The following is a 57,671-nucleotide window of genomic DNA, read 5'->3' as shown; positions in this document are numbered from 1 at the left end:
CTGTAGGCAGTACGTTTTTGGTGTTATCAAAAGTGAGGGAAACTTCGGCAAGGTTGGCTGCTTTGCGGGTTTTGGTGCCGTTAAATATTACGTTGTCCATCTTCTCCGATCGGAGCATCTTAGTGCTTTGTTCGCCCAATACCCAGCGGATGGAGTCGACAACGTTTGATTTACCGCAGCCGTTGGGCCCTACAATAGCAGTTACACCCTCATTAAAATTAATGGTGATCTTATCTCCAAAACTCTTAAAGCCCTTGATTTCTAAGCGGGTAAGCTGCATTTAATTTGTTGTATCCCTTGCAAAAATTTAACCTTCAAAGTAATCATAAAAAATTGAGTTTATTAAACTTTTTTTGGGAAAGGGGGAGGAGGTTAAAGGCGAAAGGTAAAGGGTGAAAGGTTAACGCGTTTTGTTTTGTTATTTCAGTTTTGGGTAATGGTGAAATTTGGCGAAACGCGGAAGGAGGAATTACGTTTATCGCATTGCGGCGATTCGACTCACCCCGACGACCCCGATAAATATCGGGGCGTCACCCCTCTCTCCGACTGCGTCGCATAGAGGGGCAAAAAAATAAGCTTCACCCTCTTTGCGGCTTCTGCCGGAGAGAGGGTCGGCCAGCGCAGCGTAGCCGGGGTGAGTAGTAGCCAGCGTTCAAAGCCGATGTTTATTTGAACCGAAACACGTCTGAGTAGTAAGAACCGAAGTTATAGGTCCTTGTTCGATTTTGTATTTTCCGCCCCAGAGCTTGAATAAAGCTTAACCTAAACTTAAAACAAATAATGCTGTGTTTTTTATATTACTGAGTAACTTTATGCAACAATAACCAATAAAACCAATTGAGATGAATACACAGGAAGTAGCCGAAAAATTAGTTGAGCTTTGCCGCGAAGGCAAAAATTTAGACGCGATAAGCGAGCTGTATGCTGATGATGTAGTAAGCCATGAACCAAAAGGCTCGCACATGGAACTTTCGGAGGGGAAGGAGGCTGCGATAGCCAAAAACCAGCAATGGTATGATATGGTTGAAGAGGTTCACAGCGGCCAGGTATCTGACCCAATTGTAAGTGGTAACTTTTTTTCGGTTACCATGGATATGGATGTAACCTATAAAGGGCAGGGCCGCAGTACGATGAACGAAGTTTGTGTGTATGAAGTAAAAGACGGCAAAATTGTAACCGAATCGTTTTTTTATAGCCTGCCCCAATAAACCTGAATATAAAAGCCCTCCGGACGTACTGTCGGGAGGGCTTTTTAAATTATGGACGCGGCGGCAAATGCGGACGCGGCGGTGTTGGCAAATGTAATGGATTTGGCGGTGCAGGCGGACGCGGCGGCAATTTTATATGCAACCTGCGATGCCTGTGAATGCGCCTGTGACGCCTCCTGAACGGATTTGGCGGTGCAGGTGGCCTTGGCGGCGGAGGCGGAAGCTTGATCTGTAAAACAGATGTTGCTTCAACAACCGGTAGTGCTTCGGCGGTGGCGTCAAAAGCCTCAAAGCTCATGAGCGCTATGGTTGCAATTGTTATAATTTTTGTGACTTTCATGTACTTGTAATTAATTGGATCAAAACAAATTCAACATTATAACTACAAAAAACAACAATTGTTTACTCTGGTTTCTTAAATAATATTTCGTAGTAGAAATCGGCCGCAAACTGTGCTGCCTCAAGCCATCTTTTTTGCGTGGGTTTACCGGCATCAAACAAAGGGTTGAAATGCCGTTGCAACTCGTGGCCAAAACCTTCAAATACTTTTATGTTGTTTTTTATATGCAGGTCATCTGCCTTATGATGGATAGTGATACTGCCATACATCCCGGTATCAACCTGTATGGGGTTTAAAATATGGTCGTGCGAGCCATAGGCGCTTACAATAGGTACCCGCGCGTTTTTTAACCAGCGGATGTCAAGAATGCCTCCCCAAAAGTTAATGATGCCGGCAATTTTGGCTTTGTCGTCGGGTTTAAGCAAGGCTGTCGAGTCAACTACGCCTGTACGTCTTGATAGTTCGGCATTGCTGCTATAAGCGGCTTGCAAGGCTATTATGCCGCCCGCCGAGTTACCGGCAAGAATTATTTTGTTGGTGTCGATATGGTATTCGGCATGGTGCTGTTTAAAATAAGCTATGGCTGTTTTTACATCCTGTACGGCGTAATAACAGCTTTTTTGCAATTCATCAAAATGAAATACAGGGTTGTTTTTGCTTAGGCGGTAGTTAATGGCCGCGCATACATAACCGCGTTGGGCAAAATCAGTACTCCATAGTTTGATACCCCGGGCAGTTTTCGAGCCGTATTTAAAACCACCACCATGCATCCAGATAACTAAAGGCTGTGCGGTAGAATGGTCGCCTTTGGGCTGATATAGATCGAAGAGGTATGAAATAGCGTCGGCAGGCTTTGAACCAGGATTATAAGTTAAGTTTTCCGTTATAGCTACATTAGGGAAAACATGATCTTTATATGGATGGATAGACTGGTTTTGCGCCAGCAGGTTGCAGGCGGCAGCTATGGTTATGAATATAGATAGGGCGTATTTATACATCTGCTTGTTTAACGTATATACGGTACAACCAATATCAACAGATGTTTGCAGGAGAGCTTGTTATAACCTGGGGTTGTGAAGTGAATGATTTTGAATTTTTGCGAAGTGCCCAGAACGAGATTCGAACTCGTACATCCTTACGAATGCCACCCCCTCAAGATGGTGCGTCTACCAATTTCGCCACCTGGGCATTTTTAAGTTTAAAGTCTTAAGTTCTAAGCCTTAAGTGTTTCACTTTAGACTGTAGACTTAAGACTTTCAACTTCATTTCCGGCGTGCCCGAAGAGAGACTCGAACTCTCAAGAGACAATTCTCAACGGCTTCTGAGACCGCAACGTTTACCAATTTCGCCATCCGGGCCTGTTGTTTTATTAACAAGCGTGCAAATATAAACGTTTCCGTCAAAAAGCATTATAATAAATTAAAAAATTGGCGGGTAGTTGTTACTTGCCCGGTTTAGGCTTAATTTAGGCTTCATGAAACGTTTTTACCAGCTAATAATCACAGTTTTACTGTTTACGCCCTTTATTTCGGCAGCGCAAACCATCACCATTTTACAGCAGGATAAGCCAACCAGTATTCGCGGTTTATCGGTTGTTGATGATAAAACCGCCTGGATAAGCGGCAGCAAAGGCCACATAGCCATTACTACCGATAGCGGCACAACCTGGGCCTGGCAGCAGGTTGCCGGCTATGAAAAAGCCGATTTTAGGGACATTGAAGCATTTAATGATAAAGAGGCCGTAATCATGAGCTCGGGCACTCCGGCGCTGGTTTTAAAGACTACCGACGGCGGTAAAACCTGGCAGGAAAAATGCCGTAAAACCGATAGTATATATTTTTTTGATGCCATGGATTTTGCCGATGCCAAACACGGCTATATTTTAGGCGACCCTATAAAAAATAAGTTCCTGCTGATGGAAACCAAAGATGGCGGCGAAACCTGGTCCGAGATGCAAAACACGCCCGATGCCTTACCCGGCGAAGCGGCCTTTGCAGCAAGCGGTACCTGTTTAAGGGTTAATAAAGATTTGGGTGTGGTTATAGCAAGCGGCGGCATGGTGGCCCGTTTTTTACAATTGTGTAATTGCGATAAGCCACAATGGCAAACAAAAAGTTTACCGCTGGCACAAAATGCGGGCAGTAAAGGCTCTTTTTCCATATCTGATGATTTGCTGGTAGCAGTAGGGGGTAACTATTCAAAAGATAAAGTCACGGATTCTGTAATTTGTAAGTACGACAAAAAAAGCAACGCCTACAAGGTTTTACCGGCAGGTGTTACTGGGTTTCAGTCGTGTGTGGAGCGCATACAAGGGCGGACATATTTATCCACCGGGACATCTGGCACCAGCTTGTCGGCAGCCTACGGCGAGTCCTGGAAAAAAATTGATAACACCAGCTTTAATGTTTGCCGCAGAGCTAAACATGGAAAACTGGTTTTATTGGCCGGCGACAGGGGTAAAATAGCCGTATTTAAAATGTAGTTTATTGGCAATTAATAGCTTAACAAATACTTTACAATTAATTGCAATTAGCACTTGCATCGTATTATTAATCGCCCTATATTTGCACCACTTTAAACGGGAACGGTAGCAGTATCGGAAAAGTTGAAAAGTAATGATTCCGTAGCTCAGCTGGTAGAGCATAACACTTTTAATGTTGGGGTCCTGGGTTCGAATCCCAGCGGGATCACGAAAAGCCTTTGAAAGAAGGCTTTTCTTATTTAAAACCATAATGAATCGCTTAGAACCGAAACGGTAGCAGTACCGAAAAAGTTGAAAAAGTAATGATTCCGTAGCTCAGCTGGTAGAGCATAACACTTTTAATGTTGGGGTCCTGGGTTCGAATCCCAGCGGGATCACAGAGTAAACAAAATACCAGGGTTTGCTTTCGTTTTTTGAAGTAAGAGCCTCTTGAAAAAGAGGCTCTTTTTTTGTTTAAAAGTACGTTTTTTAAACAAAAAATGCACTTTTAAACAATTAATTACAGGTGTTGGGGAGAAAAGTAATTGGTTTTAACAAGCCATATATGCTATATCGGCCCCTGTTTTCGCCAAAAATCGGATCAGTAAGAAAGCAGGGGGCGTTCCTCGGGCGGGCGGCAGCCTGCCGCCGGGGAGTTTCAGAAAGCGGATGCTTTTGTAGCGTAGCTAAAATGCAGTAATCGGAAATTATTCTTCTCATGCTGATAAAAGTCATCATTAACTGAATAAATATAATTTAATGATGGAATAAGTGATCATTATTAATTAGTATCGAATAATTGTTGTTAATTCTTGTTAACTTTGTTGGAATAAAGAATCATTAACCTGTTTTAAAGCCTTAGTGATGAAAAAAACAAGCACAGAATGGTTCGCTACAAGCGACCATGGACTTTTAAATATCATCGGGCAATTCATACAAGATACCCGTTTACAACAAAATAAAACCCAGCAACAAGTTGCAGAGGCAGCCGGTATTAACCGTTCCACTGTAGGTCAGATTGAAAAAGGAAATGGTGGAACCTTACTATCGCTCCTTCAGATCTTACGTGTCCTGGAGCAATTGCCCGTCTTGAGTGCGTTTGAAGTGGAACATAAAATAAGTCCCTTGCAAGTTGCTAAGCTGGAACAGCAAAGACGCCAAAGAGCAAGAAATAAAGATGTTCAGGATAAAAACCCCAAAGTTAACTGGTAATGATCAACAGCGCATTTATTAATCTTTGGGGCGAACGCGTGGGCGCCATAGCCTGGAACGCAGATACCGGCATAGCAGACTTTGAATACGAACCTGGCTTTCTTCGTTCGGGCCTGGACATCGCCCCGCTAAAAATGCCGATCAGCGCGGCTGGTGGCAGAATCTATTCTTTTACTGAATTAAGGGATAACCAAACGTTTAAAGGCCTGCCCGGATTGTTAGCCGATGTGTTGCCGGACCGTTACGGAAATACGCTGATCAATACCTGGCTTGCCAGGGCCGGCCGTGCTGCGGATAGCATGAACCCGATAGAAATGTTGTGCTTCATTGGCCAGCGTGGAATGGGTGCGCTGGAATTTGAACCCGTGGTGCCGAAAGGTAGAAATATATCTACCAAACTGGAAGTAGATAGTTTGGTAGAAATCTCCGAGGCCATTTTATCGGGACGAAAAGACTTTCATACCGATCTATCGGCTGACGAAGAAAAAGGATTACTGGATATTTTGAAGATTGGAACCTCTGCAGGTGGTGCCCGCGCAAAAGCGGTTATCGCTTATAATCCCAAAACAGGCGAAGTTAGAAGCGGCCAGGCAGAAACTCCTAAAGGTTTTACCCAATGGCTTATCAAATTTGACGGTGTGCATGATGCACAATTCGGTACGTCACGGGAGTATGGCCGTGTAGAAATGGCTTATCACATGATGGCCGTGGACTGCGGCATCACAATGACGGAGTGCCGTCTGCTGGAAGAACATGACCGTGCACATTTTATGACCAGGCGATTTGACCGGGTACCCGAAAAGAGGAAGATCCATGTGCAGACGTTTTGCGCTATACAGCATTTTGATTTCAATAATGTCGGTTCGTACAGCTACGAACAATTGTTCCAAACCATGCGTTCCTTGCGCCTGGATTATCCTCAGGCAGAGCAAATGTACCGCAGGATGGTGTTCAATATATTGGCGCGTAATTGTGACGACCACACTAAAAACTTCGCTTTTATGATGGACCAAACAGGTCAGTGGGCGTTAGCCCCGGCCTATGACGTATGCCACGCCTATCGGCCCGATAGTCCGTGGGTTAGTCAGCAATCCTTAAGCGTCAATGGTAAGCGGCAAGGCATTAACCGCAATGACCTGTTACAGGTAGCCAAACAAATGAATATCAAAAAAGCCGATGAGATCATCAGGCAGGTAGAGGATATTTTAAAATCCTGGCCTAAATATTCCAGTCAGTATAATGTGAAAACAGACATGCAAGATGCGATAGCTCAAACATTTGTTAAATTATTATGATTTATGCTGGAGATGGGGTTCAATTTCGGGCTGCAAACAATACCTGATTCACTTTATCCATCCGCAATGTTCGTTTTCTCCGTTCCACCTCAGGAACAACTCTAAGTCCGATCCCACCCTTCGATGCTGCACAGCAGGCTGGGGCTAAAAGGTAAAGTTCCCATAAACTTTTATGCTATATTTGAATATCGAAGAGGCTGCCATAAACCTTAAAGGGTAAGCTGAAATTAAACCTACACATGATGCAACTCCGTGTTCTGACAAGTGATATTTTCATAATTGAAGATTTTTGGACGCCGGAAGCCTGTGATGACTTTATTTTTAAAAGTGAGGCCATCGGGTACGAGCCCGCAACCATTGAAACAGGGAGCGGACAAAAAGTTGTTACCACGGTTCGTAATAACAATAGGGTTATTTATAAAGACCATGAGCTTGCCGGCATACTTTGGCAACAACTAAAGTCATTTGCGCCTAACCAAATTGGGTATGGCAAAGCCGTTGGATTAAATGAACTTTTTAGATTTTATAAGTACCAGCCCGGTCAGGAATTTAAGCGCCACAGAGATCAAAGTTACATCAGAAGTGATGGCGAGGCAAGCTACTATACCTTTATGATTTATTTAAATGAGAATTATGAGGGAGGTGAGACGAATTTCGGCAACCAGGTTATTCAACCCAAAAAAGGGTTAGCGCTCGTTTTCTTACATAATTTAGAACACGAAGGCAAGCCGGTGATTAATGGTATAAAGTATGTTTTACGTACCGACATCATGTTTCGCCTGGAAGAATAAAACGTAATTATTAAGCCAGAAAAACAAGCCTGGCATGCAATTAACCTATATCACAAATTCTTCAGAAATTGAAGGCCCAATATATGTTGGAATGCTTTTCTAAAGTCTATGTGTATTAATAAATTGTTAATAAATAAATAAAATTATTATGATATTTTTAATAAAAAATCAATTTTGTTATTAATATCGTATATTTGAATATATAGAAGGGAGTCTTCTTACAACTTATAATTTAAAAAATATACTATGAAACAAGGACTTTTAATCGATATGGATGGTGTTATCTATAGCGGCGAGGAACTGATATACGGGGCGGATAAATTTATCAAATATTTAATTGACAGCGATATCCCTTTTGCATTTATGACCAATAACAGCCAGCGAACAAGCCTGGAAGTTGTACGTAAATTAAAAGGTTTGGGTATTGAGGTTCAGGACAAGCATGTTTATACCAGTGCTATGGCTACCGGAAAGTTTTTGGGCGATCAGAGCCCCAATGGCACTGCCTATGTTTTAGGCGAGGGTGGTTTACTAACCAGCCTGCATGAAAATGGCATTACGCTGGTAAATACCGATCCGGAATTTGTTGTTTTGGGCGAAGGTCGCAATTTTACGCTGGAGATGGTTCAGCGTGCGGTTGATATGATTTTGGCGGGCGCCAAATTTATCACCACAAACCGCGACCCCTCCCCCAAAAAACCGGGATGGAACAATTTAGGCATTGCAGCAACTACCGCGATGATTGAAGAAGCCACAGGCCGAAAGGCTTTTGTTACCGGCAAACCAAGCCCGGTAATGATGCGATCGGCCCGTAAATTCCTGGGGTTGGAAACAGCCGAAACCACTGTTATAGGCGATACCATGGAAACTGATATACAGGGAGGCGTGCAAATGGGGTATAAAACCATCCTGGTTTTGTCGGGGATATCAACTAAAGACAGGCTTGCGCATTATGCATTTAAGCCGGATATGGTTGCAAGTTCGGTAGATGAAATCAAATTCCCGTTAAAATGGTGGGATAAAGTTCCTGCTTGAATATTCCCTGGTTGATATGAGGGATGAAGGCTAAAGTAACCTGGCGCGTCGTGACTTAGCATTAAAGGTCGCTGATGCGCCGGGTTTGACAAATTAGTGCCTGCCTTACCGCTTTTCCCGTGAGAATTGGCGGCAAGTGCAGGACTTTGTTTGTTAATTAGCCGCTAAATAAATTTCAATCACTTTACTGATTTCTGTTTTATTTTTGGCAGTATTCCATTGTCCTTTTGCAGACTGATCGGCCAGGTTAAAAAGCCTTTCGTATAGCAGCTTTCCATCGGTTTTCCCTTTTAGCTTTACCTGGGCGTGTTGCGTATAAACATCGTCCCAAACCTGCCGAACAGATGTCCAGTAAGACTTCCGGGTTTTCCACCAGCTTTTGGCATAAATAAATTTGCTTTCATCCGCTTTGGTAAATTCCTCGTAGCCCTTTTCGCGTGCCAATAATTTATCTTCTGTGGCCGAGCGGATAACTTTTTGGTTATCCTGCTCAAACATCCAGCCCTTAGCTGTCAGGTAAATCCGATTTCCCCTCCTGAGTACATTATAATCGCTGCGCTTGGTAAACTCGCGGCGGGGCAGGGGGGCATCACATTCGCTGTGCCATTCATGCCTGCCATCAACGTGTACCCACGTCCCTATGCTTTCATAACGGGGGCTGTCATCAACCTGGAATACTTTTTGTACCCAGCGGCCTTTTACTTCGGCTGGTTTTAAGCCCATTTGTTTCCATGTATTATCCTTGTCAAACGTTACCAGGTTATTTTCTTCATAAACCCAATCCTCGCGCCAATGCTTAATTACCGATGTATCACCGGTAACCAATATATGCTGGATCACAATTTTTTTTGGCGAATCTTCCTCAACCACTGCCCATTCATAACCGGATGAATGATATTTAGGATGGTTTTTGTAAGCGGTATCGGGCGCAAAAGTTTCTGCATAGTCGAATGTTACTTTATAGAAGCCGCCGAGCGAACGGATGGCCGCGCGGTCCTGGTCTGTTTTTGATTGCGCATACAGGGCCGCTGTAGCTATAACCAGCAGGCCAAGTGTCAAACATATTTGTTTTTTCATGATAATTTGAAGTGCTCTTATTTGTTTCTTTTGTAATCAATGTAGTATCAACAGCGGGGCGATGGATAGCCCATAGTCGAAAATATCGGGTTTTAAGTCAAAAATCACAAAGCTGTACTTCAGACTTAATAACCTGTTCAGTAGCTATTGTAAGCTGGTTGTACCATCGCCCTGGTAAGCAAAGCGGAAGGTATAATAGCGCGATGCTGACCTGGTGGCCAGGTTGGCAAATTCGGCAGTTGTTGTGTTTGGGTTGCCCTTGTAATAGCTTATCATTTCAATCTTGCCATAGTTACCCGCCGATGTTTTAATCACAATGATCTTCCCTGGCACGGTAAGAATGGCATGCTGCGGCTCGGTGGTGGCTGTATAAGTGTACCATCCCGATATGGCTGGTGTACCCGTTGCATCTGTTTTATAACCGGCCGTTGGCGCGGTAGCCAAAGTTTCAAAAGTGCTGCTTACTATTTGGGCCTGGGTAGTTCCGGTGCCTGATGTACCGCCGTTTATAAATATGCTTGTCCCCTTAAATTTGATATCCCATTTGGTAGTGGCCGTATCGGCACCGGTAATTTGAGCACCGGTTGAAAGGCTGTAATAAACGTTAGTTGTTGAGCCGTCAAGATCGGTAACTGTTTTTGTGCTGAGTTTACTTACTACAGGAGTAACGTCATCGCTGTTTTTACTGCATGATGATACCAGTAAAATGATAGCGCTGCTTAATGCCAATGATAAAGTTGCAAATTTGTTCATGTGTTTTATTGTTTGAATAGTTATTTAATTTGTGTGTTATTTTTTAATGAAATTATAGGCTATCCCGGCGTAGATAAGCCTGCCCGGCAGGTTAAGTATAACCTGGCTGTCTTTATAATTCAGCAGGTTTTGGGCCGTAAGCTGTACCCTGATGGCATCTTTTAGTAAAGGTTTGGATAGCGATGCGTTAACCAGCACATATCCTTTGGTGTACTCGTCATCGCGGTTTACAATGCCGTTTCCATCGGTGTCCTTATAGCCGTATCTGCCGCGATAGATTGCCCTTATAGAGGCATTGATACCAGTTTTATTTTCCTGGTAGTTTACACGAATATTGTACGTGTATTTTGACCGGCCGAGCAACCCTCCATAGTCGCTTCTTTTAATAACCCTGGTAAGATTGGTTTCGGGGGCCTTGGTAAAAACCTTGCCCGCGGCTATCTGATCCAAAACCTCCTGGTCATATGCTTCCAGGTATTGAAAACCACCTGCCACCTGCAGCGACTTGAATACCTGGTAGCTCAGGTCGGTTTCAGCACCCTGCGTGTACACTTTATTGAGGTTGAAGTAAGAGAAAACAGATTGGCCATTGGTTTTTATGGCTATAACTGCTGTTTCTATCAGGTTGGTAATATTGTTGCGGAATAGGTTGGCTGTCCAATAGAGTTTTGCTGTGGGTTTGTACCGGTAACCCAAGTTAAAAGCGGTGGAACTTTCGGCATTTAACCTTTTCAGTGTGGCGGCATCAATCAATATGGTTTCAATTTGGCCGGCCTGCTGTAAGCGCTGTATACCTGCGCCTGCTTCTTCGTAACCAAAAACACTGTAACCAACTTCGGCATTGGTAAAGTTTAAATAAAGCTGGCGAAAGTCGGGGGCCTTATAACCTTTACCAACCGACCCTAACACCGTAAATTTTGGACTAAGCGCATAGCTTGCCGCCAGTTTTGGGCTTAACTGCGATTTATAAACGCTGTGCACATCATACCTGCCTCCGGCAATAATATCCAGCTTTTTTACCGGTAGCCAGTCGGCCTGGAAGTAGCCATACCCGGATGTGAACGATTGTAGTTTGGTGTAGCGTGTAGCCTCAACCGTTTCATACTGGCCACCCGCCCCTGCGGTTAGTTTCAGGTTATCCTTTAACGCATAATCATTTTGTAATTCGGCACGGTTAAAGGCCTGGTTAAAATAGGTTTGGTCATATATAGACCCGTCATCCTCATACCTGACATCCGATTTGGTTTTATAGGTTGAGCGGTAAAATTGTAAGGTAGATAGTAGCTTACCGGTAAAGCGATGGGTGATTACCGGTGCTATGTTAAAATCTTTTTCGGTACCCGTTCCGCCCGCATAGCGGTTATCAACAAGGTACCTGCTATCCTGATCATTGGTATAATATCTTACCGAAAGGTTAACGGTTGTTTTGTCATCTATTTTATAAGATGATTTGCCATTAAGCGTATAGCCCGCGAATGGCGAAACTGTAGGCAGACCCGATGAAGGCTGTAATGTATAACCGCCGCTGCTATAACGGTTGGCGAAGCCCGAAATGTAGAACCTGTTATTTTTATAGGCCGAATTTAAGCTAACATCTGCGGTATTATTGGTGCCGTACCGGGTCGCCGTCCCACCCGATATTCCCTTTACCGGGTCGGCAGTAATGATATTTACAACCCCGGCCATCGCTTCACTGCCGTACAGGGAAGATGTTGGGCCTTTTACAATTTCAATCCGGTCAATATTATTAATGGTGATTCTGGAAAGCTCCAGGATACCTGTATTGCGGCCAATTAAGGGTAGCCCGTCTATCAAAATCATGGTATAGGCTGGGTCAAAGCCCTGAATTTGTATGCCTTGCCCATGCGGGTCATCTAAAATGGTCATCCCGGTTTGCTCGGCCAAAATCTCGTTCAGCCGTACCAGGCCTTTCTTTTTTATCTCATCAGCTGTAATGCGGGTAATTGGGATGGGCACCTGTTGCAGGCTTTTTTGGGTGCGGGTTCCGGTAACCACCACTTCTTTAAGCTGCTTAATATTTGCTGTATCATTTTTTAATGTATCTGGCCTTTGTGCATAAGCTATATTTAATGTAATTGGCATAACTAAAACGTAAAGGATATATTTTATTTGCATTTATTTAGACTAATTAAAAATAATGATGCAAATTTGGATGATTTCTCGGGTGCACGATAACGCCAGCGGGATTTTAATAAACGCTATACGGATTAATAATGATCAGGATTACTGCTGCCTTATCGGATAATTATGTTTATCATTTCAATGCTCTTTTAACTGATAAAGTTGTATTTAATCAAACCGGGAACTGGGGGTGCGTAAGTATAATAACTACAGAGTTACCCAATATCCGCTTCTTTGTGATCGATTTCGATGGCAATAAACCATGCCCGGTTACTGTGGAGATTAACACCCAATGCCTGATGATAGCCTTTACTTTATCAGGACAATCCCAACCGGGTTTAGCGCACCTTACATTTTGTGAAGCAGAACATTGTTGCCTTTTATCGCCCGGCCATCTAAAATTTAAGGCAACCCTTCAAGGTAACTTGTTGCTCTTCGTTGTTTGTTTCCTGGGCGATAGTTTAAAAAAGAGCATGCCGGGAGTATTGGACCCCGGGCAGTTGGAGTTATTGCAAGCAAGCAGGCCAACCACCCTGCAAATGAGCCAGGCTATCCGGGATATAATGCTTAATATTGATAGAAGGGGGAACCATCATATTTATTTTGAAGCGAAGGCATTGGAATTACTTTTCCTTGAATTGGAACAAATAGCGGCTTTAGCAAGCCAGCCGGCCAGCTCGTTTTTGAAAATGCATGACCTGGAGCGCATTAACCAGGCTAAAACCATAGTGGAAGGAAATCTGCTAAACCCCTGTTCGCTTATCGAACTGGCGCATAAAGTAGGCCTCAATGATTTTAAACTGAAAAAAGGATTTAAGGAAGTTGTTGGGACAACGGTTTTTGGCTATTTATATGATTTGCGGATGGATAAAGCGAAACGTCTTTTAAAAAACGGGAAACCGGTAAGGGAGGTTGCTTTTGAGGTAGGGTATAAAAACGCTCATCATTTTACTACGGCATTCAAAAAAAAATTTGGTTACCTGCCCAGTAAAATTAATAAGCTTTTAGGACTGTTTGTTTTTATGTTGTCGCTGGTTGAGTAAAAATGGAGGCGACATATATTGCAATTTGCAGCCATCCCCTAAGGCTGCTGGTGAAATGCCAAAATTTAGGAAAAATCACAATTACCGTAATTAAGTTGCGCAGTTATATTTCCAAATGCAATGAGTTATCCTTGTGCAACTATGCGTCAACGGATAAGTGACTTTTAAAGGCGATACTAACTGATATTCAGCTATCTTTACCTTCGCAGCAAATGCGTTCACACTATGCAAATTATCGACGAGTACAATTTGACCTACGTAGTGCAGAATGCGCCGGTGGGTATTTGCATAGTAAATGCCGCAAGCCTGTTGGTTGAAACGGTTAATACCCATTTTTTGAAACTGACCGGGAAGTTGGAACATGAAGTTTTAGCAATGCACTACCGGGAGATATTTCCGTTAGAAAGATTTGATAATGAGGAAACCGTTCTGATACAAGCTGTTCATGAGGGCCGCCCGTTCAGTACCCGGGAACGGGAAATCAGGCGGGTTAATGGAGATGGAAAAGAAACGGCAACAGTTAGTTTTGTTTATTCGCCCATCAAGAACAAGGAAGGCGGTGTTGTTAGGCTGGCGGTATGGTTGCTGGAATATAATACACAAGGCCTTAATGAAGAACTGGCTGTTACCAATGAAGACTTTGCCGCCGCCAACGAAGAGCTGGCCGCGGCCAATGAAGAACTGGCGGCCACCAATGATGCGTTGGTTGAAACCCAGGCCAGCCTGCAGCGAAGCGAGAAATTGTTCCGCTCCATCGCGCTGAATATTCCCGGATCATTAATAATGGTGATTGACAGGAGCCACAGGTATGTGACGATAGAGGGGGATATTATGGAAAAACTGGGCTTTAACCGCGAGGGCTATGAAGGCAGGCACCCCGCAGAAGTATCGCCCGGAAGCTACGAAGTTTCCAGGCCTCTATATGAAAGAGTTATCGGCGGGGAGCAGTTTTCGATTGAATGGAAAACTGGTACCAGCGAGTTTTATATTGTTCATTTTGTGCCGTTAAAAAATGAAATGGACGAAGTAGATGCGGGCCTGATCATTACACTCGACATTACAGATATTAAACAAGCCGAAGAAAAAAGCGCGAAACTGGCAGCAATTGTTCAATCTTCTGACGATGCCATCATTAGCAAAACGCCGGAAGGCGTGATAACCAGCTGGAACGTGGCAGCCGAACGAATGTTTGGCTATACATCAGATGAAATGATAGGGCAAACGATTTATAAAATTATCCCTCCCGACCGCCAGGATGAGGAACCCCGTATACTGGCCAGGTTAAAAAAAGGCGAGCGTGTAGAACATTTTGAAACTATCCGGCTCAACAAAAACGGAGGCCTGCTTGATATTTCTTTAACAATTTCGCCTATTAGGGATACAAACGGTAATATTATTGGTTTATCTAAAATAGCAAGGGATATCACCGAAAAAAAGCAGGAAGAGCAGCGTAAGAATGATTTTATCGGGATGGTTAGCCACGAACTTAAAACGCCGCTCACCTCTCTTAGCGCCATTATACAGGTGGGCACAAGCAAGCTAAGGCATAACCAGGATGAGTTTTTGTCCGGGGCGATGGAAAACGCTAATAGGCAGGTTAGGAAAATGACCAGTATGATTAACGGTTTTCTAAATATTTCGCGGCTGGAGTCGGGGCAGTTATTCGTTGAAAAAGAGTCTTTCGGCCTCGGTCAGTTGCTGCAGGAAAATCTGGACGAAATAAGGCTCACTGTTAATAGTCACAGCTTTAGTTTGACGGGATGTGATGACATAGCTGTAAATGCCGACCGGGATAAAATAAGTTCAGTGATTTCCAACCTCATCAGTAACGCAGTTAAGTATTCGCCAAAGGGCAAACTGATTGATGTTGATTGTAAAATTGACGGCAAAACGGTGGTTGTAAGTATAAAAGACGAAGGCATTGGTATTAAACCACCAGATATTCACCGGATATTTGACAGGTATTACCGGGTTGAAAACAAACACTTGCGTCACGTTTCGGGTTTCGGTATCGGCTTATACTTAAGTGCCGAAATTATTAAAAGGCACAACGGTAAAATATGGGTAGAGAGTGAAAGCGGCAAGGGCTCTACTTTCTTTTTTTCGTTGCCATTGGACTGATCGTGAGGTAGCTGACATTATAGTCAACAATTGATCGAACATGGGCGGTACTTTTACTATAAAGATTTCTGAATAAACGTTAACTGCTTTCTTTTCCGTTTCTGTTGATTTGAACAAATTTGTTACGATTATACCCGGATAGCCGCCAGGGAATCCGTTGCTATAAAAAGGATTAGATTTCTAACTTTGGTGACGAAATGAAATGGATTACCCGCCAACATCCGAAGATTGACCGCATAGCCTGTCCCTGGCTCATCAAACGCTTTATTGATCCCGATGCCGAAATTATTTATGTACCGGTAGACCAGGTGATTTCGCAGGCTGCAGTCTTAAATGCCATTCCTTTTGATCTTCCGGGTGTGGAGTACACGCATTACGACGACCAGTGTACTTTTGATTATTTTATAAAGAAACATCAGCTTAAGGATATCGCGCTCGACCGCATAGCCGCCATTGTCCGCGGTGCCGATACGGATAGGCATGATTTTGCCCCGCAGGCAGCGGGTTTGTCGGCAATCTTTTTAGGATTATCAAAAAACATCCCGGACGACCACGAATTGCTGGAGCTGGGTATAAAAGTTTACGATGGTTTATACACCTGGGCCAAATACCTGTACGAGCAAAAACATATCCAGGAGCCGGTAGAATTCCTTTTGCTGGAAGTTTTTAATAAATACTTAAAACAGCAAGGCTCAAAAAAAGCGCCCGCGTGGGCAAAAGAGATCAAGGAGATGATCCAGGACCAAATTGATACCAATATGAGCTTAAGCTTGCAACAGGTATCAGAAGAACTGAAGATTAACCCGGCCTACCTGTCGCGGGAGTTTTCCAGGTACTTCGAAAATTTATCATTCGGCGACTATATCCGTAAAATGCGTATCGAAAAGTCAATAAACCTGATGGAAACCACCGATTACGCTTTAACAGAGATTGCGTACCTCACCGGATTTTCGGACCAAAGCCATTTTAACCGGATTTTTAAAAAGCAAATGGGGATGAGGGCGTCTGATTACAAAAAAAACCTGGTAAAAAAGTAAAGCAGATTCTATTCGGTAAAATCTGTTCTATTTTAAAGTAGTAAATTGCCATAGTATTGCGCCTACATATACAGCACTGGTTTTCCAGCTATGAAATATCCCGATTTATCCGCCTTTCCAAAAATCAGCATGCTTGCAGGTGTGCTTTTTTGTTTTTTACTTCCCAGGCAAACTTTGGGGCAGCAAAGTAAGCCCTATCTTGATTCCCTGCTGCATACTGCAACGGCTAATTATCCTTTGATAAAAGCAAAAAAATTGCAAACCCAGGCCTTGCAATACGCTGTAAAGTATAAGCAGAATGGTATTATTCCGTCGCTTAATGCATCGTACCAGGTAGATTATGCAACCGCCAACAATATTACCGGCATGGTTTATCCGCAGTTTATTACACCCATCAGCGGGCCGCCAAGCAAGGGCAACGATTATAGCGGTGTGCCGGGCAGCGCAGCCGCGCTTAACCTGCAATGGGAACCCATTACTTTTGGCCAGCGTGGTGCCGAGGTTGACCTGGCTAAAGGCAGATTGAAATACGGGCAGGCAGACGAGAACTTAACCCTGTTTCAGCACCAGGTAAATGTGATTGGCGCCTGGTTAAATTATTTGCTGGTTAGCGATCTGATTAAAGTTTACCGGTCCAATATTGATAAAGCAGCGTTTAATTTGAAACAGGCCCAAACCCTGGTGATAAGCGGTTTGCGACCGGGAACCGATTCTTCGTCCTTTCAATCGGAGTACACCCGGGCCCAAATGCAATTAATCGCTTTTGAAAGACAACAGGATTCAACATTGATAGCCCTTAAAGAACTGGTAGGTGGTTATTTACCGGCCGGCCTGGTGGTTGATACTTCACTTTTTAAAAATTTACCGGTAATTGCTTTAATTGATACCATAACAACCAGCCACCCCGAAGTGCAATTGGGACAGGCCAACGTAAATGCCAATGAACTGTCGTTGAGGTCATTAAAGCGAAGCATCTTGCCCAAATTAACGTTATGGAGCACCGGCTATGGCCGGGGATCGGGCATTGGTGCCGATGGTTCGGTAAACTCCGGCGACGGCTGGCGTTTTCAGCGTTATAATTATGGCGTGGGGGCACAAATTGCTTTCCCGATATTGGAAGTTTTCAGGCAGAAGCCCCTGTGGAAACAACAGGAACTCATTACCGCATCAAGCCGTGAGCAACTTTTGCAAACGGAATTGCACCTTAATACGCAAAAAGAAATTGCCGCATCCAACTTTCAAAGGGCGCTGCAATCGGCACAGCTTGCCCCGCAGCAATTACACTCGGCCGAGTATACCTACAAGGGTATTCAATCAAGATATAAATCGGGCCTTATTAATTATTATGATGTGATACAGGCACAGCAATTATTATTTCAGTCGGCAGCTACAGTCAGCATCGCTTATTACAGTGCATGGCGGGCATTATTAAATGAAGCGGCCTACAGTGGCAACCTGAACCTGTTTTTAAATCAATACGGCAAATGAACATCATCCAGTTTTTATACGCCTCATTAAGAAAACCGGTCACCATTGTTGTAGCCGTTATCGCCATCGTTTTTTTCGCGGTGGTATCTATACGTACCATGCCGGTAGATATTTTCCCGAAGCTTGGTACCCCCACCATTTACGTGGCACAAACTTACGGCGGGCTATCTGCCGAACAGATTGAAGGGTTTGTAACCTCCTACTATGAGTACCACTTTTTGTATGTAACCGGCATTAAATCTGTAGAAAGCAAAACCATCCAGGGTGTTACTTTATTAAAATTGAATTTTTACGAGGGCACCGATATGGGGCAGGCCACCGGCGAAGTTGTATCAATGGTAAACCGGGCGCGGGCATTCATGCCACCGGGTACTGTATCGCCATTTGTAACCCGCTTTGACGGGGGCAGCGTGGCGGTTGGCCAGCTGGTTTTCAGCAGCCCCACCAGGTCATTGGGCGAGGTATCAGATCTGGCCCTATTTAAAGTACGGCCCATGTTCTCCACCCTGCCAGGTGTTTCGGCCCCGCCGCCGTTTGGCGGTAACCAGCGTTCTGTGCTCATCAAGGCCGATCCCAATAAACTAAGGAGCTATGGTATCAGTCCCGAAGAATTGGTAACGGCCATTGCCAAAGGGAACACCATCCTGCCGGCGGGTAACCTTCGTGTGGGCGATCAGATGCTCATTGCCCCTCAAAATACGGTGGTAGATAATATACAGGATCTGGGCAATATCCCGGTAAAAACTGGCAGCGGCCCGGCCGTTTATGTACATGACCTGGCACAGGTGGATAATGGAGCCGATATTACAGCAGGTTATGCATTAATCAATGGCAAACGTTCGGTTTATATCCCCGTTACCAAAAGGGCCGATGCCTCAACCTGGGATGTAGTACAAAAAGTGAAAGCTGCGTTGCCGGATATGCAGGCCGCCATACCACCGGATATTAAAGTAAGTTATGAGTTTGATCAATCGGGCTATGTTATCAATTCATTAAAAAGCCTAATGACGGAGGGCATTTTAGGCGCTTTGCTTACCGGCCTCATGGTATTGCTATTTCTGCGCGACTGGCGCGGTTCGCTCATCGTGGTTTTAACTATCCCTCTGGCTTTGCTTTCGGCGGTTATCTGCCTCAAGCTTTTTGGGCAATCCATCAACATCATGACTCTTGGCGGCCTGGCACTGGCCATAGGTATTTTGGTAGATGAAGCCACCGTAACGATAGAAAATATACATCATCACCAGGAAAAAGGCGAACTGAAGGGACGGGCCATTTTAGAAGCCTGTAAAGAAATTGCTTTGCCTAAATTGTTAATCCTCCTTTGTATCCTGGCGGTATTCTTCCCGGCTTTCTTTATGTCGGGTATTCCTAAAGCCATGTTCCTGCCGCTTTCGCTGGCTGTTGGTTTTGCCATGATAGCCTCGTTCCTGTTATCACAATCATTTGTGCCGGTTGTTGCCAATTGGTTGTTTAAAGACCAGCCGGCCGAAACCGCAAAAGAAGGCAAGCGCATGGCCCGTTTTAAAGAACGACATGGAAGGCTGATTAACCGGCTTTCGCCGGGCAGAAACATCCTGATACCCGTTTACCTGCTAATTTCATTTGGCCTGGTGGCGCTGCTTTTTATAACAGTTGGTAAAGAATTATTTCCTAAAGTTGATGCCGGGCAGTTCCAGGTAAGGCTAAGGTTGCCCGAAGGAACACGTATTGAACGGACGGAGGCAAATACAAAACAATTGCTGCACCTGGTTGATAGCCTGTCTGGTGGCAATAAAATCGCGATATCGTCCGCCTATGTTGGTTTGGTGGGTTCAAGTTACCCGGTGAGCGTTATTCACCTGTGGACCAGCGGGCCCGAAGAAGCTCTGCTAAAGGTTAAATTTATATCAGGCTCGGGCATTAAACTGGATGATTTCAGGGAAAAGGTACGCCAGGCGGTAAGTACGCAAATGCCCGGAGCGCATATTTCTTTTGAGCCTGCCGATTTGGTGGGCCAGGTGATGAGCCAGGGAACTGGCACACCTATACAGGTACAGGTTTTAGGTAAAAGCCTGGCACAGGACCGCCAGTTTGGGAAAAAGATTGTTGAACGTTTGAAAACCCTGCAGTACCTGCGCGATGTGGCTTATAGCGCCCCGCAGGGTTATCCGGCCATGAAAATTGAATTTGACCGGGTAAAGCTGGGCCAGTTAGGCCTTACTGTTGAGGATGCCGGGAAATCGCTGGCTGCGGCAACTTCATCCAGCCGTTTTACGCAGCCCAACTATTGGGTGGATAAAACAGCCGGAACAGCCTACCAGGTACAGGTGCAGATACCTGAGCTGGTGATGAACGACCCCGCGCAGGTGGATAATATTTTGTTGAGCTCCAACAACGGTAAGCAGGTTTATATGCGCGATGTAGCAACCTGGAAAATGGGCAATACCGAAGGCGAGCTTGACCGCTTAAACCAAAAACGCTTTATTACCATTACGGCCAATTTGCAAGGCAAAGCGCTGGGTTCGGCCATTAACGATATTGATAAGATCATCAATGAAACCGGAAAACTACCCGATGGCATGAAAATACAACAGCCGGGCCAGGCCGAAGTTTTTTTACAAACTTTCCAGGAGTTGCAGAATGGTATTTTGCTGGCTATTGTGGTAATTTTTCTGTTATTAGCCGTAAACTTCCAGTCGTTCAGGTTATCGCTGGTGATCATCTCGGTTATTCCAGGCATTTTAGCCGGTAGCCTGCTGTTGCTATGGATCTGTGGCAAAACACTGAACATACAATCCTATATGGGCTGTATCATGGCCGTGGGTGTGGCTGTGGCCAACGCCATCCTGTTTGTGATCCAGGCAGAAAAATATAGAAGTGAAAAGTTACAGGAGCCCTATTTGCAGGGAATTAAAGACCGGATAAGACCTATCCTGATGACCAGCCTGGCAATGATTGCCGGGATGGTCCCGATGGCATTAGGCTTAGGCGAGGGGGGCGACCAGACATCGCCTTTGGGTACAGCTGTTATAGGCGGCCTCATTTTCTCCATGGTCTCCAGCCTCATCGTTTTACCTTTAATATACCAGTTCTCCATAGGTAACCGGCCTGTGCCTGTTATCTCTTTAGATCCGGATGATCCGCAAAGCAAATATCAATCCCTAACCGAAAATCAATCATGAAAGTTATAAAATATATTTTCTTAATCCCGGCTTGCTTGCTGTCGGCTTGCGGGGGTAACCAGGTTGAAAAAGCAACGCCGCAAGGCCCGCCAGAGAAGCCTGTGGTTAAATTGTTAACGCTGAAACCAGAGCCCATTGCGAACAAACTGAACCTCACCGGGGAAATTATTCCTTTCGATCGCGCCAATATTTATGCCCGCACACCGGGCTATGTAAAGGAAGTAAAAGTTGATATCGGCTCAAAAGTTACTAAAGGCCAGGTTTTATGCATCCTTGATGCTCCTGAATTAAAAGCTGCACAGGCGCAAAGCCAAAGTAACAGCATGGGCACCAGGTCAAAATATGAATCCAGCAAATCAACTTATTTAAGGTTACTAAAAGCAGCGCAAACGCCCGGCGCTGTGGCTGATAACGAGCTGGAAATTGCGCGCAACCAAATGCGGACGGATAGTGCTATATACCAGGCTTCCCGTTCGGCTACCGAGGCCAATAAAGCGATGGAGGATTACCTGGTGATCCGGTCGCCTTTTAACGGTGTGGTTACATCCAGGAACATATTTAAAGGAGATTTTGTAGATAATACCGGTAAAACGCTGATGTTTCGTGTAGAGGATAAGTCCTCTTTAAGGGTCGATGTGGCCGTGCCTGAAGCGTATAATTCCACCACGCTAAAAGATAATGAAGCAAGTTTTACGGTATCGGCCAATCCGGGCCAGGTGTTTAAAGCCAAACTGGCACGGAAATCAGATGCCATTGACCCGCAAACGCGGAGTGAAACCTGGGAGCTTACCTTCCCAAATACTAACGGTTTACTTAAACCCGGCATGTTCGCCCAAATTGTATTGCCGGTTAGCCGTCCCAAAGAGGGCTTCCTGGTGCCGTTTAAAGCAGTGGTATCTACCCAGGAACGTAAGTTTGTGATCAGGGTGGTCAACGGGAAAACCCAATGGGTAGATGTAAAAACCGGTTTTACCGGCAAGGAAAAAACCGAGATAGCCGGCGATTTGAAACCCGGCGACCAGCTGGTGGCGCAGGCCAATGAGGAACTGAAAGAGGGTACAACTGTGCAGGTAAAGCAATAGTTAAAAAGGTGAATACTGTATCCAGGCAAAATATGCACAGCGAGGAGAATATCCATGGAAGAGCAATTAACAAAACAACCACCGGCTTATTCTTTGCTGGATATTACAAAATACTTTTTAAAACTGGGCACCTGGGGTTTTGGCGGCCCGGTGGCTTTGGTAGGGTATATGCAGCGCGACCTTGTTGAGCAAAAAGGCTGGCTAACGGCCGAAGAATACAAAGAAGGTTTGGCATTAGCGCAGTTGGCCCCCGGGCCTTTAGCCGCTCAATTGGGTATCTATATCGGCTTTGTTCACTACGGTCTTGTTGGGGCAACGCTTACGGGCCTGGCTTTTGTTATTCCGTCATTTATCATGGTTGTATTGTTAGGCATGGCCTACCAGCTTTACGGCGGCTTAACCTGGATGCAGGCGGTATTTTATGGGGTAGGCGCAGCGGTTATTGGTATCATCGCGATGAGCGCTTATAAACTAACCGTAAAATCTATCAGTAAGTTTGAACCTGCTGCCATGAAATCCAAATGGCTGCTTTGGCTTTTTTATATCGCCGGCGTTGTGATTACGGTTATTACCGAAAGAGAAGAAATACTATTGTTCCTGGGCTGCGGCATTGTGTATATGGTTATCAAAGCGCCGCCCCAGTGGATCAAAAAGCCGGCGGTACTGCCAGCCGGAATATTGATAAGTACCGGTTTCTGGAAATATGACGGCAAAACCTTGCAGGAGATTGCCTGGTTTTTTGCAAAGGCGGGCGCGTTTGTATTTGGCAGCGGCCTGGCTATCGTACCATTTTTGCATGGCGGCGTGGTAAAAGAATTTGGCTGGCTAACAGAAAACCAATTTGTAGATGCGGTTGCCGTAGCTATGATAACACCGGGGCCCGTGGTTATCACAGTTGGGTTTATCGGTTACCTTGTTGCCGGTTTTCCGGGCGCTTGTGTGGCAGCTTTGGCTACTTTTTTACCTTGTTATTTATTCACCGTCGCCTTAGCGCCATCCTTTAAAAAGATCGCCAAAAATACCAGCATCAAAGCATTTGTAGAGGGCATCACCGCATCGGTAATAGGCGCCCTGGTAGGGTCGGTAATTATTATCGGATTACGGTCAATTGTCGATATTTCGACAGCGCTGATTGCTTTAGCTACCGTAGTTGCACTTATCTATGTCAAAAAACTACAAGAGCCTTATGTAATTGGTGTTGCCGCTGTTATCGGGTTAATCATCAAAATCAGCAATTAAAATGCTTAAGCCGGTGTGAAATTTCCGCCGTAGGTGGACTGATTAAGGCTTGCTAACTTTATACAAGGCTTTTTTCAATCGTGCGTCGGCATAAAAAATATCTTTATAGGTAACCAGCTGCCCGTTGCGGATATCGCAGGTGAGATAAGTAAGCGAGACCGGGATGGGGTGCTTTTTGCCTGCGTTTGATAGCTGTGCGGCAAGTTTGGCCCCATGTGCAACGGTAACCGGTATAGCAGTGGTATCCTGCCTGGCCTGGTTAACAACCGGGTTTATAGTTAACTCTCCCGGCTTTTGATATGCAGGCTTGCTTATCTGTAAAAAAAATCGCCCTTTATTGGTGGTGATATTTATAGCCGAATAATCCAGGCCAGCTGCCAACAGATCCATGCCCGGCTTGTCTATTTTTATTTTGAAGTATTGATCGCTTGTTTTGGTATGTACAGTTAATATACCTGAAGGGATGTTTATATCTACTGCTGTTTTTTTCCTGGTGCTGTACCAGCGCAGGCGCTCCATATTGATGGCTACCCGTTGCACGTCGGCTACGCTAAATTCATAACAATCCAGTTCATATAGCCCTTTCATCAAATACATTTGATGTTTCAAGGAAGCATAAGCCTTGGTTTGAGGTTGTACGTTGCTAATCTCTTTTTCAAATTGCTGGCTTTTAAGTGCGTTAATCAGCACCTTTTCGGCATTAAACCCGTTTTTAATTCCCGAGTCGATTTTTGAGTCAGGGTAATTCGGGTTAAGCCGGCCATAATGCAGGTTGTTTTCGAAAGCGAGGATTGCATCGGTTAACAGGATGTCGAACATTGCTTTTTGCCTGTTGCTAACCGGGCTTGAGCTTGATCTGAGTAACTTTAACTTATCGTACAATAACTGATCTGGGTGATAATCCAAATGTTTTAGTCCGTAGGTAACCACACAGTCAAGTAACAGCATAGCATCGGTAGCATGAGTTTTGGCGGTGTCGGGCGCTATCCATGCCAGCCTGAAGCCTGTTTGCCGGTAAAAGCGTTGAACACTGTTTGGAAAGTATAATTCTTTGCGGTGTACCGCCAGCTGGCTTTTTATAGTGGTTGTTACGGATGTATCTTTTCGGGCATTGTATACTGCGGCCTTTGGTGCAGCGCCAATTAACAATAACAACAAAGTTACTCCTGCCGAAAAGAAAAACAAGCGATGATATTTTTGCATTTTATTTGGTTTTAGCTTTGTAAAGATCATTGTAAAATGGGTTGGTATTTATGATGTCCGTCATTGTAAAAACTGATATTGAGCACAAACGTAAATCCTTAAAACAGCCAGAGAGGCTGATAAGTAATATTAAAAAAATAGTTTAGGCACTTTAACTGGGGCAGCAAATTGTTTTATCGATCGCGAAGCTAAAGTTTCCCCTTCCGGACTACCATGTACCCACGTCTTTGGATCTCATCACTAAACAAAAATGGTGTCATTTCGAACGAACCTGCGATGGGTTGCGCGAGTGGGGTGAGGAGAAATCTTGAGCAATTTGCATCCCGAGGGACTTGTTGTAATACAGGGCGTTCAGGATTTCTCTTTCGCGCCCCGCTCTTTCCCACTCAAGCTCTATCGAAATGACAATTTCTTTTGTTAAAAAAATGTGGGTACACGGTAACCTACCGGAGAGATTATACGCGATTTGGTTGTCTTTGGTGCTCATAAAAGCTACGCTATTTAGAGTGGGCTTTTGCTGAAGCTATTTCGACACAATTACTAAGCTACTACAGCTTATACATTTTCTCATAATATTCAGCGGCCAATCGCCCGGCTTCAAATGCGGGTACCACATCCGCGGCCGCCTGTTTCATGATGCCTAACCATTTTTTTGGAGCGCCATAATACATAGGCACTACCGTTTTTTCGAGCACATCCATCAGGTTCCTGTTTTCCTGGCTGTCTTTTTCATGCACCTGTAGTTGGTTGGATGCAGGCTGAATTACGAAACAGTTTTTTTGATCGTTTGCAAACTCAGGTACCCAGCCGTCGGGAAGCGAAAGGTTAATGCTGCCATTCATGGCCGCAGTCATACCGCTGGTGCCTGATGCCTCGCGGTACATCCGGGGATTGTTGAGCCACACATCCGACCCTTTTTTTAGCAAGGCCGATAAATGCAGTTCATAACCGGTAAGCACGGCACAATTTGCAAATGGGCGGGCACGCTCAATGATGTGGTTAAACAAGGCGATAGAACTTTCATCCTCCGGGTACGGCTTGCCGGCCCAGATAAATTGGACGGGGTATTTAGTATTACTTACGATGGCCAAAAATCTGTCCCAGTCCTGCATCACCAGGTCGGCCCGCTTATAACCGGCAAAACGCCGCGCCCACACAATGGTGAGCACGTTGGGGTTAAACAGTTTGCCGCACTGGTTTGCCACCACGCTAAACAACTCAAGCTTCATCGCTTTTTTACGGGCAATTATAGCTTCATCATCATGAGTAGCAATGGCGTCATCTAAAGCAGCATCACGCCAATAGGTTTTATTTTGCGCATTGGTGATGGATATAATTTCGCAAACACCTGCATTATTGCCCCACATTTGCCGCGCTACTTCGCCGTGAAGCCTGGATACGCCATTTGCTTTACGTGAAAATTTAAGGGCGGCCAGGGTATAATTAAAATTTTCTCCTTCCATTCCCAATAACGATTTTACTTCGTGCTCCTGTAAATGATAAAAAAACGACATCTCTTTTAGTAATTCGTAGCTATGCGCTTCGTTACCGGCCATTTCTGGTGTATGGGTGGTGAAAACCACCCGTTTCCTTACTTTTTCCAGGTTTTTATATTTGGCGTACAGGTAAAAGTTTAGCGATACCGAATGCCCCTCGTTCATGTGGTAAACATCCGGTTCAAAACCTAAAATATCCAGCAGCGTAGCGCCGCCAATACCTAATACAATAGTTTGCGCGATACGGGTTGCCTCGTTAGCATCATAGAGTACGTGGGTGATAGACCTTGATAATTCATCGTTTTCCGGAACATCGGTACTCAATAAAAATAAGGGTGCGGTACCAAATGTTTCGGGCTTTAGCAACCAGGCTTTGACATGTACAGGCGCGCCATGCACCTGTACAGTAAAAAGAATGCCTGTATCCTGTAAAAAGGAATAGTGCTTTTCAATAAATTCCGGCTTCATAAAGCCGTTGCCATCCCTTACCTGGTCATAATAACCATATTTCCACAGCATACCAATGCCTACTAGGTTTTGCTTCAACTCGTAAGCACTCCTTAAATGCGAACCGGACAAAAAACCCAGTCCGCCGCTATAGATCTTTAAAGCCTGGTCAACCGCAAATTCCATCGAAAAATAAGCGACCGGTGTTTTATATTTTTGATCCGGCTCGTAGCCAAATATTTCTTGTTTACTGAGCATATTTAACCTTTAATCCTATACGGTGTCCATTTAAAATACCTGTCCTCTGTTATCTCCTGCTCAACCAATTGAATGTTGGCATCAACCAGGTTTACATGCAAATCCTCGTAGTGGTCTATCCGGTATTGCAACAATGCCGGCTTGCCGGTCTCACCCTGGTCAATCAAGGCGTCTATGCATGCAAGCGCGCCTTCTTTTGCTTTTTCCATGGCGGCTACCAGGCTGGTTGTTTGATAGTAGCGGTCATATCCCGGTTGCAAAGTATAAACTGCGTTGTTCCGTTCTATCAATCGGGAACTAATCGGTTTAAAATCATTTGCCGGTATTGTTTTTATCCCGGTGTCATTTCTATCAACGCAATAGCTGCGGTAATAGGTATGCATATCGGGCTTAACGGTTATCTCTTGCGTTATTGTTTCCATTTCCAGTTAAGTATTTCGGGCATATCCTTGCCGTTAGCTTTAATATATTGCTTGTGCTGGGTTAGCTTATCTGTAAGCTGCTGCTTAAGGTAAACGCCTTTGCTGCCCGTTTGTGGCAGGCGGTCAATCACATCCATCACCAGGTGAAAGCGGTCCATTTCGTTAAGTACCGTCATATCAAAAGAGGTGGTGATAGTTCCTTCCTCTTTATACCCCCGCACATGCATATTCACGTTGTTGGCGCGGTTATAAGTTAAGCGATGTACCAGCCATGGGTAGCCATGGAAGGCAAATACCACAGGTTTATCGCTGGTAAATAGCGCGTTATAATCTTTGTCGCTAAGACCGTGGGTATGTTCGGTGCTTTTTTGAAGTTTAAACAAATCTACCACGTTAACAACCCTTATTTTCAGCTCGGGCATGTGTTCCCTTAAAATCGAAACCGCTGCAAGCGTTTCTAAGGTTGGCACATCGCCACTACAGGCCATCACCACGTCAGGCTCGGCCTCCTGGTCGTTGCTGGCAAAATTCCAGATGCCTATGCCGCGGGTGCAATGTTCAACCGCCTGCTCCATATTAAGCCATTGTGGTGCCGGGTGTTTACCTGCTACAATAACATTTACATAATGATAGCTGCGCAGGCAATGATCCATTACCGATAAAAGGCAGTTGGCATCGGGTGGTAAATAAACCCGCACAATGTTGGCTTTTTTGTTTACCACATGGTCCAGGAAACCCGGGTCCTGGTGGGTAAAGCCGTTATGATCCTGCCGCCAAACGGTAGATGTTAACAGGATATTAAGCGATGCTATGCGCCTGCGCCAGGGCAGTTCGAGTGTTGTTTTTAACCATTTGGCATGCTGGTTAAACATCGAATCGACGATATGAATAAAGGCTTCATAGCAATTAAACAGCCCATGCCTTCCGGTAAGCAGGTAGCCCTCCAGCCAGCCTTCGCACTGGTGCTCGCTCAGCATTTCCATTACGCTGCCATCTGCCGCCAGGAATTCATCGTACGGAATTATTGGCGCAGCCCACTGGCGGTTGGTTACTTCGAATACAGCATCCAGCCGGTTTGATACCGTTTCATCGGGGCCAAATATCCTGAAGTTTCGCTTTTCCTGGTTTGCTTTGATCACATCCCTTAGAAAACGGCCGCTCACATAAGTATCGCCTTCGCCGTCAGCGCCGGGGCTTTCCACCACGGTGGCATAATCCTTAAAATCGGGCAGGCGCAGGTCGCGCAGTAAATTGCCGCCATTGGTATGCGGATTGGCACCCATCCGGCGTTCGCCTTTTGGCGCCAGTTCGGCCAGTTCGGGCATAAGCTTGCCTTGCTCATCAAATAACTCTTCGGGATGATAGCTTTTCATCCAGTCTTCCAGCATTTGCAAATGTGCCGGTGGCGTACTTGCCGAAACCGCAAGCGGGATTTGGTGGGCCCTAAAGTTGCCTTCAATTTTATGACCATCTACTTCCTTAGGCCCTGTCCAACCTTTGGGCGACCGTAATACAATCATCGGCCAGCGCGGGCGTTCAGTATTGGGTTGTTCGGCATCATATTTTATTTGTTTAATACGGTCAACAGCGTAATCAAGCGCCACAGCCATATCCTTATGCATTTGCTCCGGATCTTCGCCTTCCACAAAAATGGGGTTCCAACCATAGCCGCGAAACAGCTGCTCCAACTCTTCGTGGGTAATGCGGGCTAAAACCGTAGGGTTAGATATTTTGTAACCATTCAGATGCAGTATAGGCAATACTGTACCATCGGTAAGCGGGTTAAGGAATTTATTGGAATGCCAGGCTGTAGCCAACGGGCCGGTTTCCGCTTCGCCATCGCCTACAACGCAGGCAATAATCAAATCGGGGTTATCCAGCACCGCGCCGAATGAATGGCTAAGGGAATAACCCAGCTCGCCACCTTCGTGAATAGAGCCCGGCGTTTGCGGCGAAGCGTGGCTGGATATGCCGCCGGGATAAGAAAACTGGGTAAACAGTTTACGCAAGCCTTCTTCGTCCTGCGTAATATCAGGATAAACTTCTGTGTATGTTCCTTCCAGGTAGGTGCCGGCAACAACAGCCGGGCCACCATGCCCCGGCCCCGAAACATAGATCATATTCAGATCATATTGAGTAATGATCCGGTTGAGGTGCGTATAAATAAAGTTTTGCCCGGGTGTAGTTCCCCAATGCCCCAGCAGCATGTTTTTTACATGATCGAGCTTGAGGGGCTCTTTTAACAATGGGTTGTGGTGCAGGTATAGTTGCCCTACCGATATGTAATTTGCCGCGCGCCAGTAGGCATGTATTTTTCTTAATAGTTCGGTCGATAATTCAGCCTGTTCTATATCTAATATTTCGGTTTCCATGGTGAGTTTTTATTTTAAAATAGTGGTTTGTGTATGTTGTGCAATCATTGCTTCTTCATTAGTTTTTAGCACCATCACTTTAATCTTACTTGTTGATGATTCTATGTTTTCTTTGTGATGGTTGTTCAATTTGTCGTCGATGCGGATGCCTAAAAAATCCAGGTTGCGGCAAATCATTTCCCGGATAACGGCCGAATGCTCGCCTATGCCGCCGGTAAAAACCAGCAGGTCTAACCCACCCATAGCTGCGGCCAGCGAACCGATGAACTTGCGTGCCTGGTAACAAAAGGTGGTAATTGCAGCGCGGGCTTTGGCATCATGAGCAGCCATACCCAGTAATTCCTGCACATTACTTTTGCCGGCAATGGCCTTTAACCCCGATTGTTTACTGAGTAGTGTATCAAGCTGCGTGGTTGTTAATTGCCCTTGTTTCAGCAGGAATAGTACTACGCCCGGATCAAGATCGCCGGAACGGGTGCCCATTACCAGGCCGCCAATAGGGCTAAGGCCCATGGTAGTTTCTACGCTGATTCCGTTTTTGACCGCGGCCATGCTTGCGCCATTGCCCAAATGCGCGATAATGATATGCTGTTTATTTACATCAATACCATCGGCAGCCAGTTTTTGCATAATGTATTCGTACGAAAGGCCATGAAAGCCATAATGCAGCAGGCCTTGTTCCCGGTATTTATCGGGCAAGGGGTAATATTTAGCCTCGTCGGGCATATCAGCGTGGAAGGCGGTATCAAAGCAGGCTACCTGGGGTAACTGCGTAAAAGCTTTTTGAAAAGCTTTGATGGTTTTAATTTCATCGGGCAAATGGTTGGGGGCCAGGTAAACATATTGGCGCAGGGTTTTTAGCAAATCATCTGTTATGAGTTGCGGTGCCCGGTGGTTTGGCCCGCCCTGTACCAGCCGGTGCCCTATAGCCAACAGGCTATTGTTATATTGGCTTTGTTTAATCCAACGGATTACGGCATTCACCGCTGCAGCCAGGTTTTTAAATCCGCCGGCCTGGCCGGGTACCGGTTTTTCCTGCTTACTTATTACAAGTTTACTTGCTGCACTGCCAATGGCATCTACACTGCCCGATAACTCTTCCTGTAGCGAGCTTGAATGGTACAAACTAAATTTAAGGCTGGATGAACCGCAATTAATGGTTAACAGAAAAGTATTTAAGGAGACCGCCATACTTATTTAATCATGCAGTTTTAAAATGGACTACAATGCAAAGCTATAGCTTACTACCGGCTTGGGGAATGACGCTCATGACCATAAATAGTGATGTATATCATATCCTTAGGTACAACCGGATGGCCTTTGAAATGTTTTGAATTTTCCTGGTCTATTTGTGATAGAATTTTGTGGTAAATGTTAAGGTGGTAGAATTATGGCAAACGCGTTTAAATACTTAACGGCGATAAGCTGTTATTTAATAATAACTAACAGAATAAGCTTATACCGTCTGGAAGATACAAGCATCAAATGATACCTTGTTTTTATTGGCCGACAGTGGTTAAATGCCCCAGGTACCAAAGGGACTTGTATTGGCCAACAACAGGCACAAACATTTGGATGCTTCTGCATTGCACGATCAGTTTAGTGTTAACCATGATAAAATATAAAATATTGACTATTAAATAGTTATAAAAAATATATTTAAAATGTGTTAAGTTATGTTAACCCAAATTTACGCGTTTATTCAGCTGGCTTCCAAACTAATTACGCCTGGAAAACCAGCAAGGGAACCGAAAGGTGGGCAGCCATTTTTTTTGTGTGGCTTAAGTTTAAAACATCATCAATAAAGCTATAGGGGCCATGGTTCATAGCCAGTATAGCTACCTGTCCGTGTTTGCAAAGCCAGGTGAGGCCCCTTTCGGCAGTGGTATCTTCTAACGCACGATAATAAATGTGCGGGTAGTTGGCTTTGTTTGATAGTTCGGTGAGCAACTGATCTATCAATAACTGGAGTGCGGGAGAATGGTGCTTTTCGGTGTAGACATGGGTTAGCAGAATTTCGGCATTAAGGGGCCGGGCTAATGCTATCAATTCATATATCGATTTAATGTCTTTCCCTATTTTGTTGAAATCAGTGGCGAAAGCAATCTTTTTAACCATCTCTACACGTGCCTGGCGCGGAACAACCAGCAGCGGCTTTTTGACGGCATCAATAAGCGCGTTGGTGTGGTTTGCCAATAAAAAGCCACTCCAGCCGCTGGCGGCGTGCTTCCCGATAACAACCAGAGCAACGTCGGCCGCGGAACAGTTGGTGTTCACCACATCTGTAACCCGACCCGCGTCATTTACATAGCCCACCTGGGGCCTAAAGGTGTCTGTGCGGTCAATGAGTTCAAGATGGGCTTTTAAGCGCTGTAACTCATCGGTACTATCTTCCATCAATAATTCGCTTTCTCCCCCAAGCCAGCCCGTGAATCCTGCTTGCGGTATCTCTGCCGGGATAATAACCGCGTTGCACAGTAATACGTTTGCCCTCATTTGTTTAGCCAGATAGTAGCCATATTCGGCTGCATGCCGGGCGTTCTCTGAAAAATCGGTAGGAATCAATATTGTTTTCATTTTTTGCCGTTTAACCGGGAGTAAAATTGGCTAAATTATTACGGCAAAAGTATGACGATGGTCACGGTACAAGGTGATAGTTGCTACAAAATCAAAACGACTATTGGGCGGGACATGGCCTGCCCAATGGTCGTCAAAATATTGCGCGATTAAGGCTGTAAAGCCCCCATTAAATGAAAACCAAAGGGCTCAATTATCAGGTAGTCATCGCTATCGGTAACGTTATAGTTTTTGCCCGACCAATGGTCCGTTAACTTTGTGGTACTGCCCTGGTTTAATCCAAAGGCTGCCCAGGACAGGTAGCATACTTCATTACTGAAGTTAAATACCCCATAAAACACCTGCCCATTGTAGGCCCGTGAGTAGCCCGCTACATGAATGTTATATGGCTTAAACCAAGCCAGGTTATTATGATCGGCCACAGCAGGTATTTTTTTGCGGATAGCGATTAACTTTTGAGTGCCCGAAAAAACAATATTTTCGACCGTACCAAGGGTATTTATCAGTTCATTTTTATGCCAGTCAATTACCGGGCGGTGCATCCACCGGTTATCATAACTTTTAGCCTCATCGGATAAATAGGAGTAGTCGTTTGTATAACCTACCTCATCGCCATAAAAAATCATGGGTATGCCGCCAAGAAAAAAGCTGTGTGCCTGCATCAGTAAAATTTTTTGAACGGCGGTGTTTATTGCCCCAGTATCATTACGTTTTATAGCCTTTTCAAGGCCACATAATGAAGCCAGCGAACCGCTGATGCGGGCATCGCCCGTTTGGGGGTTCGCCGAAAATAAAGCGCCTGCCGATGGGCTCGACACAAAATTTCCTGTATAATAATCCTGCAAAAACCGGCGGTGCCGATACGGGTCATAACCGGCTTTCCTGATCATTTCATCGTCGTAACCTAAACCAATATCGTCATGGCACCTGGTATACGTAATCCATGAGGAGCCGTATGGTTTTTGTAATAATTGGTTTTGTGCGGCAAGCATTACACGGGTATCGCCGGTAGCCAGCATATCCCATTGTAGTGCCATTTGGGTAGCGTTATAGGCAAAATCACATTCTTTGGCTGCAAACCGTCCGCTGCCAAAGTATTTCATGATTTCGGCGGGGGCCACAATGACTTCGCCAAGCAGCGCCAGGCCCGGCGCTGCTACCAACACGCATTGCTTAATAAGGCGCAACAATACGTGCGCCTGCGGCAGGTTTTGGCAATTGGTACCCAGTTGCTTCCAGATAAACGCCGGCGCGTCAATCCGCAGAATGTCTACACCCAGGTTGGCATAAAAAAATACAATATCCAACATCTCCAGGAACACAGCCGGATTGCTATAATTTAAATCCCACTGGTAATGATGGAATACCGTCATTACCCATTTATCACACTCCGGTATGTAAGTAAAGTTTCCGGGCGAACTTTCCGGGAAAATTTCGGGCATGCTTTGATCATATTGATCGGGAATTACCCTGTCATCATACATGTAAAAATAATCCTGGTATTTAGGGTCGCCACTTTTTGCCTTTAATGCCCATTCATGCTGGTTGGATGCATGGTTAAGCACAATATCCGTCATGAGGTACATTTGTTTGGTGTCCATTTTCCGGCGCAGCCGCTTTAAATCGGCCAGTGATCCAAATCGCTCGTCTATTTTTCTGAAATCGGAAACCGCGTAGCCCCCATCGCTTGCAGCGGGCGGGCTTTCAAATAGGGGCATCAGGTGCAAAAAATTTACCCCGAGTTTTCCAAAATAGGCCAGCTTATTGCCCAGGTTGCTTAATGTGCCGCAAAATCTATCTACATACAGGCTCATGCCTGTAATTTGGTTACTTAAAAACCAATTGTCCTTTGCAATCTTTGCCTCGTCTTTATTTTTAAACACCGCAGGCCTGGTTGCATAAGCCTTGGTGATATTTAAAAGCAGTTGTTCAAATACTGGTGCCGCAGCCGCATGGCTGCCGTAGATCTCGTGATAAAGGTCTTGTATGGTATCGGCGCTGGTCATCAGCCGTATGTAAAATGCGTTGTCGGTGCCGGCTATGTCAAGGTTGTATTGGTTTAAAATACTGTTAACCCGCTGATGTAATTGATGGTTGTACACGATTATAAAATTTTATCCAAAAATGGGTTGATAAAACAGGCTATCGATATAAATATAATTAATGCCCGGCCCCGGCTGGTACTATTACATCATCTGTTATGGTATCTTTTTTAATGCGTATGGTAGCTGTAGCTGCTATTAATAATAATACCCCGGCAAAAGTGATGGAATTTAATGGGTTATCGCCCAGGAAATTTTTATAAATAAAGCCAAAGCTAATGGTTTGTAATATCATAGGTATAACAATCATCATGTTGATGATGCCCATGTAAACGCCATACCGTTCCTTGGGGATGCTGCCTATTACCATAATGTAAGGCACGCCCATCATGCTGGCCCAGGCTATACCAAAACCCACCATTGGCGCAAACAACAAATTCCTGTCGGTAAGGTGCGGGAATATCAGCAAGGCTACACCCGCCATGAGCAGGCAGCCTATATGTACATATTTGGCACTGAATTTTTGAGCAAGCCAAACCAAACCGAATGCCGAGCAAAAAGTAACTATATTATAAAATCCGTTTACTTTGCCGGCCCATACAACGGCTTGCTCATACAGTTCCTTATTACCATCGGGGGTGGTATGAAATACCGATTTTGCTATGCTTAACGATACAAACTGCCAGTAACAAAACATGGCATACCATTGAAATAGGTACACCAGTGCCAGTTTCCACATAATGCCGGGCATATGTTTAATGGCTGCAAAAATTTCTTTTATAGGTTCAAAAAGCCCTTTCTTCCTGCTCCTTAGTTCGGTCAGTTCAGCTTCGGTAGGCGGGATCTCGGGCGTGGTGGTAACCGACCAAACGACTGAAACAATGGAGCAGATGGCGCCCACAAAAAACGACCCGAAAACCCAGTAGGGGATACCTGATTGCCCATCGCTGGTTTTTGTACTGCCCGATATGATGTTTTTAAAAAAGCCAAGCGATAAATTGGCCAGGGTAATACCGAGGCCTGTAAAAAAACTTTGTGTTAAAAAGCCGAAGGCCCGTTGCTTTTCGGGCAGCTTATCAGCTATAAATGCGCGGTAAGGTTCCATGGCGGTATTATTGGCTGCATCTAATATCCACAGTAAACCAACAGCCATCCATAACGCCCTGCTAAAGGGGAACGCAAAAAGGCAAAGGCTGCAAAAAATGGCGCCTACTAAAAAGAAAGGTTTACGCCGGCCCCAGCGCGGGTGCCATGTTCTGTCGCTCAGCGCTCCAATAAGAGGTTGGATGAGCAAACCTGTCATTGGCCCTGCTAAATTGAGCAGTGGCAGATCTTCGGGCCTGGCATGCAGAAAAGTATACAGGGGATTTATAGCAGTTTGCTGAAGCCCGAAGCTATACTGGATGCCAAAAAAACCGACATTCATGTTAATGATTTGCCAGAAACTTAAACGGGGTTTTAAAATGGACATGGATGGTTGTTAAATGGTGATAAGTTAAGAAAGTATGGCATATTTAAGCGGATTTGACGTAACGGCCGGCTTCATCAAATGAAGCTTTGAATAGCGTAACCCCATCAGCGTCGTCGGCAGGTACATTGAGCCTGGCCTTGATGCGCATTTTATAAACGTAGATGGTATTGGCCGAATATTCTAAGATGCCAGCAATCGTTTCACAATCGGTAATGCCCAATTTCATGAGGGCAAAAATGCGCAGTTCGGTATTTAACTGGCCGATACGTTTTGGCCATATCTGGTCGTCCTTTTTCAGCATAGCGTTAAATTCCATAACAAAATTGGGGAAGGCCTTTAAAAAGTACTTGTCAAAGTCGCGGCAAAGCGATTTGCGTTCCTGTTTAATGTCTGTTTCATTGAAAAATGGCAGTATATCCCGGTAGGTTTTTACGTCGGCATTGCGTTTTATGCTTCGGTGCAGCTTCTCAAATTTGGTAATATAGTCAGATACCAGGCAAACAAAGTGGCCTATGTGGTCGGCTTTACTTTGGCCGTTTTGCTCAATTATGGCGTTTAAACTAAGTAGCCTCGATTGCTGGCCCGCTATAATATTCTGCTGCAACTTTGTTTGCTTTGATAATGCAAAAACTCTGCATATAGAGGTAACCGATATCAATACTGATACCGTGAGGGCTATAGCCAAAACGGTGTATGGCGAGGAGGGGTGAAGTATAAGCGCAGGTATATTTTTTAAAAAAGCTATTTCGCTTATTTCAAAAAGATAAGTATAGCAAAAAAATGAAAAAACGGAGGCAGTATGATATATGCTCATGTCTTTGGTAATTTAACTGGCAAAAAGGTAACAGGTTATAATTGGTAATACTTTTTTAAAAGTAAGGTTTAGCTTTCACGTTTTATACGAACCACAACCAGAATAAGGTTTGCAACAGCCCGCAAACGTTTGCGATAATGTTTGTTGTTGAAAAATAGTTAGGAAACGCCGGCCATAATGCTGGATGAAAGTAATGAGTGCGAGTGCATAAGCGTTGCTTAACGCGTTAAAAGGATATAGATAAATTGAAATCGAAAAAATGTACTACTTTTAATTGCCGATTACCAACAGCCAACTCCATGCCTGATATAACATTAAAAAAACTTGCCGAGATGCTTAATTTAAGTATCTCCACAGTTTCGCGGGCACTTAAAGATCATCCGGACATCTCAAAAGAAACCAGGCAAAAGGTTAAAGAACTTGCTGCCGTTGCAGAATACGAGCCTAACACCTACGCAATTAATCTTCGGACTAACCAAAGCAAGGAGTTGGCAGTAATTATACCCACAATTGCCAATGATTTTTACCAGTCATTCATCAGCTCGCTCGAAGAAGAGGTGCGGCTATACGGTTATTCGTTAATGATGCTGCAATCTGGCGACGACCCGTTGATAGAGCAGCAAAACCTGAAACGATGCCGACAGGGGAGGGTTTCGGGCATATTTATTTCTATAACTACTAAAACCACGGATATCAGCAGCTTTTTTAAGCAAGGTGATCATCATATCCCTATTGTTTTTTTTGATAAAGTACCCGCGGCCGAAAGCTGTATTAAAATATGTGTTGATGATGTAATGGCGGCAACCATAGCTGCCAAAACACTGATAGCTAGAAACAAACAAAATATTCTGGCCGTTTTTGGCAATGAGGAGCTATCTATCACCAAAAAACGGCTATCTGCTTTTACCGAAACATTGCGGGCGGCTAATCCCGAAGTTAGGCTAGCCATTCATCACGCGGGCTCAATAAATAAATCTTTTGAGGTTGTAATGAATAAGTTAGCCCGGCAGCTGCCGGATGCCATATTTTGCATGAGCGATGAGATATTGATAGGGGTTATGAAAGCTGTGCAAACCTTACAGTTACATGTACCTGGCGATATAGGTATTATAGCTATAAGTGAGGGCCAGGTACCCACATTTTATTATCCGCAAATTACCTATATTGAAACCAGCGGCTTTAAACTGGCAAAAAGCGCTTTTGTGAAAATGATGGCATGCATAGCCGGAAATACCGGGACACAGGAGATAAAAATCAACTCCGTTCTGGTAGAGGGAGGCTCGCTTTAATACGTTGCCAGAGCAGCGTTGCCAATACGCCTGTAGGGTTTAATAATGTTAATAAAGTAAGCCGTAAAGACTGCTCCTTTATATATCTTTGAGATATAAACCCGTAATTTCAATTTCATAGTAGTAAAATAAAAAGAAAACCTGTGCCGGAGTTGTTTTTATGCGGTTACAGTTTACTTGAATATTGTTCCATGGAGGGCGGGTTAACCAATTTGTTTAAACCTTTGAATTATATAAGCATGAAGTATTTTTTCTGTTTCTTATTGTTATTAACTTCTTTGTCAATATTTGCATCTGATACTACAAATAATTTACTTGAAGAATTAAAAACCGAGATTGGAAAAAAAAGCACTTATGAGCATACTAAAGAGTTGCGGATTAACAAGCTGAAATTATACAGATCGAGGCTATCCAAAGATGATTACGACGCGCAGTTTTCTACATTAAACAGCATTTACAGCGAGTATAAGGGGTACCAGTTTGATTCGGCCTATGTTTACGTGGATAAGATGATAGGCTTAAGTAAGCAGCGGGGCGATAAGCAGGGTGAATATTATAGCTATGTAAAAATGGCATTCATCCTGCTATCATCGGGCATGTTTCATGAAGCTTTTGATTATTTGCACAAGGTTGATGTTAAGGTTTTGGAGAACCCTGCCAAAATTGACTATTATTTTTTTTTGGGCAGGTGTTATTACGATATAGCTAATTATAGCAACGATAAATATTTTACGCCCGGTTACATTACAGCCGGCAATAAATCAATTGATTCGGCAATATCTTTTTGCGGCGATGACTTTGTGAGCCGTAATTACCTGCTGGGTTTACAAAAACTGCAGGAACGTAACTACATTCAGGGTAAAGTTTGGTTTGGTAAGCTGCTTGAAAAAGACATGGTGATAACCATGCACTTAAGAGCAATGGTTTCCTGCTCATTAGGGATGATTTACCTGCAGGATAATCAAAAAGAAGAGGGGATTAACCTGATGATTCAATCGGCCATCGCCGATATTAAGTCATCTACCCGTGAAACGGTTGCTCTTTATACCCTGGCCGACCTTTTATATAAAGAGGGTAATATAAAAGATGCTTACAGTTTTATACAATTGGCTAAAGAAGATGCCGATTTTTATGGCGCAAGGCAACGAAAAATACAGATAGGGTCTATTTTGCCAATTATTGCCGCCGCCGAACTTAATAACTCCGAACATCAAAAAAACCGCTTCCTGATCCTGCTGCTTACATTAACTGCCCTGGCATTGTTGGTGGTATTTTTCCTGGTGATGATTGTAAAACAGCTTAAAAAACTAAAAACCAAGGAAAAGATAATTGAAGGGAAAAATGTACAGCTTAACGATATAAACGGCAAGCTACTGGTAGACGCCAAAATTAAGGAAGAGTATATCGGGCAATTTTTTAAAGCGATATCGGGGTATATATTAAAGCTCGAGAACCTGAAGGTTTCTATCGAAGCTAAAATTTCGATGAAAAAGTACGATGCCATTACCTCGCTCATCAATAATATAGATATTAAAAAAGAACGTGAGAGTTTATACTATAGTTTTGACCATATTTTTGTGAAAATATTTCCAAACTTTATTAACGTATTCAACAGCCTGTTTGACGAGAAGGATCAGATTTGGCCACAGGAAGATGAGTTATTGAATACCGATTTAAGAATATTCGCGCTTATCAGAATGGGTATTGCCGATAACGATACTATTGCTAAAATATTAGAATATTCGGTGAATACCATCTACGTTTATAAAATGCGCATCAAAGCCAAATCACTACACCCCGAACAATTTGAACAACGCATCATGAATATCAAACCATTTGACATCAGTTAATTTTTAGATGTCCCGATAAGCATTTATAAAGTTCAAAAAGCAATTTTTGGATAATTTAGTACCGGATTTTGTTAAAATAGAGGTAATAAAAACTTTATATTTTTATAGTTCTATTTTTTTTTAAATACCTGATAACTAGACCAATAAAAAATAAAAACATCGAAAATGTTTATATAAATTTAAAATTATCAGCGTTTTGCCAATCTTGTGCCCCACATCACATTTTTCTACTGCTTTAATAACTAAATTGCATAAGATTTTCAGGTGTAATATTATAAACCATTACATTTTCAGTAGCCGGTATTGTTAGTTAAGTTCTCATTGACGCCATGTTAATTGGTTTTAAACGAGAATTTTTAACGTTTAATTAAGTATTTTTTCATCAAGGTTTCAACTAAAAAATACTTGAAGAGATGCCGGCCGCTAATTGAAAGGTTATTTTATCAAACCAAAAAAGTCTAAACCAGTTAATTAAACCAATTCAACTAAATCTCAGTAATTATGCAATTTAAACACTTACTCAAAGTATGTTTCTTTGCTGTATTTGTCTTTTTCTCGGCCGCAGCAATGGCCCAGAACAAAGTAATCACAGGAAAAGTAACTGACAAGAAAGATGGATCAGCACTTCCGGGAGTATCGGTAACCGCCGTAGGAGCTACGGGTGGCGCCATTACAACCGCAGATGGTGATTACAAATTATCTGTTGCCGGTAACGTTACCGCAATTAAATTCTCTTACATCGGCTACGTTGGCCAAACGGTAAACCTCGATGGCCGCACATCTATTAATGTAAGCCTTGAAACTTCAAGTAGATCATTAAATGAAGTAGTGGTAATTGGTTATGGTACCCAAAAGGTAAAAGATGCAACAGGTTCTGTAGCTTCTCTTAGTACCAAAGATTTCAACAAGGGTGTTATATCAACCCCCGATCAATTACTTCAGGGCCGTATTGCCGGTGTTACAGTAACGCAGTCAAGCGGTGAGCCAGGCGCCGGAGCTTCTATCAATATCCGCGGTACAGGTTCTATCAGGGCCGGTAACGATCCTTTGTATGTAATTGATGGTGTGCCGGTATCAAATGATAGCTATGCTGCGTCAAGCGGCTCAAGCCCTATTGGTATGTCATCGGCCAGGAATCCTTTATCTTTCCTGAACCCTAACGATATCGAAAACATCTCTATATTAAAGGATGCTTCGGCTTCGGCAATTTACGGTTCACGTGGCGCCAACGGTGTAGTATTAATTACCACCAGGAAAGGCCGTAAAGGACAAGGTATCCAGTTTTCAGAAAATACTTCATTAAGTACCCCTGCAAGCCGTTATGATATCCTGAATGGCCCCGACTTTTTGAAGGCTGTTGCGGGTGTAGGCGCCGATGCTAACGCCATTAATAAAGGTGCAAACACTAACTGGCAGGATCAGATTTTTCGCAAAGCTGTTTCGCAAACCGTTAACCTTGGTTTCGGTGGTGCTAAAGATGGTTTTACCTACAGGGCTTCGTTTGGTTACGATGACCAAAATGGTATCATCAAAAAATCTGGTTTAAAACGTTTAACCGGTCACTTGAACGCCAACCAGTCGTTATTTAAAGATGTCGTAAAATTAGACCTTACGCTGGCTGGTTCAAATGTGAAAAACCAATACGCCCCGGTAACCAACGATGCTGGTTTCCAGGGTAGTTTAATTGGTGCTACAATTGGCCTTAACCCAACCTACCCGATTAAGAATGCCGACGGTACTTATTACTTTGATGGCAGCAACCTTAACCCGGTTGATATGTTGAATAACACCTATGACAGCGACAATGTGAACAGGTTACTTAGTAATATAGGCATCACTGTAAAATTGGCCAAAGGCTTAAGCTATCGCGGTACTTTTGGTAATGATTACTCGCTGGCAAAACGCACTACCTTTTATGATCCAACTATTCAAGGTTATACCAGCAGCAGCACCATCAGGGGCAAAACAGTTCCTTCAATTTCCGGAATTGGCCAGGGCGATTTGCAAACTGTGAAATTGAGCAGCCAGATCACTGAGCAAACCTTAACCTACGAAAAGAAATGGAGCGATAACAGTTCATTTACTATTTTGGGCGGTTATTCATACCAGGTATTCAACAACAAAAGCCTTATTGATATCAGGACCCAAACTTCTACGAAAAACGTATTGGTGAAAAATATGAATGATTTTAAAGACAGGTTTCCCCTTTTTGGCGATACAACCAAGTCTGAACTGCAATCATATTATGCAAGGTTAAATTACTCTTATAAAGACAAGTATTTATTGACTGCTACAGTACGTACCGACGGATCATCTAAATTCGGTTCGAACCATAAATACGCTACTTTCCCGGCTTTGGCACTTAAATGGAAAATCATTAATGAAAGCTTTGCTCCTAAAAGCTTATTTGATGATTTAAGCCTGCGCTTAAATTACGGTAAAACAGGTAACCAGGAATTCCCTGCTTATCAGTCATTATCTGTATTCCAAACAGATTTGGCAGGTAACAGCAGCCAGCTTTACTTCCCTAACCCTAATTTGAAATGGGAAACAACCACTGCTTACGGCGCCGGTATTGATTTCACAATTGTTGGTGGCCGCTTGTCAGGTACCATTGATTACTTTAACAAAAGCACTAAAGACCTTTTGTTTTTCAATGCGTTCCCGCAACCTACAGCAGCTCCCGGTATCTGGATTAACTTACCAGGTAATGTTATTAACAAAGGTTTAGAGATTGGTTTAAACCTTGAAGCTGTTAAAAGTTCAAAATTTCAATGGGATGTTAATTATAACATGACCTTCCTGAAAAACAACGTGCAGAACTTTACAGGTCGTGTTGTACAAACAGGAGCTATCAACGGTCAGGGTCTTTCTGGTGCGTTCTCGCAGGTTATCCAAAACGGCTATCCATTGTTCACATTTAAAGTGGCCCAATACAACGGGTTAGATAAAGATGGTTTTGGTATTTATCCTAATGGTATTGACGTGCAGACTTTGCAAGGCAGCGCGCTTCCTAAGTTTACCGCCAGCTTAACCAATAACTTTACTTATGGCAACTGGAATTTAAGCGTTTTCTTAAATGCGGTTACCGGTTTCTACGTGTATGATAACACTGCCAACGCTTACTTCTACAGAGGTAGCTTGCTTACAGGCCACAACGTATCGCACGATGTAGCTTTCACTAACGAAAATGCGTTAAACTCTGGCCAGGTATCAACCCGCTGGTTAGAAAAAGGCGACTTTTTACGTGTATCAAACGTTAACCTTGGTTATACATTCCCTATCAAAAACAGCAAAATATTTAAAACGCTTAGGTTTAGCTTAACCGGACAAAACCTGGCTTTAATTACAGGCTACAAAGGACTTGACCCCGAAATTAACGTTAACAAACAAATTAACAATGTGCCATCAAGAGGTATTGATTATACCGGCTATCCAAAGGCACGTACCTACACTTTTGGAATTAATGCAGGATTTTAAAAATATTGATATGAAAAAATTAACAATAAAAATTGGAACAACCTGCCTGGCAGCACTTGTGCTTGCCTCAATGAGTTGTACAAAGCTGAATGAAAAGGTTTATGGTTCAAAGGAAGTAAGGGCGGCAAGTAATGGATCTTCCGGTGACCTTGGTGGCGTATACTCGCAATTAAACGGACAATCAAACCAAGCCAATACTTACGCTTTACAAGAGCATCCGACAGATGAAATGATGGGCCCAACAAGGGGAACTGACTGGGGCGATTTTGGAACATGGCGTAAATTGCATACCCACACCTGGGATGCATTTCACAACCAGGTAAATGATACCTGGGATGAGCTGAATACAGGTGTTTACCGTGCTACACAGGTTATCAACGCATCTGGTGTAACCAACCAGGTAAAAGGCGAAGCCAGTTTTTTAAGGGCTTACTTTATGTTTGAAGTAGTTGATCTTTACGGCCAGGCGCCTTTCAGAGACCCTGCCGGTTCGGTAGATGCGATCCCTACAGTTTATAACCGTAGCGCAGCAACAGATTTTATCATTAAAGATCTGGAATTTGCAGAAGCTAACCTTGGCACACCTACTGACATTGGCCATGCCGGCAAAGCCGCTGCACAGGCGCTTTTGGCTAAGGTTTACCTTAATAAAGCTGTATACAAAGCAACAGCCGTTGGCGGTCCGTTTACTTTTGATGCGGCAGATATGAACAAAGTAATAGGCTATTGCAACGCGGTAACTGCAGCAGGTTTCCATTTAAATGGTCCTGGTAAATATTTTGATAACTTTTCATGGGATAACACCACGTTAAGTACCGAAATCATCTTTGGTCGTATAAATACCTCAACAAATGCACCTGCAAATACCCACAACCGTTGGAGAATGGGTATGCACTACAACCAAAGCCCAAGCAGCTGGAATGGTTTTACAACCCTTGCCGATTTTTATCACAGCTTTGAGGCCGGCGATGAGCGTGTTGGTGGTACTTATCCAAAACTAACCGAGTACAATGGTTTAAGAACAGGTTTCCTTATCGGCCAGCAATACGGTCCCGGAAATGTTGCCTTAAAACAACGTGGTGGCGCTCCATTGATTTTTACTCCGGATGTTAACTTAAATTATTCAACAGAGGCACAAGGTATCAGGGTTATTAAATATTTCCCTCAGCCTAAACCAGATGGTTCTGTAAATGATGATTATGCTACAAATACATACATCCTTTTACGTTACTCTGATGTATTATTGATGAAAGCTGAAGCTATTATGCGCGGTGGTACCGATCCTAACGGCCAAACAGCTTTGGGTATTGTTAACAGCTTAAGAACAACACGTGGTGCTACTGCATTGGGGGCTTTAACAGCAGCCAATATATTAGCCGAACGTGGCCGCGAGCTTTATTATGAAGGATGGAGAAGGAATGACCTGATCCGTTTCGAAAAATTCAATGATCCGGTTGATCAGCGCCCTAATAAAACTGATAAAACAAGAACTTTATACCCTATTCCTCAGCGTGCTGTGGATACCAACCCTAACCTTAAACAAAACGCAGGTTATTAATATATTGGGGTTTATTTGATTTATAACAGAACGTAGCGGAAATTTTCCGCTACGTTTGTTTTTTGCCAATTATATGATACTATTTAAAAAGTGGTCCTTAGTTTTTGCAGGAGTTGTTGTATTATGGAGCTGTAACGGCGGTCAAAAAAACACGTTGTTTTCTTTACAACCTAACGATGAAACAGGCATAACTTTTATAAACCAGTTAACCGATAAGGACCGTACCAATGTATTTAGCTACCGCAATTATTACAATGGTGGCGGGGTTGCTATTGGCGATGTTAATAACGATGGGCTAAATGATGTTTACCTCACTTCAAATACCGGGGGCAACCAGCTTTTTATAAACAAAGGCAACTGGAAATTTGAAAATGCTACGGCCAAAGCTGGGGTAAAAGGCACCAAGTACTGGAGCACTGGCGCAACTATGGTTGATATTAATGGTGATGGATGGCTGGATATTTATGTTTGCCACAGCGGCAACGCCCGTGGCAAAGAAAAAGGGAACGAATTATTTATTAACCAGCACGATGGTACGTTTAAGGAAGAGGCCGAAAAATATGGCCTGGTAGATAACGGTTTATCAACCCAGGCCATATTTTTTGACTACGATAACGATGGCGACCTAGATTGCTTTGTGTTGAATAACTCGTTCAGGCCAATTGGCTCTTTTGATTTCAGCAAAAACCTGCGTACCGTAGTTGATCCGTTGGGCGGCGCGCGTTTGTACCGTAATGATGGCGGCCATTTTACCAATGTAACGCAGCAGGCCGGTATTTTTTCAAGCGATATTGGTTTTGGCCTTGGGGTATCCGTTGCCGACGTAAACCAGGATGGCTACCCGGATATTTATGTATCAAACGATTTTTTTGAACGCGATTACCTCTACATTAACCAAAAAAACGGGACTTTTAAAGAGGATATCCAAAACGAGACGGGCCACCTGAGCCTGGCCTCGATGGGATCGGACATTGCCGATATCAATAACGATGGGCAATATGATATTTTTACTACCGAGATGCTGCCCGAAGGCGATAAGCGCCTCAAAAAAATGACCTCGTTTGAATCATACGATGTAATTAAGGCCAAACAGCACGATGGCTATTATAACCAGTACATGCAAAACTGCCTGCAGGTAAATAATGGCGACGGAACATTTTCTGAAACTGCTTTTTACTCGGGTATAGCCGCTACCGACTGGAGCTGGGGAGCGTTGATGTTTGACATGGATAACGACGGCTGGAAAGATATTTTTATCTCCAACGGCATTTACAAAGACCTTACCGATCAGGATTATATCGAATTTTTGGGCAATCGCGATAACATGGCCAAGATAGCCGAAGGGCGTAAAAAGTTTGATTTTAAGGATTTTACTGATAAAATGGTATCAACCCCTTTATCAAATTACGCCTATCTCAATAATCACAACCTTACTTTTAGCAATAAGGCAGCCGATTTTGGTTTGGATAAGCCATCCTTCAGCAACGGCGCCGCCTATGCCGACCTTGATAACGATGGTGATAACGACCTGGTGGTTAATAACGTAAACATGCCTGTATACGTTTATAAAAGCAATGCCGAAAAAAATGGCAATCACCGTATTCAACTAAAACTAAAAGGCACCGGGTTAAATACCTTTGGCGTGGGCACAACCATCAAAGCCTTTATGAAAGGCAGCGCGCTTATTTATTACAATCAGCCCACCCGTGGTTTTCAAAGCTGCACATCGCCCAACTTACTTACTATTGGTATAGGTAAATTTAAACAGGTCGATTCGCTCCAGGTAATATGGCCGGGCGGTAAGTATCAGCTCATTAAAAATGTTAAATGCGATAGCGTTTATACCTGCAGCCAGGCCAACGCAAACCTTAATTATAACTGGAACAAGCCGATAATCAAATCATTATTTGCCGATGTAACCAAAGCTGTGTTTGATAGCATCCCCAAACACAAAGAAGATGATTTTATCGATTTTGATAACGAGCGGCTGATGCTGCAAATGCTATCAACCGAAAACCCTTACATGGCAAGCGCCGATATAAATGGCGATGGCTTAACTGATTTTTATTTTGGCAGTTCCAAAAATGGGGCGGCAGCTATCTACATACAACAAAAAAACGGCAGCTTTAAACAAACCATCCCCGATGATTTGGCTAAACAAAGTTACCTTGAAAATGCCGGCGCTGTATTTGCCGATTTTGATGGTGATGGCGATCAGGACCTCATCATTGGAGTAGGGGGCAATGCCGATGAAGCAGGCACACCGGTGTATTTTCCCAGGTTTTATGAAAACGATGGCAAAGGGAACTTCCATCGTGATGCAAGCCGTACCTTACATGCAGGGGTTAACGCGTCGATGATCGTATCGGCCGATTATGATGGCGATGGCCACCCCGATTTGTTTATTGGCGGCAGGAGTGTGCCCGGACTTTATGGCTGTTCGCCAAAATCATACGTTTTTCATAACGATGGTAATGGCCATTTTACCGATGTATCTGCTTCGGTATTAGGGCAGGATACCAAACTGGGCATGGTTACATCGGCCAAATGGGCCGACCTGGATAAAGATGGCTACCCGGATCTGATAGTAGCCGGTAATTGGATGGGCATCCGTATTTTCAGGAACAACAAGGGTAAATTTACCGAAGATACCCAACTGACAAATTACAAGGGCTGGTGGAGCAGCCTGGAAGTAGCCGATGTTGATGGTGATGGCCATCTGGATATTATTGGCGGCAACATCGGGTTAAACGCTAAATTCAGGGCATCGTTTACCGAGCCGATGAAGATTTATATTAAAGATTTTGATAACAATGGCACAAAAGAATGCGTAACATCTATGTACCGCGGCGATGATGTCAGCTACGTTTTTCATATGAAACCCGATTTGGTTGGACAACTGCCGATATTGAAAAAACGCTTTTTACAATATGTGGATTATGCGGGTAAACCTTTTAATGAAGTATTTACCCCCGAGATGCTGGAAGGCGCCGAAACCCACGAAATGAACTTTTTAGCCTCGGCCGTATTTTTAAATAACGGCAAAAAGTTTACTTGTAAATTGCTCCCGGCCGATGCACAGTTATCTATGGTAAACACCATTTTGTGCGATGATATGGGTAGCGCCGGCAACGTTAAAATAATTTTAGCTGGCAATTTTTATGGCTTTAAGCCCGAGATAGGTCGGCTTGATGCCAACCGCGGCTTGGTTTATCAATATAACAAAAATGGCTTTACCTATTTGCCACCGGCAAAAACAGGGTTTGATTTACGTGGTCAGGTGCGGTCATCGCTGGCTATAAAAAATCCATCGGGAGGCAAATACTACCTGTTTGGCATCAATGACGAACCTTTAAAAGCTTATAAACTCCGTTAATATTTAAAATGTTGTTTTACAAAATATACAGATCATTGCCGGCGAAGTTTTTGTTGTGGAGCTGTTTTATCGGGATGGTTTTGCTATCGGCCTGTAAGCCTAATAAGGCAGGCGAGGGCGTTTTTAAATTATTGCCTGCTGACGAAACCGGGTTAGATTTTGTCAACGTAAATACAGTTTCCGATTCGGTCAATATTCTCGATTACCTGTATTTCTACAACGGGGCGGGTGTAGCTGCTGCCGATTTTAATAACGATGGCCTGCAGGATTTATATTTTGTATCTAACCAGGGCTCCGATAAACTATACCTTAACAAAGGCAATTTAAAATTTGAAGATATTACAGCCAAAGCAGGCGTAGCGGGTACCGGTAACTGGAAAACCGGTGTAACGGTTGTTGATATCAATGGCGATGGACTTAAAGATATTTACGTATCGGTAGTCTCGGGTTACAAAGGCTTTAAAGGTAAAAATCAGCTTTATATCAACAATGGCGATTTGACGTTTACCGAATCTGCCGCCAAATACGGGCTCGATTTTGCAGGCTTTTCAACCCAGGTTTCGTTTTTTGATTATGATAAAGATGGCGACCTGGATATGTTCCTGCTCACCTCATCGGTACATAGCAATGATACCTACGGCGATTCTACCTTAAGGTTTAAGTACAGCCACGATGCAGGCGACCATCTTTTCAGGAACGACAATGGGCATTTTACCGATGTTACTGCCAAATCGGGCATTTACAGTGCCCCAATAGGTTATGGGCTTGGCCTTAGCATTGGCGATTTGAACAATGATGGCTGGGACGATATTTATGTAAGCAACGATTTTTTTGAACAGGATTATTACTACATCAACCAGCACGATGGCACTTTTAAAGAACAGTTAAAAAATGCTTTCGGCCATACCAGCTTATTCTCGATGGGTAATACCATCAGCGATATCAATAAAGACGGGCACCTGGATGTGCTTACCACCGATATGTTGCCCGAGGATTTGAAAGCGCTGCGGTCGACAATTAACGACGAGCCACTGGATATTTACAACCAGGAGGTTAATGCCGGCTATTATTACCAGTATTCAAAAAACTGCCTGCAGCTTAATGTTGGCAATGGCAATAAGTTTGTTGATATGAGTTTGTACAGCGGCGTATCGGCTACCGATTGGACGTGGTCGCCCCTGGTGCAGGATTTCGATATGGATGGCCGCAAGGATATGTTTTTTAGCAACGGCATAAAAAAACGGCTTAACGATATGGATTACCTGAAATACCTGGGCAACCCCAACGTGATACAGGAATATAAAACCAGCCGTGTATTTGATAAGGATAAGGTAAACATGATGCCCGATGGTGCTGTGCACAACTTTTTTTATCATGGAGATGACCTGCTGAAATTTACCGATGCATCTTTTACCAATGATATGCAAAAGCCGTCTATCTCGGCGGGCTCAGTAGCGGTGGATCTGGATAATGACGGCGACCTGGAAATTGTAACCAACAACATGGACGAGCAGGCTTACATTTACGATAATACCACCATGGAAGGTAGGGGGACGGATAAGCCGGCATATTTGAAATATGCTGTTAAATATACTAAAGCCAATCCGGATGGTATTGGTACAAAGTTTTTCCTGAAATCGGGTAAGCAGCTGGATCACCAGGAAATTCAAACCAGTAATGCCTACGCCAGTAACCTGAGCAACGAGTTGCTTTTTACTTTTTTGCCTAACGATAAACCCGAAGAACTATTGGTGGTGTGGCCGGATAACAGCTGGCAGTTAATCAGGGATTTTAAGCCCGGGATTAAAACGATAATGAAATTTGATAGCACCCAAACGCAATCAACGGGTGATGTGTCGTCGGTAATAAATACATTTATCAGTAATAAGCAACCCTTTGATTATACGCCGGTTCAGGCTAAGTTATTGGCAAAGTTAAAGCCGTTTGATACGCCCGATTTTAATTACTATTCGTTATTGCCGCATACTTATTTGCCGCACACGCCTGCTGTTGCTGTAGCAGATGTTAATGGCGATGGTATTGATGACATTTACGTGGGCGGCTTTGCCGGCGAGGAAAAATACCTGCTTGCAGCCGACAAAAACGGAGGCTATACCAAAGTTGTGGTGCCGCAATTTAACCAGGTTAAAGATTACGGCGATGGCCAGGCAGTTTGGGCCGACGTTAATAATGACGGCAAACCCGATTTGCTGGTGATCAGCACCAATCACCCCTTACAGGAAAGCGATAAGCTGCTGCCGCCACGGTTGTACATTAATAAAGGAAATTTCCAGTTTGAGTATAAGGCATTACCCAAAATAGTTAATCAAGCTGCTAAAATAGCCGTGTTTGATTTTAATAGAGATGGACGTAGTGATGTTTTATTGACGGGCAGCATTTCTTACACCAACTACACCGCACCGCGTCCGTCGACCATTTTGATTAACAAGGGTAACGGGGATTTCGAGGTGAGTCATGATAAACAATACAATGATATTACTGCCATTCAGTACGTAACGGATATAGTTACAGCTGATATTGACCACAATGGGAAGGCCGATTTGATAATTACCGCCGAGTGGCAGCCGATTCAGCTGTTTTTGAATGATGGTAAAAAATTGAATAAATTTTCATCGTCGGTGCTGGATAGCCAAAAAGGCTGGTGGCAATCGGTAATGGTAGCCGATGTGGATGGTGATGGCAAAGCCGACCTGGTAGCAGGAAACTGGGGTACCAACAATAAATACAATGTATCGCCAGAACAACCATTATATGCTTACAATAACGATTTGGATAAGGATGGCAAAAACGATTTGATACTATCCTACTGCGTAAAAGGACTATACTATCCATTTCGCCCTAAAAACGATTTGGAGCAGGAGCTACCGTATCTGAAAAAGGAATGGCTGAGCTACCAAAAAATGGCCGATAAAACCACCGCCGAAATATTTAAAGATAAACTGGACGAAGAAAATCGTTTAACTGCAAATCAGTTCAGTAGTATTTTTGTAAGCGATGTGTTGCATGCTACCAAATTTGAAGTTTTGCCCTATCAATACCAGCAGGCACCCATCCGCTCCATTATGCGTGCGAATAATAAAGCCGGGGATTTGTTGTTGAACGGCAACTTTTGGGGTGTGGTACCTTACGAAGGTAAATACGATGCTTTAGGCCTGGTTGGCTTGCATTATGATAAAACGCAAAAACAGTTTTCGGCACCCGGCTATATGGTAAACGCGGCTTTTAATTTCCAGGAGCTTCCGTACATCAGTACTATAAAAAGAGCAACATCTACCAATTACCTGATTGTAACCTATGATGGCAGGCTGATGTTGGTTACCCAATAATCGCCTTTAAAATATGGGGTAATATATTTTGGTAACCCATTTTAAAGTGTCTTTTTCAAGATACCTATCGGTCACCATGGATTCAAAGGGCATGGCAGGGGCTATCAGTTTATGATCTTTCATGTAAATCCTCACTTCTTCAAATGCATCGTTCACCGTATTGGGGCCGCCCTTTACATCGGCTATCAGTAAATTGCCACCCATTACCAGGTTGTTGATAATCGATCCTTTGCCCGGAGTTATTTTTTTATCAATTGGGATAGCATAGCTAATTTGGTATTCTTTACTGCCCACCTGGGTGATATTCAACATCGGGAAATTTGTCATTTTGGCCCCTTTGGCAATAGCTTCCTTTTTCAGGTTTTCGATACTGCTATATATACTTTGCATGTCGGGGTAGGTAGCAGCGCTTGCGGTTGTTGTCAGTAAAAACGGGTCTGTCACTTTATTTATGTAAATTTTATAACCGTAGGCGTTTTTCTGATCCTCTAAAAATGTTTTAAAGCGAGCTAAAACCAGCCCTGTTTTGTTTTGAAGATCGCGCGCGGCAAAATAATCCATTACCCTTTTTACCGGGTTTAGGCTGCTTTGCCTTTGGGCCTGCAAAGTTATTTTGGCCGCGAAATCTTCGGCTAAATAACTGATATCGGCATCAAGTTTGAAATTGCCTTGTTGCAGATCAACATTTGCACCGCTGTTGGTGGTTTTATTAATGGTAAATTGTACGCCTTCGTAAGCAAACTGTTTTTCATTAACTTTTGTACCCGGCCACCATTTTTCCCAACGGTGCTGGTGTACCAGGAATTTAGCTACCACGCCGTCAGATGCTTCAACAGTTAATTGGTTGCTTACAGTTAAGGTAGATGGAATTATAAAATATATAAGGGCAACAATAATTACAATCGCAGCTAAAATTATCAGTACGGTTTTCTTCATTTGGGTTATAAAAGGGCATCCAAATTTAAAGATAATGGATCAATGCACAGCATTTGAAACGCAAATAAGCAGCGGTATACCAAATAAAAAGCAGGCGGATATTTTTTGCTATGATCTAAACGCGACTGGTGTAAACGAAGTTTGTTTTTTAAAGTATTTAGAAAAATGCGCAGGGTCATCATACCCCAGTGCATAGGCAATTTCACTTACGCTCCAATGAGTTTGTTTCAACAGTATTTTGGCCTCCTGTATTATCCTGTTGCTAATAATTTCGGTTGTGGTACTGCCTGTAACCTCTTTTAGTACCTTGTTAAGGTGATTAACATGCACAGCCAGGCGGTCGGCATAATCTTTGGCAGTTCGTAAACCAAGTTTTTGGTGTGGAGGCTCAAGCGGGAATTGTCGTTCCAGCAATTCGATAAACAGGGAAGATATCCGTTCAGACGCGTTTTGCGCGATACTTATGGCCGGCATGGGCTGTAGTTTTTGCCCGTAATGAATAAGTTCTAAAACCAGGGTGCGTAAAAGGTCATATTTATACTGGTAATCGGCATCAAGCTCCCGCTGCATTTTCCTGAAAATGTATTCAATTTCGTTTATTTCTGTCTCAGAAACCTGGAAAACCGGTACTTGCCCCGGTTGAAATATGGGCAATTCATCCAACAATACCGCTGATTTGCCGGGCGAAAGAAAATCAGGTGTGAAAATGCAAAACATGCCGGTTTGGTTACCATCTTCGGGCAGCCAGCGATAGGGGATTTTGGGCGTGGCAAACAGGAGGGCGTTTTTCTGTATATCTATTACCTTATCGGCATACTCGGCTTTGCTTTTGCCTCTTAACCAGCTAATTTTGTAGTACGCCCTGCGGCTATAGGGCATTATTCTTGTCCCTGTCGTTTTATCAAACAATTTTTCGGCTGCAAACACGTTGAAATGGCCAATCTCTTTACTTGTCCCATTCTGAAAAGGTGCGCCGTTCCGGTGGTAAAAATCTTCGAGGGATGTATTGGTGATCATGCTGCTTTTTCCGAAATTTAAAGTTAGCAATTTAATGCATTGGTATCAGCAATTGCCATTAGCGGCAGATAAAAGCAGGGGCGCACTGTTCCATCAAGTACCGCCCTGCTTTTTATTAAGTTTTATTATACAAGCATGCCGCCCGAAGCTTCAATACGCTGCCCGTTTACCCAGCGCGCATCGTCTGTACACAAAAAGGCTACTACGCCGCCAATATCTTCGGCTACAGCCGGCCTGCCTAATGCGGTTACCGAGCTTACTTGTTTTTGTGTTTCCTCACTTGCCCGGAAGTGACCGCCGCCAAAATCTGTCATTACCGCACCGGGTGCAACTGTATTGGCCCTGATACCCCTGGCACCTAACTCTTTGGCAAGGTAACGGGTAAATACTTCAACAGCGCCTTTCATAGCAGCGTAAACCGACGACCGTGGAAAAGACACCCTGGTTAAGCCGCTGGATATGTTAACAATACCCCCACCATCATTCATCAGCGGGATGATGCCTTGCGTTAAAAAATAAACGCCTTTAAAATGAATGTTCAGCAGCTCATCAAAAAACTCGTCAGTAACCTCTTCAATCAATTTATATCCCCCTATGCCCGCGTTATTGATCAAAAAATCAATGCGGCCTACACCAAAGGTATTGGCTAATATATCTTTAACCTGGTCAGTGAAAGCGCCAAAGCTTTTAATGTCGCCGGTATTTAGTTGCAGCGTTGCCGCTTTTCTGCCGCTTTGTTTAATTTGATTAACAACATCTTGCGCCTCTGCCAATTTGTTGTTGTAGGTAAGTATCACATCAATACCTTTTTCGGCAAGGCGAAGCGCCATATCTTTGCCTAAGCCACGGCTGCCACCGGTTACCAAGGCTATTTTACTTTTACTCTCCATTTTGATAATTTTTATGATCCAAAATTGGCAATATTGACGGTACAACTGTTTGTAACAATCAATCCGTTACTTGTACAATTCAAATGATATTAATGCTGCCGCCTTGTAATGGTTGGTTAAATTCGGATAGCTTAAATTGCACCAAAAAATCACGTAAAAACCCCTTTTTATATGCCGGACTATAGGATATAAAAGCCTATATTAGCTGTCAATCAATGCAAAAAACAGCAGGATTATACGCTCTGTCCGGCTTGTTTTTTAACCTATTTTATAATTTATGAGATCCTTTCTATTTTGTATTGCGGGCGGGCTATTTTTACTCTCTTCCTGCAAAAAGCCCGAGTACCAAAAAATAATGCACGATCCTGAACTGTACCGTGTTACCGTGAAGAAACTGAACGATATAGTGCTGGAAAATAACTTTCCGCCGGTTACTGCTTCACGTAATTATGTGTATGCCAACATTGCGGCTTACCAGGTTATCGCGGCCGGCGATCCGGCGCATTTCAGGTCGCTATCCGGCCAAATCAAACATTTGCCGCCAACACCAAAGCCCTCAAAAGATACCACGGTTGATTACCAGTTTGCATCCCTGCTGGCATTTTGCTTTGTGGGTAATGCGGTAACGTTTCCGGAAGGCAGTATGGACCAGTATGTAGATGGGCTTAAACAAAAAGCAAAAGATGCCGGCATGCCCAATGATCTGTTTGAAGGATCGGTGAATTATGCCAATAAGGTGGCCAAATCTGTTATGAAATGGAGCAAGGGCGATAACTATTTAAAAACCCGTTCGGCAAGTAAATTTACGGTAAAACAGCAGGATGGCCGCTGGATCCCGACGCCGCCTATGTATGCCCAGGCACTGGAAGCACACTGGGGCGAGATAAGGCCAATGGTTTTGGATTCCGCTTCGCAATTAATCCCGCCAGATCCTCCGGCTTTTGATGTTGAAAACAAAAACGGAAGGTTTTACCTGCAGGCGCTTGAAGTGAAAAATATTGTTGACAGCCTTACCACCGAACAAAAACACCAGGCTGATTTTTGGGACGACAACGCATTTAAGCTGAACGTAGTGGGCCATGCCTCATTTGCCACCAAAAAGTTTTCGCCGGGAGGCCACTGGATGAATATTACCGGGACAGTTACGCGTGCCAAAAAGCTTGATTTTAACACCACAGTAAGTGTTTACGCCGAAACTGCCATTGCCTTATTTGATGGTTTTATCAATTGCTGGTATTTAAAATACCGCTCAAACTATGTGCGGCCCGAAACTATTATTACCAAATACATTAATGCTGATTGGAGACCGTATATCCAAACCCCGCCGTTCCCGGAATACAGCAGCGGGCACGCGGTAATATCATCGGCTGCGGCCGAGGTACTCACCAGCAAGTTTGGTGATAATTTTGCCTATACCGATTCGTCGGAGATGGAATTTGGGATAGCACCGCTCTCATTCAAATCATTTAGGGAAGCCGCGAAGTCAGCAGCCATGTCGCGGGTGTTGGGTGGTATCCACTTTAAAAATGCCTGTGTTGTGGGCAATAAACAAGGCGCCGAAATTGGGCAGCTGGTGGTGAAAAAACTGCAATTAAAAAAATAATACATACAATATTGATGATGAATAAGCTATCAAAATGGCTAATGTTGCTGGCCTTTGTTGTTCCTGTTGCAGCAAATGCCCAGGACGTAGACCCATGGACGGTTAAAGCAGATAAAATAGATCCGGCAAATTATTACGGCATCACCGTTGCCAACGGGATGATAGGTATTGTATCGGCCCCCGAGCCTTTTAAGGTAAAAAATGTGGTACTTGCAGGGGCATATGACCTGTATGGCAGGGGCAGGGTAAGTAATTTTTTAAACAGTTTTAACCTGTTGAACATGTACCTGGAGATTGATGGCCGACGTATTGATGCCAAAAATATCAGCAATTTTAAGCAGGAACTGGATATGCAGCATGCAGCCTTTACCACCACGTTTGATTATGGTGATAAAGCAACCATCAAATATACTTACTACTCCTTGCGCCAACTGCCTTTTACCGTTTTGATGGATGTGGCCGTTATTGCCAAAAAGGCCATCAATATAACATCGGCCAGCGTAATGGAAGCGCCGGATGCCTTAAAGGAAGTTCAAAACTATTACAACGAGATTGACAGGCCGCATGTAACCATCAGCCTGTTAACATCTACAGCAAAAAGCCCAACGGGCAAAATGCAGTTATGTGCCTCCACTTCGTTTTTATTTAACGAGCCGCATGGCCAGGAACCGCGCATTATTCACGAGATGTGGGATAATAACATGCACCTGATGAAATTTAGCAAGGCTATTGCCGCCGGCGAAACTTATAAATACGCGGTTACAGGCTCATCCATAACTTCGGCACACCATGCCGACCCGTTAAACGAGGCCGAACGCCTCACTATTTTTGCCAAACTGGAAGGCCGCGACCGCCTGATCAAATTCCACAACAAAGCCTGGGACGACCTTTGGGCCAGCGATATCCAGATTGAAGGTGATGCGCAGGCGCAGCAGGATGTACATAGTATGCTGTATCACCTGTATTCGTTTTCGCGTGCGGGTACAGCTTACTCGCCGTCGCCCATGGGGCTTTCGGGTTTGGGTTATAACGGCCACATTTTTTGGGATTGCGATATCTGGATGTATCCCGCTATGCTGGTGCTGCACCCCGAGATTGCCAAATCTATGGTTGAATATCGTTTTGAACGCCTGGATGCCGCCCGTAAAAATGCATTTTCGCATGGTTATAAAGGGGCAATGTTCCCCTGGGAAAGTGCCGACAGCGGGGTAGAAGAAACCCCTGTTTGGGCCTTGAGCGGTCCGTTTGAACACCATATTACTGCCGATGTTGCCCTTGCTGCCTGGAACTATTATTGCGTAACCCAGGACAAACAATGGCTGCGAGAAAAAGGCTGGCCCATACTATCGGCCACCGCCGATTTTTGGGCAAGCCGGGTTGAACGTAATGGCCCCGGGCATTATGATATCAAAAATGTAGTAGCCGCCGATGAATGGGCCGAAAATATTGATAACAATGCCTTTACCAATGCTGCCGCCATTGCCAACCTGCAAAACGCTGCCGCCGCTGCCAAAATATTGGGCGAAAAAGCGGATGCCGACTGGCAGCTGGTAGCGCAAAATATCCCCATCCTGAAAATGGATAATGGCGTAACCCGCGAACATGCCACCTACAACGGCGAAGGTATTAAGCAGGCAGATGTTAATCTGCTGGCCTATCCGCTGAAAACAATAACCGATGCCGGCCAGATTAAAAAAGACCTGGAATACTACGAAACCCGTGTACCCAACGAAGGAAC

39 protein-coding genes and 4 tRNA genes (2 of these 43 running past the window's edge) are annotated in these 57,671 nt (G+C 43.9%); 23 read left to right on the top strand and 20 right to left on the bottom strand.

Annotated features, from left to right (window positions below):
* Positions 1 to 280, bottom strand: partial view of a chromosome segregation protein SMC gene (smc, locus tag AC1DU2_RS08725; RefSeq protein WP_477383758.1) — the start only. The gene continues 3,260 nt to the left of window position 1, outside the view; 280 of the gene's 3,540 nt are visible here — the first part of the coding sequence; the start codon lies at positions 278 to 280; its stop codon lies beyond the left edge, outside the window.
* A gap of 562 nt (positions 281 to 842) precedes the next feature.
* Between smc and AC1DU2_RS08720 the strand changes: the two genes are divergently transcribed.
* Positions 843 to 1,208: a SnoaL-like domain-containing protein gene (locus AC1DU2_RS08720; RefSeq protein WP_477383757.1), complete on the top strand. Its 366-nt coding sequence runs from the start codon at positions 843 to 845 to the stop codon at positions 1,206 to 1,208.
* Positions 1,209 to 1,257: 49 nt separating this feature from the next.
* Here AC1DU2_RS08720 and AC1DU2_RS08715 read toward each other — a convergent pair whose 3' ends face one another.
* The 4 genes from AC1DU2_RS08715 to AC1DU2_RS08700 form a co-directional block, all read right to left on the bottom strand.
* Positions 1,258 to 1,548 carry a hypothetical protein gene (locus tag AC1DU2_RS08715; RefSeq protein ID WP_477383756.1) on the bottom strand — a complete coding sequence of 97 codons (291 nt, stop codon included), beginning with the start codon at positions 1,546 to 1,548 and terminating at the stop codon, positions 1,258 to 1,260.
* Between the two features lie 62 nt (positions 1,549 to 1,610).
* Positions 1,611 to 2,546, bottom strand: a complete 936-nt coding sequence (locus AC1DU2_RS08710; RefSeq protein ID WP_477383755.1) for an alpha/beta hydrolase fold domain-containing protein — start codon at positions 2,544 to 2,546, stop codon at positions 1,611 to 1,613.
* Between the two features lie 106 nt (positions 2,547 to 2,652).
* Positions 2,653 to 2,736, bottom strand: a tRNA-Leu gene (locus AC1DU2_RS08705).
* Positions 2,737 to 2,822: 86 nt separating this feature from the next.
* A tRNA-Leu gene (locus AC1DU2_RS08700) sits at positions 2,823 to 2,906 on the bottom strand.
* A 116-nt stretch (positions 2,907 to 3,022) separates the two neighbouring features.
* On the opposite strand from AC1DU2_RS08700, the gene AC1DU2_RS08695 reads away from it, so the two are divergent.
* The 7 genes from AC1DU2_RS08695 to AC1DU2_RS08665 all read left to right on the top strand — a co-directional run bounded on the left by AC1DU2_RS08695 (position 3,023) and on the right by AC1DU2_RS08665 (position 8,342).
* Positions 3,023 to 4,030, top strand: a complete 1,008-nt coding sequence (locus AC1DU2_RS08695; RefSeq protein ID WP_477383754.1) for a WD40/YVTN/BNR-like repeat-containing protein — start codon at positions 3,023 to 3,025, stop codon at positions 4,028 to 4,030.
* Positions 4,031 to 4,165: 135 nt separating this feature from the next.
* Positions 4,166 to 4,238, top strand: a tRNA-Lys gene (locus AC1DU2_RS08690).
* 96 nt (positions 4,239 to 4,334) lie between these two features.
* Positions 4,335 to 4,407: transfer RNA gene (locus tag AC1DU2_RS08685), tRNA-Lys, on the top strand.
* 466 nt (positions 4,408 to 4,873) lie between these two features.
* On the top strand, positions 4,874 to 5,221 hold the full coding sequence (locus AC1DU2_RS08680) for a helix-turn-helix domain-containing protein (protein ID WP_477359805.1): 348 nt from the start codon (positions 4,874 to 4,876) through the stop codon (positions 5,219 to 5,221).
* Positions 5,221 to 6,516, top strand: a complete 1,296-nt coding sequence (locus AC1DU2_RS08675) for a type II toxin-antitoxin system HipA family toxin (protein ID WP_477383753.1) — start codon at positions 5,221 to 5,223, stop codon at positions 6,514 to 6,516. The genes AC1DU2_RS08680 and AC1DU2_RS08675 overlap by 1 nt, the downstream gene beginning before the upstream one ends.
* Before the next feature lie 239 nt (positions 6,517 to 6,755).
* On the top strand, positions 6,756 to 7,307 hold the full coding sequence (locus AC1DU2_RS08670) for a 2OG-Fe(II) oxygenase (protein ID WP_477383752.1): 552 nt from the start codon (positions 6,756 to 6,758) through the stop codon (positions 7,305 to 7,307).
* A 246-nt stretch (positions 7,308 to 7,553) separates the two neighbouring features.
* Positions 7,554 to 8,342: an HAD-IIA family hydrolase gene (locus tag AC1DU2_RS08665; RefSeq protein ID WP_477359811.1), complete on the top strand. Its 789-nt coding sequence runs from the start codon at positions 7,554 to 7,556 to the stop codon at positions 8,340 to 8,342.
* A gap of 153 nt (positions 8,343 to 8,495) precedes the next feature.
* Here AC1DU2_RS08665 and AC1DU2_RS08660 read toward each other — a convergent pair whose 3' ends face one another.
* The 3 genes from AC1DU2_RS08660 to AC1DU2_RS08650 form a co-directional block, all read right to left on the bottom strand.
* Positions 8,496 to 9,419: a DUF6607 family protein gene (locus AC1DU2_RS08660; protein WP_477383751.1), complete on the bottom strand. Its 924-nt coding sequence runs from the start codon at positions 9,417 to 9,419 to the stop codon at positions 8,496 to 8,498.
* A 144-nt stretch (positions 9,420 to 9,563) separates the two neighbouring features.
* Entirely contained in the window at positions 9,564 to 10,172 is a 609-nt protein-coding gene (locus AC1DU2_RS08655; RefSeq protein ID WP_477383750.1) for an HmuY family protein, read from the bottom strand.
* Positions 10,173 to 10,208: 36 nt separating this feature from the next.
* Positions 10,209 to 12,275, bottom strand: a complete 2,067-nt coding sequence (locus tag AC1DU2_RS08650) for a TonB-dependent receptor plug domain-containing protein (protein ID WP_477383749.1) — start codon at positions 12,273 to 12,275, stop codon at positions 10,209 to 10,211.
* Positions 12,276 to 12,406: 131 nt separating this feature from the next.
* Here AC1DU2_RS08650 and AC1DU2_RS08645 point away from each other — a divergent pair, with 131 nt between their 5' ends.
* From AC1DU2_RS08645 to AC1DU2_RS08615, 7 genes are all read left to right on the top strand, one after another.
* Positions 12,407 to 13,357: a helix-turn-helix transcriptional regulator gene (locus tag AC1DU2_RS08645; RefSeq protein ID WP_477383748.1), complete on the top strand. Its 951-nt coding sequence runs from the start codon at positions 12,407 to 12,409 to the stop codon at positions 13,355 to 13,357.
* A gap of 225 nt (positions 13,358 to 13,582) precedes the next feature.
* Positions 13,583 to 15,478: a PAS domain S-box protein gene (locus tag AC1DU2_RS08640; RefSeq protein ID WP_477383747.1), complete on the top strand. Its 1,896-nt coding sequence runs from the start codon at positions 13,583 to 13,585 to the stop codon at positions 15,476 to 15,478.
* Positions 15,479 to 15,675: 197 nt separating this feature from the next.
* Complete coding sequence (locus AC1DU2_RS08635; RefSeq protein WP_477383746.1) at positions 15,676 to 16,515, top strand: chromate resistance protein ChrB domain-containing protein; 840 nt, start codon at positions 15,676 to 15,678, stop codon at positions 16,513 to 16,515.
* Between the two features lie 90 nt (positions 16,516 to 16,605).
* The gene (locus tag AC1DU2_RS08630; RefSeq protein WP_477383745.1) at positions 16,606 to 18,003 is read left to right on the top strand and encodes a TolC family protein; all 1,398 of its coding nucleotides are present in this window, start codon (positions 16,606 to 16,608) and stop codon (positions 18,001 to 18,003) included.
* Positions 18,000 to 21,164: an efflux RND transporter permease subunit gene (locus AC1DU2_RS08625; RefSeq protein WP_477383744.1), complete on the top strand. Its 3,165-nt coding sequence runs from the start codon at positions 18,000 to 18,002 to the stop codon at positions 21,162 to 21,164. The genes AC1DU2_RS08630 and AC1DU2_RS08625 overlap by 4 nt, the downstream gene beginning before the upstream one ends.
* On the top strand, positions 21,161 to 22,246 hold the full coding sequence (locus tag AC1DU2_RS08620) for an efflux RND transporter periplasmic adaptor subunit (protein WP_477383743.1): 1,086 nt from the start codon (positions 21,161 to 21,163) through the stop codon (positions 22,244 to 22,246). Before AC1DU2_RS08625 ends, AC1DU2_RS08620 begins: the two co-directional genes overlap by 4 nt.
* A 54-nt stretch (positions 22,247 to 22,300) precedes the next feature.
* On the top strand, positions 22,301 to 23,485 hold the full coding sequence (locus AC1DU2_RS08615; RefSeq protein WP_477383742.1) for a chromate transporter: 1,185 nt from the start codon (positions 22,301 to 22,303) through the stop codon (positions 23,483 to 23,485).
* 42 nt (positions 23,486 to 23,527) lie between these two features.
* Here the strand turns inward: AC1DU2_RS08615 and AC1DU2_RS08610 are convergent, their stop codons facing one another.
* The 9 genes from AC1DU2_RS08610 to AC1DU2_RS08570 form a co-directional block, all read right to left on the bottom strand.
* Complete coding sequence (locus tag AC1DU2_RS08610; protein WP_477383741.1) at positions 23,528 to 24,688, bottom strand: L,D-transpeptidase scaffold domain-containing protein; 1,161 nt, start codon at positions 24,686 to 24,688, stop codon at positions 23,528 to 23,530.
* 548 nt (positions 24,689 to 25,236) lie between these two features.
* Positions 25,237 to 26,889 carry an alpha-glucan family phosphorylase gene (glgP, locus tag AC1DU2_RS08605; protein ID WP_477383740.1) on the bottom strand — a complete coding sequence of 551 codons (1,653 nt, stop codon included), beginning with the start codon at positions 26,887 to 26,889 and terminating at the stop codon, positions 25,237 to 25,239.
* Between the two features lie 2 nt (positions 26,890 to 26,891).
* Positions 26,892 to 27,311: a hypothetical protein gene (locus tag AC1DU2_RS08600; RefSeq protein ID WP_477359835.1), complete on the bottom strand. Its 420-nt coding sequence runs from the start codon at positions 27,309 to 27,311 to the stop codon at positions 26,892 to 26,894.
* On the bottom strand, positions 27,299 to 29,683 hold the full coding sequence (locus AC1DU2_RS08595) for a phosphoketolase family protein (RefSeq protein ID WP_477383739.1): 2,385 nt from the start codon (positions 29,681 to 29,683) through the stop codon (positions 27,299 to 27,301). The genes AC1DU2_RS08600 and AC1DU2_RS08595 overlap by 13 nt, the downstream gene beginning before the upstream one ends.
* A 9-nt stretch (positions 29,684 to 29,692) precedes the next feature.
* A complete protein-coding gene (locus tag AC1DU2_RS08590) occupies positions 29,693 to 30,874 on the bottom strand; it encodes an acetate/propionate family kinase (protein WP_477383738.1) in 1,182 nt (393 codons plus the stop codon).
* Positions 30,875 to 31,405: 531 nt separating this feature from the next.
* Positions 31,406 to 32,260: a universal stress protein gene (locus AC1DU2_RS08585; RefSeq protein ID WP_477383737.1), complete on the bottom strand. Its 855-nt coding sequence runs from the start codon at positions 32,258 to 32,260 to the stop codon at positions 31,406 to 31,408.
* A gap of 149 nt (positions 32,261 to 32,409) precedes the next feature.
* Positions 32,410 to 34,362, bottom strand: a complete 1,953-nt coding sequence (locus AC1DU2_RS08580; protein WP_477383736.1) for an alpha-amylase family protein — start codon at positions 34,360 to 34,362, stop codon at positions 32,410 to 32,412.
* 58 nt (positions 34,363 to 34,420) lie between these two features.
* The gene (locus AC1DU2_RS08575; RefSeq protein ID WP_477359845.1) at positions 34,421 to 35,773 is read right to left on the bottom strand and encodes an MFS transporter; all 1,353 of its coding nucleotides are present in this window, start codon (positions 35,771 to 35,773) and stop codon (positions 34,421 to 34,423) included.
* Between the two features lie 43 nt (positions 35,774 to 35,816).
* A complete protein-coding gene (locus tag AC1DU2_RS08570) occupies positions 35,817 to 36,587 on the bottom strand; it encodes a DUF6377 domain-containing protein (RefSeq protein ID WP_477383735.1) in 771 nt (256 codons plus the stop codon).
* 299 nt (positions 36,588 to 36,886) lie between these two features.
* On the opposite strand from AC1DU2_RS08570, the gene AC1DU2_RS08565 reads away from it, so the two are divergent.
* The 6 genes from AC1DU2_RS08565 to AC1DU2_RS08540 all read left to right on the top strand — a co-directional run bounded on the left by AC1DU2_RS08565 (position 36,887) and on the right by AC1DU2_RS08540 (position 51,487).
* Positions 36,887 to 37,876, top strand: coding sequence for a LacI family DNA-binding transcriptional regulator (locus AC1DU2_RS08565; RefSeq protein WP_477383734.1), 990 nt, complete (start codon positions 36,887 to 36,889; stop codon positions 37,874 to 37,876).
* 239 nt (positions 37,877 to 38,115) lie between these two features.
* Positions 38,116 to 39,726, top strand: a complete 1,611-nt coding sequence (locus AC1DU2_RS08560; protein ID WP_477383733.1) for a DUF6377 domain-containing protein — start codon at positions 38,116 to 38,118, stop codon at positions 39,724 to 39,726.
* A 501-nt stretch (positions 39,727 to 40,227) separates the two neighbouring features.
* A complete protein-coding gene (locus AC1DU2_RS08555) occupies positions 40,228 to 43,206 on the top strand; it encodes a SusC/RagA family TonB-linked outer membrane protein (RefSeq protein ID WP_477383732.1) in 2,979 nt (992 codons plus the stop codon).
* A gap of 10 nt (positions 43,207 to 43,216) precedes the next feature.
* Positions 43,217 to 44,764 (top strand): RagB/SusD family nutrient uptake outer membrane protein, encoded by a 1,548-nt coding sequence (locus tag AC1DU2_RS08550; RefSeq protein ID WP_477359855.1) that lies wholly within the window; start codon positions 43,217 to 43,219, stop codon positions 44,762 to 44,764.
* Between the two features lie 73 nt (positions 44,765 to 44,837).
* On the top strand, positions 44,838 to 48,140 hold the full coding sequence (locus AC1DU2_RS08545; RefSeq protein ID WP_477383731.1) for a VCBS repeat-containing protein: 3,303 nt from the start codon (positions 44,838 to 44,840) through the stop codon (positions 48,138 to 48,140).
* 8 nt (positions 48,141 to 48,148) lie between these two features.
* Complete coding sequence (locus AC1DU2_RS08540; RefSeq protein ID WP_477383730.1) at positions 48,149 to 51,487, top strand: FG-GAP repeat domain-containing protein; 3,339 nt, start codon at positions 48,149 to 48,151, stop codon at positions 51,485 to 51,487.
* A 6-nt stretch (positions 51,488 to 51,493) separates the two neighbouring features.
* On the opposite strand, the gene AC1DU2_RS08535 is transcribed toward AC1DU2_RS08540, so the two are convergent.
* The 3 genes from AC1DU2_RS08535 to AC1DU2_RS08525 form a co-directional block, all read right to left on the bottom strand.
* Entirely contained in the window at positions 51,494 to 52,423 is a 930-nt protein-coding gene (locus tag AC1DU2_RS08535) for a GyrI-like domain-containing protein (protein ID WP_477383729.1), read from the bottom strand.
* 108 nt (positions 52,424 to 52,531) lie between these two features.
* Positions 52,532 to 53,440: a helix-turn-helix domain-containing protein gene (locus tag AC1DU2_RS08530; protein ID WP_477383728.1), complete on the bottom strand. Its 909-nt coding sequence runs from the start codon at positions 53,438 to 53,440 to the stop codon at positions 52,532 to 52,534.
* A 125-nt stretch (positions 53,441 to 53,565) separates the two neighbouring features.
* Complete coding sequence (locus AC1DU2_RS08525; protein ID WP_477383727.1) at positions 53,566 to 54,330, bottom strand: SDR family NAD(P)-dependent oxidoreductase; 765 nt, start codon at positions 54,328 to 54,330, stop codon at positions 53,566 to 53,568.
* A 277-nt stretch (positions 54,331 to 54,607) separates the two neighbouring features.
* Between AC1DU2_RS08525 and AC1DU2_RS08520 the strand changes: the two genes are divergently transcribed.
* Positions 54,608 to 55,933, top strand: coding sequence for a vanadium-dependent haloperoxidase (locus AC1DU2_RS08520; protein WP_477383726.1), 1,326 nt, complete (start codon positions 54,608 to 54,610; stop codon positions 55,931 to 55,933).
* Between the two features lie 14 nt (positions 55,934 to 55,947).
* Positions 55,948 to 57,671, top strand: partial view of a glycosyl hydrolase family 95 catalytic domain-containing protein gene (locus AC1DU2_RS08515; RefSeq protein WP_477383724.1) — the 5' portion only. It continues 319 nt past the right edge of the window; 1,724 of the gene's 2,043 nt are visible here — the first part of the coding sequence; the start codon lies at positions 55,948 to 55,950; the stop codon falls past the right edge of the window.

It is taken from the genome of Mucilaginibacter sp. P4_C11 (assembly GCF_056402115.1).
This window is presented reverse-complemented; position numbering and strand designations above follow the sequence as displayed.

Bases quoted from the DNA above. Each gene is read 5' to 3' on its own strand.
- AC1DU2_RS08535 (WP_477383729.1), bottom strand. From the start codon at position 52,423: ATGAAGAAAACCGTACTGATAATTTTAGCTGCGATTGTAATTATTGTT.
- AC1DU2_RS08530 (WP_477383728.1), bottom strand. From the start codon at position 53,440: ATGATCACCAATACATCCCTCGAAGATTTTTACCACCGGAACGGCGCA.
- AC1DU2_RS08695 (WP_477383754.1), top strand. From the start codon at position 3,023: ATGAAACGTTTTTACCAGCTAATAATCACAGTTTTACTGTTTACGCCC.
- AC1DU2_RS08675 (WP_477383753.1), top strand. From the start codon at position 5,221: ATGATCAACAGCGCATTTATTAATCTTTGGGGCGAACGCGTGGGCGCC.
- AC1DU2_RS08595 (WP_477383739.1), bottom strand. From the start codon at position 29,683: ATGGAAACCGAAATATTAGATATAGAACAGGCTGAATTATCGACCGAA.
- AC1DU2_RS08615 (WP_477383742.1), top strand. From the start codon at position 22,301: ATGGAAGAGCAATTAACAAAACAACCACCGGCTTATTCTTTGCTGGAT.
- AC1DU2_RS08665 (WP_477359811.1), top strand. From the start codon at position 7,554: ATGAAACAAGGACTTTTAATCGATATGGATGGTGTTATCTATAGCGGC.
- AC1DU2_RS08545 (WP_477383731.1), top strand. From the start codon at position 44,838: ATGATACTATTTAAAAAGTGGTCCTTAGTTTTTGCAGGAGTTGTTGTA.
- AC1DU2_RS08645 (WP_477383748.1), top strand. From the start codon at position 12,407: ATGATCAGGATTACTGCTGCCTTATCGGATAATTATGTTTATCATTTC.
- AC1DU2_RS08560 (WP_477383733.1), top strand. From the start codon at position 38,116: ATGAAGTATTTTTTCTGTTTCTTATTGTTATTAACTTCTTTGTCAATA.
- AC1DU2_RS08625 (WP_477383744.1), top strand. From the start codon at position 18,000: ATGAACATCATCCAGTTTTTATACGCCTCATTAAGAAAACCGGTCACC.
- AC1DU2_RS08630 (WP_477383745.1), top strand. From the start codon at position 16,606: ATGAAATATCCCGATTTATCCGCCTTTCCAAAAATCAGCATGCTTGCA.
- AC1DU2_RS08680 (WP_477359805.1), top strand. From the start codon at position 4,874: ATGAAAAAAACAAGCACAGAATGGTTCGCTACAAGCGACCATGGACTT.
- AC1DU2_RS08610 (WP_477383741.1), bottom strand. From the start codon at position 24,688: ATGCAAAAATATCATCGCTTGTTTTTCTTTTCGGCAGGAGTAACTTTG.
- AC1DU2_RS08655 (WP_477383750.1), bottom strand. From the start codon at position 10,172: ATGAACAAATTTGCAACTTTATCATTGGCATTAAGCAGCGCTATCATT.
- AC1DU2_RS08590 (WP_477383738.1), bottom strand. From the start codon at position 30,874: ATGGCGGTCTCCTTAAATACTTTTCTGTTAACCATTAATTGCGGTTCA.
- AC1DU2_RS08620 (WP_477383743.1), top strand. From the start codon at position 21,161: ATGAAAGTTATAAAATATATTTTCTTAATCCCGGCTTGCTTGCTGTCG.
- AC1DU2_RS08520 (WP_477383726.1), top strand. From the start codon at position 54,608: ATGAGATCCTTTCTATTTTGTATTGCGGGCGGGCTATTTTTACTCTCT.
- AC1DU2_RS08570 (WP_477383735.1), bottom strand. From the start codon at position 36,587: ATGAGCATATATCATACTGCCTCCGTTTTTTCATTTTTTTGCTATACT.
- AC1DU2_RS08660 (WP_477383751.1), bottom strand. From the start codon at position 9,419: ATGAAAAAACAAATATGTTTGACACTTGGCCTGCTGGTTATAGCTACA.
- AC1DU2_RS08720 (WP_477383757.1), top strand. From the start codon at position 843: ATGAATACACAGGAAGTAGCCGAAAAATTAGTTGAGCTTTGCCGCGAA.
- AC1DU2_RS08635 (WP_477383746.1), top strand. From the start codon at position 15,676: ATGAAATGGATTACCCGCCAACATCCGAAGATTGACCGCATAGCCTGT.
- AC1DU2_RS08600 (WP_477359835.1), bottom strand. From the start codon at position 27,311: ATGGAAACAATAACGCAAGAGATAACCGTTAAGCCCGATATGCATACC.
- AC1DU2_RS08715 (WP_477383756.1), bottom strand. From the start codon at position 1,548: ATGAAAGTCACAAAAATTATAACAATTGCAACCATAGCGCTCATGAGC.
- AC1DU2_RS08555 (WP_477383732.1), top strand. From the start codon at position 40,228: ATGCAATTTAAACACTTACTCAAAGTATGTTTCTTTGCTGTATTTGTC.
- AC1DU2_RS08550 (WP_477359855.1), top strand. From the start codon at position 43,217: ATGAAAAAATTAACAATAAAAATTGGAACAACCTGCCTGGCAGCACTT.
- glgP (WP_477383740.1), bottom strand. From the start codon at position 26,889: ATGCTCAGTAAACAAGAAATATTTGGCTACGAGCCGGATCAAAAATAT.
- AC1DU2_RS08710 (WP_477383755.1), bottom strand. From the start codon at position 2,546: ATGTATAAATACGCCCTATCTATATTCATAACCATAGCTGCCGCCTGC.
- AC1DU2_RS08670 (WP_477383752.1), top strand. From the start codon at position 6,756: ATGATGCAACTCCGTGTTCTGACAAGTGATATTTTCATAATTGAAGAT.
- AC1DU2_RS08540 (WP_477383730.1), top strand. From the start codon at position 48,149: ATGTTGTTTTACAAAATATACAGATCATTGCCGGCGAAGTTTTTGTTG.
- AC1DU2_RS08640 (WP_477383747.1), top strand. From the start codon at position 13,583: ATGCAAATTATCGACGAGTACAATTTGACCTACGTAGTGCAGAATGCG.
- AC1DU2_RS08525 (WP_477383727.1), bottom strand. From the start codon at position 54,330: ATGGAGAGTAAAAGTAAAATAGCCTTGGTAACCGGTGGCAGCCGTGGC.
- AC1DU2_RS08585 (WP_477383737.1), bottom strand. From the start codon at position 32,260: ATGAAAACAATATTGATTCCTACCGATTTTTCAGAGAACGCCCGGCAT.
- AC1DU2_RS08575 (WP_477359845.1), bottom strand. From the start codon at position 35,773: ATGTCCATTTTAAAACCCCGTTTAAGTTTCTGGCAAATCATTAACATG.
- AC1DU2_RS08650 (WP_477383749.1), bottom strand. From the start codon at position 12,275: ATGCCAATTACATTAAATATAGCTTATGCACAAAGGCCAGATACATTA.
- AC1DU2_RS08565 (WP_477383734.1), top strand. From the start codon at position 36,887: ATGCCTGATATAACATTAAAAAAACTTGCCGAGATGCTTAATTTAAGT.